The organism is Methanolobus halotolerans (assembly GCF_004745425.1).
Classification (GTDB): Archaea; Halobacteriota; Methanosarcinia; order Methanosarcinales; family Methanosarcinaceae; genus Methanolobus; species Methanolobus halotolerans.
Genome location: NZ_PGGK01000005.1, coordinates 1 through 57,671, shown reverse-complemented (window position 1 = coordinate 57,671; position 57,671 = coordinate 1). Strand labels below are relative to the sequence as shown.

The following is a 57,671-nucleotide window of genomic DNA, read 5'->3' as shown; positions in this document are numbered from 1 at the left end:
GCAAAGCGTGGTTATTATACCCAACACCTCTGAGCATTGTGATCCTGAACAGGAAAAACAATTCATTGAGCAGCTTGGTGTCAGCTCTGTTCTAATGCTCTCTATGGTGAACCAGGGTGAACTTGCCGGTTTCATAGCTTTCACTCCCATAAAAGAAGAAAAACAATGGGTACTGGAATACTTCCAGTTGCTTTGTCTTCTGGGTGAGATCTTCGTGAACAGTATTGAGCGAAAACGTTCCTCTTGGAAGTTGCAACAAAGTGAGGAGAAATACCGCCGGATATTCCGGGAGTTCCATGATGTTTATTTTGAAATAGATGCTAAAGACAAAATCCTTACTTCAAGTCCTTCTGTAAACCGGCATCTTGGGTATGAGCCTGAAGAGCTCAGAGGTCATTCTCTGGATCTTGTCTGCAGGAATTCCCATGATCGTAAGTTTTTGCGTTCGACCCTGGATGCCAACGGTTATGTTGACGATTTTGAAATGGACATGATCAAAAAAAGCGGGGAAACTACAAACGTTTCTATAAGTGCTCATTATGTCCACAAAGAAGATACTTTGCCTGTTATTGCATGTGTTATTCGTAACATTACTGAAAGAAAGAATATCATCGCAGAGATACAACAACAAAAGAACCTGCTTACAAGCACTTTTGATTCTATACCCGACCTTCTTGCAGTGATTGACAAAGACCTGCATGTTGTATTGAGCAACTGGAAAGAACGCGATTACATAAGTGACGAAGAGAAGAGAAGTAATCCTCTATGCTACAATTGCTTCATGCATCGTGATGAACCATGTGATCCGTGTCACGCCATGGAAGTATTCCGTACAGGTATTGTCAGGACAGTTGAAAGAACTAATCCGGTTGATGGTAAGACACGTGAGATCCGCGTCATGCCGATATTTGATGAAAATGGCAATGTTTCCCTTGTGATAGAGCATATTCGTGATATGACAGAGCGTAAAAGATCTGAACAACTTGTTATTGATGCAAAGATGGCTGCAGAGGAAGCAAACAGGACAAAGAGCGAGTTCCTTGCTAACATGAGCCATGAGTTGCGTACTCCTCTTAATTCAGTTATAGGGTTCTCGGAAATACTGCTTGATGAGACTTTTGGTTCTTTGAATAAAAAACAGATGAGGCACGTAAAGAATATCTCGACAAGTGGAAAGCATTTACTTAGCCTTATTAACGATATACTTGATCTTTCAAAGATTGAAGCAGGTAAGATGGACCTGAACCTTGAAGAGTTCTGTATTTCAAGTGTAGCCGGCGATACAATAACAATCCTAAGTCCACTGGCACTTAAAAACAATGTCACGGTTAGAAATGAGATATCAGCCTCCATAACGGTAAGGTCTGATAAAGGTAAGATCAGGCAAATATTCTATAATCTCATTAGTAATGCTATAAAATTTACGCCGGACAATGGCTGCATCACTGTAGGAGCGGAGGTCCTCAATGAGGTGGTACATGTTATCGTGAAGGATACAGGCATAGGTATCTCCCCGGAGGATGTAGATAAATTATTCCAGCCGTTCAGACAGATTGATTCTTCCTACATCCGTAAATATGATGGTACTGGACTGGGTCTTGCACTTGTGAAGAAACTGGTGGAAATGCAGGGTGGAACAATTCAGGTGGAAAGTGAGGTCGGACGGGGGAGCAAGTTTGTTTTCACAATACCTGAATTGAAAATAATTGATTTATTAGATGACTGAAGCAGAAATGACATACTATAATGAAAAACCTGATGCAATATGTTTAAATTAAATATTGCAGTAGGATAGTCCAGATCGAATTTGAGCAAGGAGAACCTTACATGATAGAGGAGATTACCAATCAGTATGACCCGGTGAAACTGGAAAAGAAGATCCATGAGCTCTGGGAAAAAACAGATGCATATTCAAAAGTACGTGAGCGCAGAAGAGGTGGAAAGAAATTCTTTTTCGTTGACGGACCTCCATATACAACAGGTCACATCCACCTTGGTACTGCATGGAACAAGATCATCAAGGATTCCATTTTGCGTTACCGTTCAATGAATGGCTATGATATACTTGATCGTGCAGGCTGGGACATGCATGGTCTGCCTATTGAGGTAAAGGTTGAAGGTGTACTTGGTTTTACTACCAAGAAGGATATCGAGAAGTATGGTGTCGGCAATTTTATAGAAAAATGCAAAGAGTTTGCCATGAAACAGAAGGATGACATGACAGGCCAGTTTCTCATGCTGGGTGCCTGGCTTGACTGGAACAATCCTTATATGACACTGCGTGATGAGTATATCGAAGCAGCTTGGTGGACCCTTAAGCAGGCACAAGAGAAAAAGCTGCTTGAACAGGGAAAGCGTGTGGTCAACTGGTGTCCGAGATGTGAAACTGCCATAGCTGACTCCGAAGTAGAGTATGAGGACCGGACAGATCCTTCGATATTCGTCAAATTCAGAATTAAAGGTGAAGAGAATACCTCTGTTGTGATATGGACCACAACTCCCTGGACCATCCCTTCCAACGTGGCTGTGGCAGTGCATCCTTCCTTTGAATATTCAAAAGTAAAAGCTGTATCCTCTGATGGTAAAGAAGAGATTCTGATCATGGCCTCCCCGCTCGTTGAAGACGTACTCAGGAAAGGAAGGTACGCAGACTACGAAGTGCTTGATACGATGCCAGGTCAGGACCTTACATCTCTTTCTTATGAAAGCCCTCTTCTGGATATGGTGCCTGAACAGGCAGCCATGGAGCACGGCATCTATCTTGCGGACTTTGTGACGGCTGAGAATACAGGTTGTGTGCATATTGCTCCCGGTCATGGTATGGATGATTTTGAAGTAGGTAAGAAGAACGGTCTTCCGATATTCTGTCCTGTTGGTCCTGACGGACGCTATACCGAAGAGGCAGGAGAATACGCCGGCATGCATATCCGTGAGGCGAACAGGGTTATCGTTGAAGATCTTCTCGAACGTGGCAGATTGCTTTCAGAGGATGAGATCGCCCACAGATACGGACACTGCTGGCGATGTAAAACACCTATTATCTACCTTGCAACAGAACAGTGGTTCATCAAGATAGGAGAACTCAAGGACCAGATGCTTTCGGAAATAGAGAAGGTAAAATGGTATCCTGAATGGGCAGGTTCTGCAAGGTTCAAGGACTGGGTGGAGGGTGCACGTGATTGGTGTATTTCCCGCCAGAGATACTGGGGTATACCCATACCTGTCTGGAAGTGTAAGGACTGCGGTAAGATGCATGTTGTGGGTACCAGAGAAGAACTACTTGAGATGTCCGGTACAAGTGAGGACATTGAACTACACAGGCCGTATGTTGACGGGATACTGCTCGACTGTGAGTGCGGCGGCAAGATGAAACGCGTGGAAGATGTATTTGATGTATGGTTCGATTCTGCTGTAGCTTCCTGGGCAACCCTGCATTTCCCCCAGAAAAAGGAAGAGTTCGATAAATGGTGGCCTGCCGACTTCATTACAGAGGGACAGGACCAGACACGTGGCTGGTTTTATTCACAGCTTGGTGCCAGCATGGTGGCCTTCGGGAAGGCCCCGTACAAGAGTGTTCTCATGCATGGTTTCACCCTTGACAGTGAGAGCAAGAAGATGTCAAAGAGCCTTGGTAACGTTATTGCACCGGGCGATGTCATTGACACATTCGGTGCAGATACGCTGCGCAGCTTCGTACTTTCCTCAAGTGCTCCCTGGGATGACCTGAAGTTTGTCAGCGGCGAACTTGGTAACATTAACAGAGCATTGAACATTCTCTGGAATGTGTATCGTTTCCCGCTACCTTATATGGTGCTTGATGAGTTTGACCCCTCAGAGTTCTCTCTCGAGTCTGTTAAACCAAGTATGCGTAAAGAGGACAGGTGGATACTTTCAAGGTCCCAGTCACTGGTCAATGACGTAGACAAGGCTATGGAGAAGTATACCCTGCACAGGGCCATACGTGCGATCAACGAGTTCGTGCTGGAAGACCTTTCCAGGTGGTACATTCAGCTTATCAGGCCAAGGACCTGGGTGGAGGCGGAGGATCCTGACAAGCTTGCGGTATACAGGGTGCTGTATGAGGTATTCGTTACACTCTCAAAGGTAATTGCACCCTTTATGCCTCATCTGGCGGAGGAGATGTACCAGAACCTGGTTATAAATGTGAATGCTGACGCGCCCGAATCCATTCACATGAACGACTGGCCGGTTATTGACGAGTCCCTTGTGGACAAGGAACTGGAAGTACATATGGACCTTATCAGGTCAATGGTCGAAGCATCCTCTAACGCCCGCCAGAAGGTCGGAAGAAAACTCAGGTGGCCGGTGTCCCGCATAATAGTGGCACCAAACAAAGAGTCGGTTACTGATGCCGTAGCTAACCTTAAGTCCGTACTCATGGACCAGACAAACTCCAAGGATGTCGTGCTTACAGGTGTCGGGGAATCATGGGATGAGCTAGGGTTTGAAGCCATCCCCAATCCCAGCACCATCGGGCCTGCTTTCAAAGGAGATGCAGGTAAGATCATAGCTTCTATCAAACAGGTTGATGCTGCGTCCCTTAAAAAGACGCTGGCATCTTCCGGGGAATATGAACTTGAGATTGCCGGGGGCACTAAGGTAACGGTGACATCGGACATGGTCAATTTCCAGGAGAGCCTTCCGGAAATGTCTGCAAGTGCACAATTCGATGCCGGCACCATCTATGTGGATGCAACACTTACACGTGAGATCGAGTCTGAAGGTTTTGCCAGGGAAGTTATCCGCAGGGTACAGGATATGCGTAAGGAACTTGACCTTGCAGTCGATGAACCTATCAAGGCTCACATCAGAATAGAAGATGAAAGGGTACTTGACCTTGTACTTGACCTTGAGCAATACATTGCAAAAGAGATAAGGGCAGATGTACAGGTCATAGGACTTGATGTGGATTCCACTGGGACACTGTCCAAGGACTGGGATGTAGCAGGTGTATTCATAAGTATCGGGATATCTGCATCCTGAAACAGGAGATATAAGAAATATATGGAATTTGAAAACTGGGAACCCATTTACCAGGATATACTCAAGGACATGGGATTTAGCAGGGAAGAGGATGAGCATGCAGCCAGTATCCTCTCCCGGATGCTGGATATGGCCAGGACTTCAGATGTGCTCGTTCTTGAAAAACTGATTGCCGGAAAAAGTGTCTTTGTATGTGGCAATGCCCCAGGTCTTGGGGCCGGAATTGACCGCACGGATACTACCGGTCATGTGCTTATTGCCGCTGACGGAGCTACATCAAGTCTTATTGAAAGGCATATAGTGCCGGATATCATAGTGACCGATCTTGACGGGGATATGGAAAAAGAGATCCTGGCCAATAGGCAGGGAGCAGTCATGGTTGTGCATGCACATGGGGACAATATTGATAAATTAGAGGAGTATGTTTCACAGTTAGACAATATTGTAGGAAGTACCCAGTCAGTACCCCTCAAGAACGTTTACAATTTCGGAGGGTTCAGTGATGGTGACAGATGTGTGTTCCTCGCAAAGGAATTCGGTGCTTCAGACATAACATTGCTGGGTTTTGATTTGAATGACAAGAATGTCACACCTGTAAAGAAAAAGAAACTTATGTGGGCAAAAAAACTGATAGGGGACATACTCTGAAGATATTGTTTTTAATATCTATGTGTATTTTTTATAAGTCTCCCAGAGTCACGATTTTATGAGAATCTATTTATATTTCCCTACTAAATAGGAAATTGAATTATATGCAAACACTAATTCTTTGTGTAGACAGAGATAACGATCTGGGTGAAAAAGCCCATATAAGAGGGCCTCTGATCGGCAGGGAAGCCAATATTGAGGCGGCTGTGAAGCTTGGTACTGCAGACCCTGAGGACTCGGATACGAATACTATCTTTGGTGGTATCAGGGTACTTGATGATCTGCTGGCAAAAGGCATTGATGCAGAAATAGTTACTCTTGCAGGTGACAAGAACATAGGTATTATCTCAGACCAGAAGATCGCAAATCAGCTGGACCTGATCCTCAAGAAGTTCAATATTGAGTCCGTAATTTTTATTTCGGATGGTGCAGAGGATGAAACACTGCTGCCTATAGTCCAATCCAGGATTAAGATCGATTCTGTCAAACGCATAGTTGTCATGCAGAGTGCAAATCTTGAAAGCACTTATTACATCATCAAACATGCATTCAATGATCCTAAGATATCCCAGACATTCTTCGTACCGCTGGGCCTGGCCTCGCTGATATATGCTTTCTTCCTCCTGATCGACTATCCTCAGGGAGCTATTATCGGAATACTTGCAGCGGTAGGTCTTTACATGCTATACCGTGGTTTCGGTGACTCGATCTCGATATTCTGGGAACACATGAAAGATTCCTTCTATTCCGGAAGAATGACATTTGTTACTTATGCCATAGCAGGTATTGTATTCCTGCTTGCAACGATCATAGGTCTGATAAATGTCTGGGGCTTTTATACAAGTGATGGTATATGGTATTACGGAATAGTGCCTTTGGCAACGGTTTTCATAAACTCGACGGTATGGCTGTATACAGTAGCGATCCTATTGGCAAATTTAGGAAAGATCATCGATTGCCGCAAGAGCGGAAGGTCTGTTTTCAGATATATCATTCCCGCTTTCTTCGCGATTTCCATGGGTCTGCTCTTCTGGGGTGCAAGCACCTACCTGATATCCATAAATCCGGTCATTGGTAGCGATTCCCTTGATCCGGTAGCAGGTGTACAGTATTTCGTTTATTCTATTGTTGCTGCCATAATAGTAGCCCTCATGGGGATCAAGATATCTACAAACATCAAAATAGAAGAGAAACAAGGGTTGGTAAGGTCTAATGATGCAGATAACTAAAACCATGAATTCTAAAATACCTGCTCCGGATGTAGCAATAATCGGCGGTGTAAACGCTTTTCTGCCGGAGGGTTCTGAAAGTTACCTTCTTGAAACGCCTTTTGGTAGTGTCGCTGCTCATTTTTTTAACACTGGTGACAGAAATGTTCTAATAGTACCCAGGCATACGAACAATACAAAACATGTTCCTCCCCACAAGATAAATTACCGGGCCATTGTTCTGGCAATCAGGCAGCTCGGAGCTGAGAGAGTCATTTCTGTGAATTCCGTGGGTACAATGAAAAACCACCCCATAGGCAGTATTGTCCTGGCCGAGGATTTTCTTGATCTTACAAAGAACCGGATATCTACCTTCCATGATGACAGGACAGTGCATGTTGACATGACAGAACCGTATTGCCCGGAGATAAGACAGACACTTGAAAATGTCCTGAAAAGAAGGAAGATCGGTTTTTCAGAAGGGGTCTATGCCTGTACTGAGGGGCCAAGGTTTGAAACAAAAGCAGAGATAAGGATGATGAGTCAGTTCAGTGATGTCGTTGGAATGACCGGGGTGCCTGAAGTTATCCTGGCAAAGGAATTAAACTTGTGCTACGCCTCTATCTGCATAGTGACCAATAACGCCTGCGGACTGGATGAAAAGAAGATCACTGCATCTGAGGTTGTTGATATCCTGCAGGAAAAAAGGGAACTGTTGTTTGATATTATAATCGAGACTATCGGGGAGATTCCCGCACACTGCAATTGCAGTTGCAGGGATTCAACCATCGATGCCTGCCTTTAATTTTGAAACACTGGATATTTGAGTTCCGGTTTGCAACAAAGTTCAGGCTATATCCCGTGAGGTGTCTATTTGCACACCTTCTCCGATCTTGAACTTGATAATATCAGTGTTTGGAACCATGCCCCTTATCTTCGGTATGGCAAGTTTACTTACCATCTTATCTGGTCCCTTTTCAAGGGAAGAGTCAAATATGACATCAACCGCTGCAAAGGCTTCACTATCCATCTTTGCCGGATTATTGCCTTTTTGGCCGTAAAGATAAGTGAGACATTGTATTTCCTTTGTGACCTCGTATATCACATTTGTAAGCTGGCGGATAATGCCCGGATTTACGTTAAGGTTCATAAAGAAAGAAAATGAATCTATGATAATATTAATTATCTCATCACTTGAGTCATTTGCAATATTGCGAAGGTTATACTCAGTGAACTCAATGATCTTGGAATCCATATATTCGTTACCTACACTTTCAACCATTTCTCCGCAGGAGCTGAAGTAATATTCACTATAGATGTCAACAAAGATTATATTGCCCGGATCAAAACCCAGATTGATGATGTCATTAAGAACGTATTTAGGTCTGCGGCCTGTAGTGAAATAGAATGTCTTGCGTGACTGGGTGAACTGATACAGGAAAACCTCGGACATAGATTGCGGGTCGGCCGAAAAGTAAGACAATGAACCTGCGGGTAAGCCTCCTCCGAGATTTCTGTCAAGCACATGTATGCCTGTAGAAAGCAAGATGATCTCGTCCTGGGATATTGCGCTTGAAGTCGGTTTTTTAAGGCTGTCATAAAGTGATGCTGTCTCGTACTCTTCATCTGAATTAATGGTACTTGCAATAGAGTTATTAATCAAGATATTTCTAGCCCCTTAAGTAAAAACAAATATATTATTGTTCATATTTCTAGCTTTTGTCTTTTATAAATCCAATACTATTTATAGCCACTGTACAATGTGAGAACACAAATGACTCTCTGGATACTAATTATTGCTGAAAGATCAAAAATAACTGTCCTGCCTATAAAGGATAAGAAGAAAAAGCCGCTATTTGTGGGAGAACTGGTAGTCCAGACTACCTCAAGCGGGCCCCGGCCTCATAAATTCAAGGTTATAAAAGATCGCAAAGGTGAGTTCCATCCGCCTTCGGAGTTCACAGATCTTCTTAGGACCGCCCAACGCATTCTTATTGCAAAGGATGGGGATGATAAACAGATATCCACTATAATTGACATGCTGCAGGGCTTCCAGTTAAGTGCGGACATGGTGAATGTCTGCAGGTTCTGTCTCTTAAGGAATATGTTCAATTTCCTGAACAGAAAGTCTTTCAGGTACCACCGGGAAAAGATATGTGAGGAATGTGCAAAGGAGGAGCTTTCGAGGGTTCTCATGAGTTCACAGTTGCATTACAGTGAAGAAGCCTGCGAAAGACTGGAATCTATTTTGCTCAAGACTAAGGACCTTGATAGAACCCTGCTTATGCTCAGTCCTGAAGAGCTGGATCATGAACTGACGCGTTTCGATTCGATTGCTGCAAGTAAGGATATCTCTGGTTCCAAAATAAAGGATCTCCCAATAAACAGGAAATTCAAAGACCTACTTATAGAAAAATCGGAGACACTGCTGCCCGTACAATCCCTTTCAGTCGAAAGCGGCTTGCTCCGGGGACAAAACCAGCTTGTGACTTCTGTAACAGCTACAGGAAAGACACTCATAGGAGAACTCGCAGGTATCGAGAACATACTGAGAAAGAAGGGAAAGCTTCTCTATCTGGTACCTCTTGTAGCACTTGCTAACCAGAAGTATGACCAGTTCACCGGCAGGTATTCGGGCCTTGGCATCAATACATCCTTAAGGGTCGGGAGTGCCCGTATAAAGGTTTCAAAAAATGATAGATCAAGAAGGACACTTGATTCTGATATTATCGTCGGGACATACGAAGGGATCGATTATGTTCTCAGGACCGGTGGCGCTGATACACTGGGTCACATAGGTACTGTTGTTGTGGATGAGGTCCACACAATAGAAGATGCAGAACGTGGTCATCGGCTTGACGGTGTAATTGCAAGGCTCAAATATGTTGCACCTGATGCACAGTTCATCTATCTTTCTGCAACCGTCGCGAAGCCGGCCCTAATGGCAAAGAAGCTTGGTACACAGCTCATCGAATATGAATACCGTCCCGTACCTATAGAGAGACATCTGGTATTCTGCCCAGAGCATTCCAAAATAAAAATAATGACCCGGCTGGTAAGGGAAGAGTTCAGCAAGGTCTCATCAAAAGGTCACAAGGGCCAGACAATCATCTTCACGAACTCAAGACGTAACTGCCACCGCATATCCGAAGCCCTTCCAATGTATTCGGCACCATACCATGCCGGCCTTACAAGCGAGGAACGCAAGAAAGTGGAGATTGGCTTTGGGAAGGGAAAGCTTCCTGTGGTCGTGACAACAGCAGCCCTTGCTGCAGGAGTTGATTTTCCGGCTTCACAGGTGATTTTTGAATCACTTGCTATGGGAATTGAATGGCTCAACATGCAGGAGTTCCTTCAGATGCTGGGACGTGCAGGCAGGCCGGATTACCATGACAGGGGCGAGGTGGTGCTGCTTGCTGTACCTAACAAGAGGTATACCGGTAATCAGGGCGATACGGAAGATGCGATGGCCCTGAAGTTGCTTAAGGGGGAGATGTTGCATACAAGCGTGGACTATGGGGAAGAGGAGAAGATAGAGGAGATCCTTGCAACAGCCGCAGTGACATCCTCTGTAAGTGACCTCAAAAGGATACATGTCAACATGCTTGCTGATTATAATGTGAATGTCTTGCTGAAAAAACTTGAGAGATATAAATTCCTTCACAAGAAAAGTGACAATATCGCGCTGACAAGATTCGGCAAGATCGCTGCGGGTCATTTCCTTTCTGTTTCCAGGGCATTTTTGATACGTGATGCCGTATTAATGGAGCAGAGCCCTTTGATGACCGTTTCCAATCTGGAGTTCTTTGATGCCGTGTACTTCAAAAACGCTGCGCGGATCTCTGCAGCCTTGAACATAAATCTGCCCTCCAGGGTATTCCAGGGGGCTTCCCTTGACATACTCTTCGAGGGTGAGAATATGGAAAGACTGGATATCAGTCTTCGGGATCAGTTATTCGATTTTGCATCGGATTTCCTTACCTGTAACTGCAAGGGATCTCCTTACTGCGGATGTGCGGAGCATAAGTTCTCGGAGAAGATAATACACATCCGTGCAGAAGGATATGATCCCGCAGGAATAGTCAGGAAACTTGAAAGTCTTTATGGGATAACCGCTTATCCTGGCGATGTATTGGGATATCTGGACAACGTGGTGCGAAACCTGGATGCCGTAGAGATGATAGCAAAGGCCTACTCCAAAAAAGATATAGCATCTGAAGCCCATAAACTTAAAAAACAGATTGAGGGATAGAGTTATCACAATACTTTAAAGGGATGCTTGCTCTTATAGCATAGCAGTTTACACAGGAATCATTAATATGAGTGATCAAGCAGAAGACAATAAGGCAAAAAGAAAAGTCAGGATCGAATTGTATAAACCTAACGATTTCAAACAGGTCTACTCCATAGGTGCCGTGGGTGGACATAGTCCTTATGATTTCAGAATCGGTTTTTATAATGATATGCCTTTGCCTGCTGCTAAAGCGGGAGAGGAACAGGTGATACAGAGAAGGCTTGAAACGGAGGTAATTCTGTCTCCTTTGGCTGCTCTTGAGTTATCTAAATGGCTGAACCAGCATATCAAGGATTATGAAGCGATGTTCGGGCCCATCAGAAGGGCACAGGTGAGGCCGAAGAAAGAATCTGATACTGCACTGCAGGATAGTACTGAGATCCAGGGTTACACTTAAGATCACATGTATATTTTTATGATCAAGTGTTTAATGGATAAAGGTTAAATCGCTAGTGATAAATATTAGATTGTATAATTGTTAGAGCCTATACTTTGAATTCCAGGTCCATATTTAGAAATGATGTGAGGATTAATTTTGTTCCCTAATAAGAAAGTCCAGAAATTGATTGGATCAAAAGTCCATGTTGAAATGAAAGGCGACCTTCACCTGCTTGAAGGAACTCTTAACAGTGCAGACGACTACATGAACCTCCATCTCCTTGATACCGTTGAGATTGCAAACGGTGAGCGGTTAAGATCACTTGGTTCTGTCGTCCTGCGTGGAAATAATATCATACTTGTCATTCCTTTGGAAGATTAACTTCGGCGTGTAGTGGGAAGATATGAGTATTGAAGAAAATGCTTTGAATCTTATTCGTGATCAGGAGGAAGGCGTTTACCAGAACCAGCTCTGGAAATTGCTTAATATTGATAGTCGCAAGTGCTCCAGGATAGTCTCAAAACTCCTGGAGGAAGATCTGATATCCCGTGAAGCGGCGGTGTCCAATGGTGCAAGGACCTATCTACTGAAGGTCAGAGAAGAGAAAAAACCTGCTTTTGAGTTGCTCATGGCCGGGGAGGTTTTCTCGCCGTGCGCAGGATGCAGGGATGCATGCCAGCCCGAAAGTTGTGAAAAACTTACCTATTGGGTAATGCATCTTCAGGATGATGTGGAAGGATCATCTAAAATATGATGATCCGGGCGAAACCTTTAATAATGATATCTGCCATGTTGGAGTCGCTTGTCTAAAGCGAAATCGATGTGCTCCGATAGTGTAGTCCGGCCAATCATTCCGGCCTTTCGAGCCGAAGACTCGGGTTCGAATCCCGGTCGGAGCACCACAACTTTTTCTCATAATTTTCAAGCATTGAACTGATAGGCCCGAAATATACAATGATCAACACCGATAATTGCGGGTATTTAATTAATTTGATTTAATCGAGGTACATATGTCATTTGATAATCTTAATTTAGTATATCCCCTCCAGCGGGCATTATCCGAGGAAGGGTATACAACACCTACCCTGATACAGGAACGGTCTATACCACATCTGTTGAAAGGTAAGGATATGATAGGTATTGCCCAGACAGGCACGGGCAAGACTGCAGCATTTATATTGCCTATTCTCCAGAATATGTCTGCATCGCACAAGACACCACGACCGGGAGTCCCGCGTGTACTCGTACTTGCACCAACAAGAGAACTTGCAGCACAGATCGGAGATAGTTTTGCCGCATATGGCAGATTCACGCGCTTTAAACATACTGTTATATTTGGTGGCGTCGGCCAGGGAGCACAGGTAAGAACTCTCTCAAAAGGTGTGGATATCCTCGTAGCAACTCCCGGGAGACTGCTGGACCTTGTTGACCAGGGTCATGTAAAACTGTCCGGAGTGGAGTATTTTGTCCTTGATGAGGCAGACAGGATGCTTGACATGGGTTTTATCAATGACGTCTACAAAGTCGTTGCCATGTTGCCAAAGAAACGGCAATCACTTTTCTTTTCGGCAACCATGTCTCCGGAAGTATCTAAACTTGCAAGGAAAATGCTCAGCAATCCGGCACATGTTGAGGTGACTCCCCAGGCAACAACGGTGGAACGCATAGAACAGTTTGTTTTTTTCGTAGATTCGGACAATAAGAACAATCTCCTTCTTCAACTACTGAAAGGCAGGCATATGGAATGTGTTCTCGTGTTCACCCGTACAAAACACCGTGCCAATAAGATCACTGAGATACTTAACAAGAACAAGGTGCCCACTGGTGCAATTCACGGTAATAAATCACAGAATCACCGTACAAAAGTATTACAGGATTTCAAGACAGGTAATCTACGTGTGCTGGTGGCAACAGATATTGCTGCACGTGGCATTGATATTGAGGATATATCCCATGTTATCAACTATGATCTGCCCAATGTTTGCGAAAGCTATGTACACAGGATCGGTCGTACAGCACGGGCAGGTGCCGATGGTACAGCATACTCTTTCTGTGCAGCAGATGAAAGGGACTTCCTGCATGATATCGAGAAATTGACGCGTATGAAAATTGAGGTCGCCGAGCATAACTATCACTCTGAGAAAGCAAAGAACGCCACAGGTGATGCCGCAAAGCCCGCTCCCAGAACGCAGGGCAGACCGCAAAAAAAGCACGGGGTTAAAAAGACACATAATACCAAGAGTTCACATAAGAGCAGGATGTCTTAATTCTACGTATGCAAAAAGGACTTTTATAAGTTGTAAGTAACAAATCAGCTAAAATTAGCAGCTAAGGCGAGGCATCAAAAAAAATCACTACACTTTTGACGTCTCTCTACCTACTGTTACAAAATACTCTAGTTACGAAATACTATATCTTAAATTGCATTTTAACCCGTGGTCACTTTGAAGAGACATGTATGTATACATGGGTCATAACCCACTTGTTCAATGTGGAGTTACATCTATTTATAGTTATTTAATATTATTTAAAAATGGACTATTTAAAGCAGTTAATTTATTTTTTAAATTATCAATTATTTTCTTAATATCTATAATCTTACTTCTATCACTAACCAGTCCCTGATAAAAATATAATGAATCCATAAGTCCTGGTCTTTCAAAGGCAAATGTATTCAGTGGATTTGTTATATGTTGGAATATGGGCTCTGTAATATTTTAACATATTTATTAATGGTTCCTGATATTTGGTAATAATAGACGAGTTCCTGAAGAATGGCTTAAGAGGTATGGTGATCTTGTGAATTGAGTTGATTTCTTCTTCTATGTAACTGGTGAGGGGAAGAACGATTGAATGGGCACAAGTAACAATCAGTGTTTTCAATTCATAATTTCGCGTACCTATGTTCGTAATACTTTGACTGAATGCACCAAAGACAGTAAGTTTAGACTGTTACTTAAGTGGTTTACTTAAATTATATATAGACTATTTATTGTCTCTAGCTAAATTTAATATATAAGTGTCACTTACACTAAATTACTTAGTATGTGTACACTGTAGCAAATCCAATTAATTTCTGCTTTCTTAATTTGGTAAATATAATGTCATTCGAAAAAATAGAACAACTCAAGTTCTTAGTATCAAAAACCAAACATCAGAATCGCTTGATATTTCTAGGTATTATATTAACCCCTTTAATTGTTGGCATATTCGTTGTTAAAAGTGCCAGGCAAAAAAAGAATGAATTAGTGAAACTGAAAGAAAAGATCATTCATGAAGTTAAGAAGGAGAATGAAACACGGTTAAAGGAATTAGCTGATATCTATGATTCCATAAATACTACGTATTTTACTTACCACAAAAGATCTTCAACGATTGGAAAATGTGATCTGTGTCTTGACGATCTTCAATTCCTCAATAAACATAAAACTCTGTTTTCAAATGATTTTAACAAATATATTAATGAATCAATCGATGCAATAACAATACTGAAAAACAAATTTCAAACTTATGATAATACAGTTTTTGTTGAGAAAAGGATTGCAGAATATGGCTATCTGTTCAGGAAGTCCCCTTTCCCGCTTGATCAATCTCAAAAGGTTGCAGTTGTAACTGATGATACTCACAATTTAGTAGTTGCAGGAGCCGGTTCAGGGAAAACAGAGGTTCTAATCACCAGGATAGCATATCTGATCGAACGCAAACCGGATACAATAGACCCTGATAGGATCCTTGTTCTTGCCTTTCAAAATAAAGCTGCCAGGGAAGTGCATGAGAGACTCGACTCGAGATTCGGTTTTAATGTCAAGATCAAAACATTCCATTCACTGGGGTTTGAGATACTAAAGGAAGTACATAGGGATTCAGGCATCGATATACCGCGAGTTGCTGACGAGACCGAGCAGAGACAACTTGTTCTTTCAATTTTTAATGAAAAAGAAAGAGATAGTAGTTTTCAAAATGAGATCGTTAATTATATGAAAGCATACGGTGACAGTGAAACACGCAAAACTGAATCGGATTTTGATGAAAAAGAGAAGTATTATGAATATATGCGAAATTTGACTTATACCGCCCTGGATGGCACCAAGGTCAAAAGTGAAGCTGAAAGAGAAATCCTCAACTTTTTTGTTACCCATGATCTGAACGGGAGAAGGGTGAAAGTTCTGTATGAAAGTACTGCGGAATGGATGGCCTATAAGAATAAAGATGGAGACACTCAAATTCCAAAACCTGATTTTTTCTTCCCGGACTATGACATTTATCTTGAACACTGGGCCATAGACGAATATGGAAATATCCCGGAATGGTTCGAAGGTACGAATCCTGCAAAAGTGTATAAAGAAGGCATGGAACAAAAAAAGAAGAAATTTGCAGAACAAGAGAAATACTTGCTTGTAGAGACCTCGCATAAAGATTTTAAGCAAGCTGATTTCCTTGAGATTTTGAAAAACAGAATGCTAAAAGCATTAAGTGAAAAAAATCCCGGAAGAGATTTTGAGTTCACTCCTATTTCATATGAAAGACTTGTGAATCGAATATGGAAAGAATGTGTCATCTCTGTAAAAGACCTTCCTCACAATATTGGTAGCTTCATAACCATAGCTAAAACGTACAATTTAACTCCAGAAGAAATAGAACAAAGAATCAAGACTGAACCCTGGTCACAGAAGCAAATAGAGTTTGCAAATATAGCTCTCAATATCTACTCAACTTATGAGGGCAGACTGCATTCTGAAATCAAAATCGATTTCTCAGATATGATTAATCTTGCTGTCAAGAATCTAAAACAAAATGAAGAACTATGCAAAAATCGCTTTGACCATATTCTTGTTGATGAATATCAGGACATAAGCCAGCAAAGGTATGAACTCATCAGATCACTAATGGATAAAAATGAAGGGTGCAAATTGTTTTGCGTCGGAGATGACTGGCAAAGTATAATGGCTTTCTCTGGTTCGAACCTGGATTTTTTTGTTAACTTTGATCAGTACTTCGATCACCCTGCAGTAACTTACCTTACAGTAAACTACAGAAGCTGTAAATCAATAGTAGATACTGGAGCAGAAGTGATCGAGCATAATGGGAATGTTCAACTTAAAAAGGAAACAGTCACCAACAATAGTTCTGTAATACCTGTAAAAGTATACACCTCTACATATGATTCCAAAGCTGTTAATGACTATTATACACAAATTGTTGAACACTGCATCGGCACCATAAAAGATTATTTACTTAACGGGCACAACCCTAAAGATATAATGATCCTTTCCAGAATAGCAAAGAGTCCCATAATGGTAAATAAACTTCGGGATTGCTCAAAAATTAACAATATCCCCATTTCTTTTGGAGCCTCATCAGCGAACAAAGTTCGTTTCATGTCCGTACATGCAAGTAAAGGCCTGCAGGCAAGGGTTGTGTTTTTGATTAATGTTGTAGACGGACTATACGGTTTTCCCTGCAAAAAAGAAAATCCCGATATTTTCGAGCCTGCAACCAGAGGAAGGAAAAAGGACACCGAAGAAGAGGAAAGAAGACTTTTCTATGTGGCAGTAACCAGAGCAATGGAAAATCTAATCATTTACAGCCAGATCGATTCGGAAAGCAAGTTCCTTAGAGAAATTAAGGAATGTGTTATTGTGGAAAGTTTACAAAATTAAAATTTTTAATTAAATTATAAAAACTGTTTAAGTAGTGTCCAAAACAAATATCATATTGTGAATATAATTTCCATATCAATCTCGTTTAAGGTGTTCAAGTATTTGCAATGTTCTGAAAAATGAATTTCCATAGTCTTTTTTGTCTATTCTTGCAATACTTCGTAGCTCATCAATGCGTTTTGTATACTCTTCATTAATGATGGACTCTAATCCCTCATCCCATTTTGATGATATGGTGTGGTCTTTCCTTCGTAGTCAGGCATGTATTCATCGCAGCCATATCGTGTGACAGCTTCAACGGCTTCTGCAATCTCTTCCTGGGTAGAGATGTACTTCGACACTGAATCCGGATGCTGTGTACACATCACTTTTGGAAATTCAATCTTTGATCTCATATTTGAATCACACCTGCTATGATTAATTATGATAAATTATTTAAAATTATTGTAACATATGAGTCTATAGGAGAGTTTATGACAAATGAAAACGTCCAAAATTGCAAGGATATGAATATATTTAAATATATTATCATATATTCGCATACACTTTCATAACATTGAATTAAAAGGTGAATCGATGACCGATGTAACAGTAATACTGGGAAGCAAATCAGACAGGGATATAGCAAAAAAAACGATAGGAATCTTCGATAAATTCGGAATCGATTATGAAATTACAGTCGCATCAGCACACAGAACACCCAGCAGGGTAATTGAGATAATTGACGAAGCACATAAGAACGATGTCAAAGTCTTCATAGCTGTGGCGGGGCTTGCAGCGCATCTTCCCGGTGTGGTGGCAGCACACACAATAAAACCGGTTATCGGAGTTCCTGTGAATGCCGAGCTTGATGGAAATGATTCCCTGCTCTCGATAGTTCAGATGCCACCGGGTATTCCGGTTGCTTGTGTGGGAATTGGGAGAGGAGACAACGCCGGCATTCTCGCAGTTCAGATTATGGCTGTCAATAACAGGGAAATGGAAGTAAAACTGACAGATTACAGAAAAGAACTTGCCGATAAAGTAGAGAGAGATGCACTCAGTTTATTCGAATAGATTCAGGTAAAATCAGTAGTAACTCAAAATATTTTTAGAGGAAGATGAGTATCAATCATAATATTCGCCTTCCATCTTCTTCAAAACTTCTTTTCCCGTGCTTGTTAAAACATATTTTTTCCAAGTTGCTTTTTCAGGAGTCAGACATTTTATCAGATCCTTATCCTCGAACTCCTTCAAAGCGCGGCTGATATTCTGTGTCGATCTGTTCGTTTCATGGGCAATATCGGAAGCTTTGATAATATTATGATCTTTCATAGCCTCCATTAGTACCAGACGTCGATCGACACTTATAACCCATATAAGCAGTTCGTCTAAAGAATTCTCATTCAGATTCTCCATAAAGGTCTCCTCATATCCAATTGTCTGGTGTTATGTTTAGATATTGTTTTTCTGTAATTTGTTGAACAATTCCCTGTAAGCAACGGTCAGGTCTCCAATATTTTTTCTGAACACATCTTTGTCAAGACTAGCTATAAATCCTTTCTCAAATTCATCCTTTTTCCAGAAACGACACCCATCCGGGGTGCCAACCTCATCAGCAAGGATTATTTCACCATCAGGGGTTCTTCCATACTCTACCTTGAAATCTGCCAGTATTATACCACTGGAAGTCAGTTCCTGACTTATTATATCATTTATTCTTTTTGTAAGATCCCTTATATATTCTATTTCCTCTTCACTTAACCAGCCATTGGATATTATTTCGTCTGTGGCTACAGGTCTGTCCACGGCTTCGAACTTAGTGGTGAACTCGATCATTCCGCCGGGTATTAGCGAACCTTCTTCTGTTCCCACGCCTTGGGGAAGTGTAATGTCGCCTGCCAAATATCTGCGCAAAAGGGAACCTGCCATGTAATTTCGCCAGATGACCTCAACAGGCACTATGTCCAGACGTTTGACGAGCATACTTGTTGGAGTCGGGCATTCAATATAGTGCGTAGGAATACCGTTTTTTTCCAGTATCTTGAACCAGTATTCAGCTATTTTGCACGTGATTTCTCCTTTTTCATTATATTCAGATTTCTTCTTGCCATCAAAAGCAGTTACCCTGTCAGTAAATTCAAAAATGAGGGTGTCGTTTGAGTTTTCATAGATATCCTTTGCCTTTCCTGAAGAAACATACTTAAGATTCTCTTTTTGCATATGCCATAGATTGCACCTCTTGTTTAAATAACTTGTCATATGTTTTAATATATCTGAATCGAGTAATTTTTTGTAAGCCAATGATTTTAAATACACACTTTAAAATTTTATTTCTGTGATATAGATATTGGTAGCTTGGCAGTTAATGTATTTCTTTAAAACCCACTTTGACAGTCAAAACTAATAAATGTGTTCCACTGTTCTTAGCAAATAGAAAAAAGGCAGGGGCTCATCTCTTTGATTTGCCTGTAAAATGAACTAACGTATACTAACGTATATTATATTCTTGTATAAGTAAAAAAGTATCATTTTTTGGCTATGTAGTTCATTTGGATTACATACAATTATGGCATACACTTCAACCCTGTATCCCCATATAATATGGGATTGAATATAAGGTAAGGACTGAAGATTATATTATCGTGAATTTATGGAGAAATGCCTGTGAATACGATCATTACACTGACAATGAACCCTGCTATTGACAAGAGCACCAGCACGGAGCACGTGATACCTGAGCACAAATTGTACTGTAAGCCTGCAAACTACGAACCGGGAGGTGGTGGTGTCAACGTCTCCAGAGCTATAAAAAAACTGGGAGGGGAATCCCTGTTGGTCTATCCTTCGGGTGGCATGGCCGGACAGATGCTCAATACGCTCCTGAATCAGGAAGAGGTTAAACAGAAACCTCTGTCAATCAAAGAAATGACGCGGGAAAATCTTATAGTCCTGGAAGAATCCACCGGACAGCAGTATCGTTTCGGGATGCCTGGACCACAACTTACCAGAGAAGAATGGGAGCGCTGTCTCCGGGAACTGTCCTCAGCCGATTCGGTAGCGGATTACCTCGTCGTCAGCGGAAGCCTTCCTCTTGGTGTACCTTCAGACTTCTATGCACGCGTAGCGCGTACGGGAAAGGACATAGGAGCCAGGGTTGTTGTAGATGCATCCGGCGATGCACTGAAACAGGCCTTAGAAGAAGGGATATATCTGATCAAACCCAACATACGCGAATTCAGCAGCCTCATAGGTCAGGATGTAATGGAGGAATCAGATATGCTGGAAGAGGGCATGAAGCTAATAAAGACAGGCCAGTGCAAGGTTATCGTCATATCACTGGGGGCCGCCGGTGCACTGCTTGTTTCGGAGGAAATCGTAGAGCGCATGGTCCCGCCCACAGTTCCCATTAGCAGCAAAGTAGGAGCTGGCGACAGCATGGTTGCAGGCATTGTCCTGGGGCTGTCAAGGGGTAAAACACTAAGAAAGGCAGTCCTGTACGGGCTGGCTGCCGGTTCTGCTGCAGTCATGACCCCTGGTACGGAACTTTGCAGGAAGGAAGATACGGATCGTTTGTATGCAAAGATGACATAAGGATCCGGTTGTCAGACAACTGTAAAGATATGGGCAATTGTGTTAGCATTATCTGATACCGTACAAATACAAATAAAGTATCGCCACCAATTCCACTATGGGAGTGATATTGATATGAGATCAGTGAACAACTCTGTTTTTTCCGCATCATTAGCATCATTATTGATTGTAGTTCTTTTAGCAAGTATTCTGCTGATTTCCGGGTGCGTTAATCCCCAGGGGGAAGCAGATATTCCCGAAGCCAATAATTTATCCTCCGGGAATGAAGCGGATCAACTTCTTACTGTAGCTGTTGCAGAGAACCTTGAGGTACCATGGGATCTTGATTTCCTGCCGGACGGTAGCATTATTTTGACTGAGAGACCTGGTAATATCCGTTTGATAGATACTGAGCAGGGACTTCTTGCCGAGCCACTGGCAACTATAGACGAAGTGGTTCCGACAGGAGAGGGAGGATTACTTGGAATAGCAGCTCACCCCGATTTTGAAAACAACAGCTTCATCTACATTTATTACACATACAATGAGGAAGGTGATTTGTATAATAAAGTCGTCAGGTTCAGTTTACAGGACAGGGAATTCACAGAGGATCAGGTTATCATAGATGCCATTCCTGCAAGTGGCATACATAACGGGGGCAGGATCAGATTCGGGCCGGATGGCCTTTTGTACATTACTACAGGAGACGCGGGAGTTCCCTCTTTTGCACAGGATACCGGATCACTTGCAGGGAAGATACTACGAACAACAGATGTAGGTAGCATTCCTGAAGACAATCCCTTTGGGGATTCTCCGGTCTATACTTTCGGTCATCGTAATCCACAGGGACTTGCATGGGATGAACAGGGACGGCTATGGGCTACAGAGCATGGTTCCAGAGCTCATGACGAACTGAACCTGATCGAAGCCGGAAATAACTATGGATGGCCGGAAATAATCGGTTATGAAACGGCTGATGGTATGGAATCACCCGTAATCCACAGTGGCAGTAACACATGGGCCCCCTCTGGTGCAGCATATCATAACGACTCTGTTTTCTTTGCAGGTCTTAGGGGCCAGAGCCTGTATCAAGCATCCCTCGACCCAGGTGCAGACCCTGTAGATGTTGAATTACAAAGCCATTTCAACGGGGAATTTGGAAGACTTAGGAATGTTGTGACAGGACCTGACGGAAACCTATATATACTTACAAGCAACCGGGACGGGAGGGGCAATCCTGTTAGCAGTGACGACAGAATGATAAGAGTAGATGTCAGCAAACTGTGAGCATTCTTCATTTCAACCTTTTTTCTTTTATTCTTATATATCACTGTAATTGACCACGATTCAGATATTAGTAAAATCATTGCGATCGCTCCTGTCAGAGGAACGTCTGTCAGAATCGTCTCTTTTTTGGTAGTATCCTGGGAAGAACGCTTCCGGAGCTTTGATGCCATACTTTGAGAAAGCCTTCCAGCTTCGCCTGGTGATATCCGACCTGAACTTGAATTCGTATCTCAGGTCATTGACATACGCCTTGACACGTACCCGCAGATGAGAGGGGAATTCATTCAGGAGTATTGTGATCTGGTGATCTTCATCCAGATAGATATATTTTGAAGTAAAAGCCGCCTCTTCTGTTATTCTCATAGCCAGATATGCGTCTGACTTTGGATCCATGAACATATCAGTGACAATCATCATCTCTGAACTTCCGTAATTACCACTTGCAACACTTTCTGTAAAGATCAGACTGTTTGGTGCCGAAACCGTATTATCATCAGGGGTTTTGAGTTTAGTTGCCCTGAGACCTATATCTACAACTTCTCCATAGTAATCTCCCATTTTTATCTGATCCCCTACATGATAGGGATTCTCAAGTATGACCACTATCCCTCCCACAAGATCTGAAAAAAGATCTTTCAGGCCAAACCCCAGTATAGCACCAGTGACCGCACTAAAAGCCACAACCTGGGAAGATGAAAGTGCCAGCACATACGAAGCGATGAGATACAATACAACAAAATACACCGATATCTTGATGATGGGTGCGATCATACGGATCCTGACCCTGTGCTGTTCAAATCTTTCAGATAAACGAAGAAGGATGAAAACGATTACTCTTATGAACAGGTAAGAGGAAATGATCAGTAAAACTACCTGAAGTACAACCTCAACACTCAAAATTGAGAGTAAGACCTCTGCAGGACTCGGATTGGAGTCTGACATCAGGTCAGCCTCGCTTTTTTGGCAATTGATCCTAAATATTTGATCGCTTCAGGACTTACCGCACATATATTATTTTTAACCTCGACCAGATTATGCTTTCTCAGAAGCGCCAGGGATCTTGTTATATCAATCTCATCTCCAATAGTGTCTTCAAGGACATCCAGGGATACCCTGCCCATTGAAAATATCAAAAAGCCAATGAATGTCGTATCATAGTCAAGTTCTGCATCAAAGGATGGTGTGTAAATCTCATCGACCTTTATAGTAGAGTTTTGAAGGCTTTTTTGCCATATTATCCTGGATAACGGTATATTACCGGATGAAATGTTCTTTATTTTAACAAATGCCATATCTTCAAGTGTTAGATCTTTCTTTTTTTCTTGTCCATTGTATAGTTTTTCCTTTATCAGACTGTAGTTAAGTTTTAAAAAAGGGATATTAATTGTCCTTTCAAGCCTTTTGATCTGGAGGGTATATTTCCTAAACTCAATGAAATGCTCTATGGTATTTTTGTTATCAGGCTCAAATATAACTTCACCTGTATCGTAAGGAGACATCAGAACGGTTTTGATGTCCTCTGCTTCTAATTCAGGCAGATATATCTGGCAGGGAAAGTGTTTCTCAATATGGAGTACTTTACTAAGATATTCCCATGAGAACAGATTCCAGGAAGTTATGAACATATAATCCGGATGATTTGCGATATAGTTGAGTAATTTCTCAAGCGCATCAAATCCATCCACTCTTCTTCTGTAAAGCAGATGGCAGTCATCAATGAAAAAAAGCTTTTCTTGGTCGTTTCTAAGTAATTCCCCCCAGTCACGTTTGTAATTTCCATTACAGGAGATTTTCACTTTGCTAGAAATAATCGGGAACTGATAGTACATAAAATCCATAAAAGTTGTTTTGCCTGCATAAGGTCCTGCTATTATGGCGATATTAACAGCCTGTTCAGAGCCAGACATGCTGATGGCTTTTTCTACCTTTTCTCTTTCCTTATCGAATCCCAGTATATTCATAGGTATGCTACAGACCCCCTTTCCCATCTCTAGCTATTAAATAAGTTCAGTGAAACAAATATAAGTAGTCATCTATTCAAAGATCAAGGGTGTTGGAAGCTGGAAACTGTGGATTACTAATGCAGATAATGCAGGTTATTTTAATCAATTAATATTAATCAACTGTACACAATATGTCTCTCTTTTTCAATAGCGTTTAAAAATACATTTTTCTATTAGATTCAATAAGAATCAGATTAAGTAAAGTAAAGAACTATTTCCTCTTGGTTAAAGAAGCACTTTTTTTCCGAGATTCAGGAAAAATGCTTCCAATTAGGAGAAGGGGACACCGGGTATGAAATATGAGCTCATATTTGCAGGCAGGCTCATATGGGATAAGAATCTGGATATGGTCATCAGGGTTACAGTTCTTCTCGAAAAGGATATCCTGGTATCAGATGCTGCATTATGGGCAAGGGACCGCAAAAAAAGAGCCTGATTGACCTTGAAAAAAAGTTGCATATAAGTGAGAATGTATATTTTGAAGACTTCATGGATTATAATCTGCTGATAGAAAAACAGAGAGATTCAAAGGTTTTCCTCATGCCATCAAGCCGGGAAGGCTTTGGCATAAGTGTAATAGAAGCATACGCCTGTGGTGTCCCTGTGATCACTGTGAACCAAGAACACAACGCAGCCCAATATCTGGTCAGCGACGGGATGGATGGTTTTGTGGTCCCGCTGGACGAAAAAAAGATCGCTGCAGGAATCAGAAAGTTACTTTTTGAAGAGAACTACGAGGCCTTTTTAACGGCTGCCAGAAAGAAGGCAAACCAATATGACTGGGAGATCATAATCGAGCAGTCCAGACAGGCAGTTAATATAAAAGCTGTGGAATAAGCTTTTTACTGTTTATTAATCAACTTGAAACCGATGATGTAACCAGTCCAGGAAGAAATGGAACAGTATCCCCAGACCTAACCATCTGTAAAGGGTGATGAGCATGATAACAGATATGATCGAAAGGGGCAGCCATTTTTGATGCAGTATATGCGTTCCGAATGAATTCCTGGAGGAATCATTGACAGGAGACGTCAGCAAATGGTCCAGATCGATCAAATTTGCACCTATGAAGTAACACGTATCTCTTTTTCCCAGCTTCCTCAAAATACTAATAGATAGAGACAAAAACACATGATAGACGATATCCAAGAATTCCACCTTATATTGTTATTGAAATCTGTCGAAGATAATATTAACGATGCTGGCGATCAGGTCCACAAAGACAAAAAAGGTCCTGAATAACAAGCAAACGGGCAAATACATAATAATCTGCATTATAAAAGTTTTTGGGATACATCTAGACCAGTTCCCTGTAAACCTCATAGGTCTGTTCAACCATACGCCGGACCGAAAACACCATCAAGAATGTAAAGGTATTCGAATACGTACCCGGGGCAAAGATATACGGATCAGCAGAGCCAAGCCAGCCGGTTTATGCAAGGGTTAAGGTCACATCCGACCATTAAAAGCAGTTTATATATGAGAAGGTAGCTGCAGCGGATGGGTCAGGACACTATGAGATGAGGGTATCTTATTCTACAAGTGGCAGTGATTCCGAGATAAGTACAGACCCGCATTATGTTATATTCCTTGAGGATGCGACCGCTTCACAGGAAGTTGCTGTCAGTGAAGAGGATATTTATGCAAGTTAATGAGATAGGTGGACCTGGTATAACCCGGTCTCTATGCTGTCTTTTTTTAGATACCGGCAGTCTGCAAGATATCGATAGCAAGTTTCAATTGAGATATATAGATCGGGAGCTTCCGAAACCACCTGATCAAAATCCACGCCTTCCTTCTGTTTATCTAAACGCGTTACGTATAAGTAGCAGAAAATAAATCTATTTCTTGAACACTAATAATGGCGACTGTTGTATAAAGTGGAAGACAGGACCGAAGACAGTTACAGATTAATTTAATATCGAGTGATAATATGAGTTCAGCAGATTTAGAGGATAAAAAGATCCTAATGGTTGTAGCACAGCGCAATTTCAGGGATGAGGAGTTCTTCGAACCAAGAGAGATATTTGAGGATATGTATATCGACGTTACCGTAGCAAGCAACAGCACAGAGGATGCCGAAGGTACTCTTGGCAGAAAAATTAAACCTGATATAAGTATAGATGATGCGATAGCAGCGAACTATGATGCCATTGTTATAGCAGGCGGTGGTGGTTCAAGGGAGTATCTCTGGTCCAATGAGAAGCTCCATGAGCTTGTAAGGAATGCTATCGAACATGAAAAAGTAGTTGCAGCCATCTGTATATCTCCTGTTGTCCTGGCAAAGGCCGGAATTCTCAAGGACAGAAGGGCTACGGTGTTCAAGGATGCTGCCTGCATCAAGGAACTCAAGAATTGCAAGGCGGTATATGAAGATGAGGATGTCATAATTTCAGATAATGTAGTTACCGGCCGTGATCCAAAATGTGCAGAGAAATTCGGCGAGGCAGTTCTGGAAGCCCTTTCCAGGAACTGAACCGGTCACTCTGCCGGTAATTTTCTTATCAGGTGGTTTACTTTTTAATATAATTCTCAATATCCTGTCCTATAAGTTGTAATCTATAGCCAAAAATAAAAACAGTATGATGATCTTGAAAATAAAGAATAATTTTTACTGACGGTAACTGAAGAAGAGACTGTGTAACTTGTGGACTTGTGCTTCCCCTGCTGCCCTTTTATCATCAATAATTGATCCATTTAGCATATTCATTAACAAAAATCTCGACGATATCGTCCCTGGAAAGATCGTTTATGTCATATTCACTGATACTACCACTTCTGAGTAGTATTTCCACTTTGGGCTTTCTTGGCTGGCTCTCATCAGCATGTTCAGGGAAAGCAAAACCTGCTTTCTGATAAGCTCTGCCCTGTATCTCAAAGTAGAACTCTTCCACCTGTCCATCGGGTTTGGTATCAGAAGGAGCATACACTATCAGGGAAGCAGAATTCAAGCCGGTATCATCAACATCGATCACAACGGTCCGCCCGTGTTTTTCAATTTCTTCTTTCAGGTCATCATAGGCCGGAAAGACCACATGCCTGAAGAAATCCCGCATATTGAGCTCTGCGAATTTAACATGCATCTCCCGAACTGTACGAAGTTCTGAATCATCATTTTCCGACCGGAAGATCTCACGTAGTTTTCTTTTCCACCCACTCATCTCTTCTCACCACTGAATAGTTCACTCACTAATGTTTTGGCTTTGTTGTTTGATGTATGTTCCGGTAACATTTCTTCCGGTCCTGGAGTCCTGTGATCTCTAGTATCAGCTTTCAGCCCCTTATAGATACTGTAACACATCAGGATGAGCACGATACAGAAGGGCAGAGAGGTTGTAAGTGCAGCGGTCTGCAAGCCTACAAGGCCCCCTGTTAACAAAAGAACAGCAGCAACCGCGCCCTGTAGAAGCGACCAGAAAAGCCTTAGCGCAACAGCGGGCCGGGGATTGCCTCCGGAAGAGAGTATGGATATTACAAGGGAACCCGAATCGGAAGATGTTACAAAAAAGGTCATGACAACGATGGTGGCAAGAGCTGAACTTAGTATGGAACCCGGTAATTTATCCAGCAGAACATAAAGCGCTGTGGGGATGCTTGTCTCCACTGCCTGGACTATCCCTCCATTACCGAAAACTTCCATATGTATTGCTGTGTTGCCGAAGACAACTATCCATATGAAGGTGATTATCACAGGAGCAAGCAGAACACCCCGGATAAACTCACGAATTGTGCGGCCACGGGATATACGGGCAATGAACATGCCTACAAAAGGAGACCACGAGATCCACCAGCCCCAGTAGAACATGGTCCACATCTTCTGCCACTGAACACCGGTAAAAGCATCTGTCTGGAACGTTAGAGTAACAATATGTTGCAGATAATAACCTATGCTCTGTACATAAGAGCTTAAAAGAAATACCGAGGGACCCATTATAAAAACAAAGATGACAAGTGTAAGCCCGAGAAGAATGTTCATCTGGCTTAACAGGCGTATGCCCCGATCAAGTCCGGATGCTACTGAAATGGTAGCTGCCAGGGTTATGAATACAATGAGAATTATCTGGTTATTCACGGATACCGACATCAGGCCAAGGTAATCCATGCCGGCATTAATCTGCATCACACCCAGGCCAAGTGAAGTGGCAACTCCGAACAGTGTACCGAATATTGCCAGCACTTCCACTATATCACCGTGTATGCCATATATCCTGTCGCCGAATATCGGATACATTGTAGAGCGAATGGTAAGCGGCATATCGTGCCTGTAGGAAAAATACGCAAGTGAAAGACCCACTACAATGTAAATGGCCCAGGCATGTAGCCCCCAGTGGAAAAAGGTGATATTCATGGCTTCAACTGCTGCTTCAACGGTACCGGGTGCGGTTTCCCTGGGTGAGGAGAAATGAATAATGGGCTCGGCAACACTGTAAAAGAGAAGACCGATACCCATACCTGCACTGAAAAGCATTGCAAACCATGTCGTGTCTTTGTATTCAGGCCTGTCAGATTCTTTACCCAGGCGTATGGTCCCATAAGGGCTGAAGTAGAGCCAGATCACAAATCCAAGGAAAAATGCTACCGAAATAATGTAGAACCAGCCCAGATTATCGACTATTATATCCTGGAGAGTTGTGAAAGCAACTGATAGCTCTTCCGTCAAAAGAACTCCCAGGGCCACAAAGAACAGTACCAGGACTGCCGATACATAAAAGACATGTGAATTTATAGGGGAACTGGGAACTCCGTCCATAGATAACTCCTGTAATCTATACTATTGGCAGACAGGGAAATTACAAAAGACTTTCGACTAAGGTTTATCCAGTTCGTGTGTGTCCGCCAGTTCATATCGGCCCTGCAGAGTGTCTGTCCGGATCAAATTCATCTGGCCTGAATTGGAAAAGAGCGTCAATATCAGACCCGCGTTAAAATTAACATTCTCAATGAGTTAACATAAAAAGAGAAGGTTGCAAGGACACTATAAGTTGTTGCCTTTTAGCTTTGTGCTGCTTTCTCAGACCACAATTTCCAGCAGGTCCGAGGCTATCCTCACTTCATTGCTAAAGTATTGACTTACGTGATCCATTGCTTCCTGCTCGTGCCCCTGCATATGGGGGTAGAGGTGGATAAAGTACAGAATTTTCACATACAGCGGGGTCTGCTTAAGCACATCGGTGAACATGTCCGGTGTGGTGTGGTTGTCTGTTTCAAAACCCAGCGGAAAGGAGCATTCGTGTATCATGACATCGGCTTCCCGGGAGAACTCGAATACAGGTTTTGATGGTTCGGTGTCACCTGTGTAGACCACTATCTTTTTCCCGCATTCCACACGATATGCCAGTGAAGGTGTGCTGTGAACGGTTGGTATGCAGCTGATATTACAATCGGTTCCTTTGGGAGTGAATGTCTCGCCTCCTGCAAGTTCGGTAATCTCAACTTCAAATCTCCCCTGAAGGTAATCATAGGTATCTATTACTTTGCCAAACCATTCCTGCGTCCCCTGCGGCCCGAAAATGCGCATCTTCGTCTTACCCTTCAGCCAGTTTGCCTTGAGCAGTGCAAGCACATCTCCCACATGGTCAAGATGCAGATGTGTCAGCACAATGTTCTCAATGTCCGTATGTGTATACCCCGCCTCCGCGATTCGCCCGAGAACACCACAGCCGCAATCGAATAGCACCGGCTTTCCAATCATCTCCATTATAAGCCCGGACTGTACTCGCCCAGCCTGGGGTATCCCGACTCCTGTTCCAAGAAATCTTATCTTCATAATTGCTATAATAAGGCTTAAGTAACTTAATTGTATTTATCAGGTGTTCAAAACATACTGACAACAGTATGCTCTTTATTGCGAGGGTTGCCCAGCTGGTCAAAGGCGCTGGACTTAAGATCCAGTATCGAAGGATTTCGAGGGTTCAAATCCCTCCCCTCGCATGCGTTTTTTGGGATATATACAACTAAGAAAAAGTGTACGATGTTTTGCGATGAATATACACAACCGAATTTAAATCATGGAAAAATTTAACTGTTAAAATCTAACGTGTTTTACCTGATACAATTATAATTTTAAAAGTTAAATGTCAGTTATTGGTATAGAGTCCTCCAGGTAATACTCAAAAAGTTCTTTTCCCCATTCTAATGCATCTTTATCATCACTGAGAACATATTTAACATCAAACTCACCATTTGTTTTAAATTGTCTCATAAAAAAGTAGTAATCATTACAGGCAATACCAGTTACTTTAAGATCCTGGTTGTATACAAATAAATGGAATATTCCGCTTTCCATAAACTTCTCAAGTTGACCCGAGTTTTCTGATTTAAAAGTGTCAATAACATCTGGAGGCATTATTAAATATGTTTCCACATTATTTGATATGAGATCTGATAAAAGTATATGGAATGATGGATGGAAAAAAGTTATTACTCCGCGGTGAGATTTCGATATTGAAGATGTCTTCCAGACTTTTTCGTTGAGTCTATAAATATCAGTAATAGAAGGGTTTACCACCTCGAGCTTTCTGATTTTATATATTTCATTAAAAAGCTTTGGTGGAATGAAACTAATATCGTGAGTCCCCCAGTAATCAATATCAGTCTCAAAAACTTCAAGAGTGTTTAATAGAGGGACTATATTATCAACTACCAGTTTTCCAATAGTTGTTAGTTCATAGATATCTTCATAATGGTTAACAAGATGATTTTCCTCTAGGATCTTTATTTGTGGAAGTAATGCTTGCCTTGTTGTTTTTAATGACTTAAGAAGAAACTCCATTTCTTGCTTGCCATCCTGTAAATGTAGAAGCATATTTTTTCTCTTTTCTGACATGACCAGAACATCGCACAGTGGTTTATGCATTTACAATACATCCTATAAAATTTGTTTATTATGCTGTAACATTTTTTCCTCTAGAAGCGTTATTTGTGGAAGTAGTGCTTACCTTGTTGTTTCCAGTGACTTAAGAAGAAACTCAATGTCTTTTGCTTCGTCTTGTAAATGCAGGAGAAGTCCTTTTCTCTTTTTTTACATGACTGGAACATCGCACAGTGGTTTATACATTTAGAATACATCCGATAAAGTTGTGTTTTTTATAATGGAACATTTGACTAATATAATTATTGGTTGTTCATTACAACTAAATCAAATTGCATCTAATCAATTAATATAATCGTTCTTAGAATTTGATGAGTTAAAAGCTTTAACTTCTCATATTTATAATTTTCTATATGCATAAGTTGATTAACAAAAAATTAATATTCTAATTTTAAAATTTGAAGAGCTAAACCTTAAGTCTCTCATATTTATAATTTGCTATTTGTGGCTCTGTAGAAAACCTATTTCCTATTTTATTTATTCTGTAATTGTTTAAAAAGATTAAAACCCAAAGTGTTACTTGCTACGGAAAACACAAAGGGGATGTTTAGTGCTTCGTTCCAGATTGGAAATCTGGAACTTCCATTAAATCTTCGATTTGATGGTAGAGTAACAAGTACTTAAAGTTTGTTGATGCAGCGCTAGCTGCATCAGGAAACTCACATTTGCAGATATACAGTTGTAAGTATTCCAAGATTACCATAACAGAAGCCTAGTTGAAACTATGTTTTCAGTGCTCAAAAGGAAATATGGTGAGGAGTTAAAGGCCAGAAAGTACCGGAATCAGGTAAAAGAGATTAAAATAAAACTAATAGTAAACAACCTTGGCAGGTGTGCCAAGGTTGTCAATATGATTCAAACGAGGTTTTCTACAGAGCCGCATTTTCTTCATATAATGTAATGTTCCCTTTGAAAATCCCATTCCCCTCCATCCAGGATAGGAAATACTCAGAATCTTTAACCTGATTTCCTCCAAATCCGTCCTTTCAACAGCATAAGCTGGTTTACTAAAATCAAGATTTTTTTATTTTCTCAACATGATACTGAGCAAATTTCCTAATCTTCAGTAACAAGGCACAACTCCATATTACAGATTGTTTATGATAAAGAATTCTCTTTTCATCCATTTACTGTACGGTGCTTCCATGCATACCATATGATCAGTGCTGAAGCTACGACTGCTGAAAGTGTGATTAGTGCACCGCCCCAGTATGCAGACTGTATAGCTTCAATTACGCTAAAGGACCATATGACAGCAAAGACCACGGCCACGATGATATTTAACCAGCGATTCGGCATCCTGATACCAGAAACTGAATAAAAAGAATTGAGAGATTAAATCTTGATCAGATTTTGTTGATTGGTTTTGAATCCTTGAGGTAATAGTCAAAAAGATCTTTTCCCCATTTAAGCGCATTTTCTGTACTACACAGTAGATATTTATTATCAAGATCCCCATCATTCTTTATTGGGTTTATGACAATATGGAAATCATCAAATGTAAAGAACAGGAAGTTCATTTTTTTATTGTAAACGTATAGATTAAAATAACCACTTTTGATGAAAAGCTTAAAGTGTTCAGTGGATTCAGTTCTGACTTTATTGAACAAATTCTCAGAGATAATGTAGTTTATACTGATTTTATTATCTATCATCTCAGTGAATCTTGATTGATAATCTGGATAAAAGAGGTTACCAACTGAATAGATCGACTCTGTTATTTTAGTTTCATGGTAAGTTTTGTGCAGGGAATATAATTCCGTAAGTGAAGGAGTTATAATTTCACATTCTTGCAGATCATTTATTCTTTTCAACAGATAAGGGGGAACAAAATCAAAGTTATGGGTTCCCCAGTAATCAATATCAACGTCCAAAACTTCAAGCGTGCTTAACAGAGGAGCTATCTTGTCAACTAAAAGAGATCCAATAGTTGTCAATTCATAGGTATCATTAAATTGTGAGACCAGATGATGTTCCTCAAGTATTCTGATCTGGGGAAGTAGCGACTGTCTTGTTGTTTTTAGTAACTCAAGAAGAGTACCCATTTCCTGAGGGCCTTCCTGTAATATCAGGAGTGTGGTTTTTCGCTTTTCTGAGGCAAATACTATATCCAGCAATGATCTCTTCATTCAAGCCACAACCCATAAACAAATCTTTTTATAATATAGTTTAATGTGTAACATATATACATATTTTGTTTGAAAATGCACATATTGACTGCTTTTTATCGACTGGAATAAAGTAAAAAAAATGGTAAGTATCAAAGTCCACTTACCAAATCACTCACCTCCTTTGTACTGAAATTGTACATCCCATCACTCAAAATCTGCCCTTCGCTCTCTTTAAAGTACTAATCTCCACAACTCATAAATGCAAAGCCTAAATATAATCATCATTAAGCAGAAAAGGTATCTCAAACCAAATATCATGGCCGGTAAAGGAATGGATGATACTGAGAGAAAGCGCATTAGAGATGGGCGTCTTCGGAAAGAGCACGAAGAAGCAGATGAGAAAAAGCCTGCATCTATAAAAAATTCCATTGATATGGAGTTCGTGCTTATCCCTGCTGGTGAGTTCCAGACAGGTTCAGAACATAGTAATCGAAGGTCGATCCATAAAGTGATTGTCACAAAACCGTTCTACCTGGGAAAGTATCCGGTTACTCAGAGAGAGTGGAAGGCTCTGATTGACAATGACCCTTCATGTTTTGAAGGAGACGAACTACCTGTTGAATGCGTTTCCTGGTATGATGTGCAGGAGTTTGTAAAGAGCCTCAACACAAGGGAAGGCACTGATAGGTATCGTCTTCCATCGGGAGCCGAGTGGGAATATGCCTGCAGAGCGGGCACAACCACGAAGTATTCTTTTGGAGATGCTGAATCCGAATTGGGTGAGTATGCCTGGTATTATGAAAACTCGGAACACAGGACCCATCCGGCAGGTCAAAAAAAGCCGAATCCATGGGGATTATATGATATGCATGGTAATGTATGGGAATGGTGTCAGGACAAATACCATAAAACTCACCAAGCTGCTCCGGCTGATCGCAGTGCACGGGTAGCCGGTAACATCTCCGGCCTGGTCCTGCGTGGCGGTGGATGGGTCAACTATGCCGGAAAATGCCGGTCGGCCTGTCGCAGCAGCTTTCACCCTAATTACGGCTACTATTCTCTTGGTTTCCGTCTTCTCAGGTCAGTGTAATTACTTACTGCATTACTACTTTACAACCTCAATGCAAAAAAACCTGCATAAGAATAACTGTGGCTCAGTCCGAGCCGGTTTAATGATCTGACGTTAAGAAAGCAAAGAACTTCTCATGGACCTTGTTTTATCGCGTTCGTAAGTGATCGATATTAATCGATGTGGTCGATGTGATCGATGTATCAAAATTGCGTTTTTTCCAAAATATAGTTATACCAGATTATACAAAATACTTTCAGGGGGAATTTACATGTCTGAAAAGAATGATGATTCTGGCAAGGTAATGCTCATTTTGACTAAAGAGGCGAACTTACTCGTACCTATGATCAAACTGTGCGATAAGACAAGATATGATGTACTCAGAGGCAAGATGCATTTGGAGAAGTGGACATACAGTGAGATACTACGCCAACTCGGCATGGAGATTGAAAACAAAGATGGCAGGGATTCAGAAGCAGGCTCATTGATGTTTGAAAATGCCAAAAGAATGGGTATATATGAAAAGATCATTGAAATGCCTTCGGCAGCAAGGAAAGTTGCCAGTGAAAGAGGTCTGAAGTTAAGTAACTGGGAACTGACCGGTCTTCTGGATTCTCTGGGACTTGAGATAGAGAAAATAACAGGAACAGAATATCCGGTTCAAAGGGAAGAAAATTATTATGCGAATTTATATTGAAAATAGCAGTCAGGAAGAATTCCACAAAATAAGTTAAAGAAGTTTTTTCCCGCCATCCATTTTCTCATAATACTGCTGATGATATTCCCTTGCTTTATAGAATCGTGTTGCAGGAAGTATTTCAGTAGCTATGCTTCTTTTAAATTTGCCTGAGCTCGCTTGCTCATTTTTAGAAGCAATTGCAATATCATGCTGTCTTTCATTGTGATAGAAAATAACGGACCTGTACTGGCTCGGGACTTCCGGTCCCTCTTGCCCGGAAATGGTTGGGTTATGCAATTCCCAGAAAAGTTCCAGGAGTTTTTCGTAGGGTACGATATGCGGGTCAAATATAATCTGGACAGCTTCAACATGCCCTGTATCCCCGGTGCTTACCTGCTGGTAAGTAGGGTATTTCACTGACCCGCCTATAAAACCCACAGAAGTGGCAATAACACCGGACACTCGCCTGAATATAGCCTCTGCTCTCCAGAAACTACCTGCAGCAAATGTAGCTGTTTCATATCCGCTATCAAGTAGTTTTTCCTTAAGATCATCAGTACCATAATCCTGATCAAGTTTCATAGCTTTGTCGTAAACTCCGGATACCCCCTTTCGCTTAATGAATAATCATTATTCCTCCTACTTAAACCATACTTATCATTCTGCTTATTATTTTTTTTGACATTGCATATTATGGAGGTCTCACAGATGCTATCAATAAACTTAAATAAATTGTCATATTTTCTCATATAACAAATGTAATAAACAGAGATGACTGGTCGTCCATTGGCAATCAACACTCATGTTTCCTGAAGAATGGTGATTAAAATGATCTTTCAAAATCCACAGAAACAACAGCCTCAAATAAGTAATACCGCATGTATATCGGAGACCGCAATAATTGTGGGAGACGTAAAAATAGGTGATAATGTGTACGTGGCACATAATGCAGTCATTCGGGCAGATGAGCCGGGCTCGTCTATAGTCATAGAGGAAAACTGTAATGTACAGGATAATGTGATCATTCACGGACTTACAGATTCGAAAGTTTCAATAGGAAATAATACTTCCCTTGCACATGGTTGCATTATACATGGGCCCTGCGTAATCGGAAAGGGATGCTTTGTGGGTTTCGGAGCTGTTGTCTTTGACTGTAAGATTGGTGATGATGTCCTGATACTCCACAATGCCACAGTGAGAAAGGTAAATGTCCCTGGTGGAAAAGTAGTACCTGATGGTGCAACTGTCACTGAACAGGATAAAGTACTGCAGCTTGGGGATCTGACCAATGAACTGGCAGAGTTCAAAAGTTCTGTTATAAGGGCAAATCTTGGTCTTGTAAATGGTTATAAGGAGCTGGAAACAGAAGTGTAAAACTTTGGTTTATCATTTGTGCTTGCCTCCGGTGAGTAACTACAAATATTTTTCATTCATTCTTTCAAGGACCTTCCTGCCCGTATCCGTAAGTATATACTTTTCCATGTGGTCTTGTCGGGAGTAAGACATTCTATCAACCCCCTGTTCTCAAATTCTTTCAGAGCACGGCTGATATTCTGGATGGACCTATCTCTTTCATGTGCGATATCGGAAGCTTTAGCTATAGTGTGCTTTTTCAGATACTCAAATAATATAAGGCGACGATTAACACTTATAATCCATTTTGACAATTCATCTATTGAATTTTCAGTCATAGTACTTCCATCATAACGTTACGGAAAACGTAATTAAATATCCGGAATCACTATTTATATGCAGCCGCATAATACTTTTTGCCGGGATATAGAATCCGGGTACCGGATTATTTAACCGGCATGAAGGTCCGGGGATCCAGGAAAAGCTTATTTTGACAATAGCTGCATATAGTTTCCAGCTCTGTACCTGCTATTATTGCCTTGTCGACCTGTTCCTGCGGTGTCATGTACTGGGTCATCTCTTCCTCGCAGTGAGGGCAGTTTATCTTAAGCCATTCTAGTCTGGTTAACTGCCTGAGTCCATAGATCAGTTTCCCAAGAGCATCACTGAAGCGGTCATCGGAAAATCTGATCGGATGCACATGTCGTATCAGGACAGGCAATTCCACACCTTCATCTACCAGAGGAATCAGTAAACAGTTATTTCCTTTTGCAAGACCTATTTCCTGATTGACCTGTGGAGATCTTGCACCCTCTTCGGTCAGGAGGACTATCATGCAATCAGAACGGCTTATACCGAAATGAATCTGCTGTTCAGGTGAAATATACCCGGCCTCATCAGATGAAGAAGAAAAACTCTCCATGTTCACGGCCCATAGGGTCTGCAATATTTCGCGAGCAAGATGCTCATCCTTTTCACAATGAGATATGTATATCGTATAGATCATGGCAAAAGTAAAGATGAACTTCGTGCTATAATAGATTCACGTATCCATATTTTTGCAGAACAATACAACAGGTAGCTCCCTGATCAATGGTCCTGTTTACAATCAGGGCTGAATTTTCAATGTAACTATAAATTGCAATTCTGTGTTCAGTTAAGTAGAATCTAAGTTTAATCCCAAGTTTGACAGTTTTCACTCCTTAATGAAGAGAATGTCTTCTCTTCCAACCTAAAATTTTCGTTTTTGTCAGGAAAACCTATTTGACAGTTTAATCAATTTCAAGCTAAACTCTACGATTTTGCCCAATTTTACCCTACGATCCGTCTACTTATGGCATCAAAGTTGGCGTAAATATACTTTTTCGACCTATCTTTCATGAAATCCACAGTTACTGTCAAATTCAATAAGCTATTTTTGATGAATATTGTAGACTTATGCTTGAGGTCATTGAACTCGTATCGCATTAGTGATATGAAGAGTTGTGCAATGAAGCTGATGATCACGGCTCCATAAATGCTAGCACCGTCCATAATCTCAGTGGTTTTATCTCAATCTCATTCTTCAGGGAATTGATTATTTTTTCTATTGAGTCTTTTTTCCTGTATGTTTGAAGAGCCTGTCCTAGTGTCAAATTCTTGTTTGCTTTCAGACAGAAAAATCCTTTTCTGCCTGTAATGAGATGTTCCTCAAGAAGTTTGATAGTTTCCTGTTCATCAAGCTCAATAAGTTTTGTCTGCATTTTAGCCGATTCAAACAAAATTAAGAACACATTTATTACTTTTGACTGTCAAACTTGGGTTCTAAAAGGAATTAACCAGTTCTGATTTTTATTTTATATGTTTCGATACCTATTTATTGGTAAAGTATCATAACTTTTAATAAGAATTACGTATCTAAGTGGAGGTATTGATGTATGGTACAGAGAATGACATCGCCAGAACGTATGATGGCTGTTATGTCTGGACAAAAACCGGATCGTGTGCCAGTAGTTCCTTTTGTGGAAGGATATTCTGCAAAGATTACTGGCATATCACTTGGTGATTTCTATGCAGATGGGGATAAATGTTTCGAAGCTCAGTTCGCTTCTATGCGCCTTCATGGTTATGAGCAAACTCCCATGTATGGATACGCATCATGTGGAGCCTGGGAATTTGGTGGAGAGATAGGTTTTCCCTATGGCAAAGGCCAGGGCGCACCTTATGTTAAAAAGCATCCAGTAAAAACGATAGAAGATATTGAAAATCTGGAAGTGCCGGATTTTGATACAATGTTGCCTGGAGCATATTTTGAAGCTGATAAGGTGGCAGCAAGGTGTCATGCAATGGGCATGCCAGTGACTGTGCAAGTCGGTAGTTGCTTTACTGCAGCTTCAGTTATTGCTGATACATCTGAATTCCTGACATGGCTTATCATGGAGCCCAAATCAGTACACTTACTTATGGATAAGGTGAGTGACATGTTCATTAATGCTTTAGATTATTTTGCAGACAAATATGGTGCAGAAAGTCTATTGCCATTTGATGGTGGCCCGTCTGAATCAAATACTATGATTTCTCCTGAGACGTTCGCAGAATTTGCGTATCCCTACATCAAAAAAGTTCATTTGCACATGAAAGAATTGGGAATACATGCTGTACTTATGCACCCCTGTGCAAATCAAAATAAGAATATAGAACATTACATAAAACTCAGGGATGAACTGTCTTGGTCTGGAAAATATATCTGGCTGTTTGGTCCGGAAACATCCATTAAGAATCAGATAAAGGCTTTTGGAGACCATGATGTTATCTGTGGTAATATCAACCCTTCACTTTTCTTAACCAGTTCCTATGATGAAGCAGTGGAACTATGCAGACAGAATCTACTCGAAGGTATGCACTCTCCATCGGGATTTATTCTTTCCCCTGGATGTGAATTCCCTGTCAATGCGCCACCTATAAAATTAATGGCTATGGTAGACGCTGCAGAAAAATATGGCAGGTATGAATGATCAAGTGAGCACCACTCCATTTACAGGGTGGTAGTTCACGGGAATAGCATTCTGCGTCTGCTTATCTCTTTTATTTTAAAAATTGTTGGTTCTGTAAAAAACTATCAAAATCAGCATCTATGATTTAGAGTTGGAATTATGTCCTACATCATGCAGCACAATCTGCAATATTTTAAAAGATTAATTCTTTTCTGTCATTACTAAATCATGATAATAGAAATAGTTCTCTGTTGACCCGGTATTCTCTGTGGTTGGTGTTATTGAGATGTATGCCTCTATGAGCATTTCTACAGAAACAGTAAATTTCAAATAAAAGTACTTTTCAAAATATGCTTTTTGTATTATCTGTTAGACGATAGCTTAAAGTAGTGTTCATGTAAAACCATTTTACTATATGCAGACTAACTTCCTATATCTATAACCTTCTGAACTTTCATGATTATTCCAAGAGGCATCTTATGACAGATATATCACTAAGACAAAGATTTTTAGATTCTCTGATGGGAAAATATGTTGATAAAGTGCCAGTATGTTCAGTAACTCAGACCGGAACAGTGGAATTGATGGAAGCCACTGGTACCTTTTGGCCGGATGCACATTATGACGCTAAAATGATGGGAACTCTTGCCATTGGAGGATACGAGATCGCAGGTTTAGAAGCAGTAAGATATCCTTTTGATGGAACTGCTATTGCGCAAACTCTTGGTTGTACTATCAAAGAAGGAACACTTGACTCCCAGCCAGCGGTCCTTAAGTGTCCATGTCAGAGTAAAGAAGATGCGTTAGAATATACTATTCCCGTAAATTTTATAGAATCTGACCGTATTGCCACAATACTAGATGCTACAGTAATTGTCAGAGAAAGAGTAGGGGATGATGTACCTGTTATTGCGGGAATGGTTGGTCCTGCAGCAATAGCTGCATTTATTTTGGGTGTTAAGAATTACCTGATGTGGTCTATTACTGATCCGGAGATAATAGAACGAGTTGTTCAAATTGGGATAGAGGTATGTACGGATTACTCAAATGCTCTTTTTGAAAGAGGTGCAGATGTGATATGTATGCCCGACTCAGAAGCAGGTCCTGATCTGTTACCACCAGACTCTTTTGAATCCCTGTTCTTACCAGAATATAAAAAATTGTGTAGCAATACGTCTGGCCCCATGATCTTGCATATGTGTGGAGATGCTACTGCAATTCTAGATTCAATGGCAAATTCAGGATTTGAAGGATTGAGCATTGAAGAAAAAGTGGATCTCAAATATGCTAAAGATGTTATAGGGGACAGAGCTTGCCTTATAGGTAATGTAGCTCCTGTTGGTACTCTTTTATCATCACAACCCTCCGAGGTGAAAAGAGAAGCTAAGATGTGTATAGAGAATGGTGTGGATATCCTGGCGCCCGATTGTGGACTTGCACCCCCTACCCCAATTAAAAACTTAAAAGCTTTAGTAAGTGCAAGGGATGAATATTATAAATGATCGAACACTGAGATATGTGCCAGGATCATTATGAAATATAGAAGAAGAAGAGAAGGAGAAAACCCAGAAAGATGGGGCCATCCCATGCTAAACGTAAGCACTACCGATATAATCTTGTTCCAGAACCAGTTATACGTTTCCAATCACTTCCTTGCACAGTACGTTCATGCATTGCTCACAGTTGCCATCTGTTGCTCAATAGGTGGCTTTGGTACAGCTCTTCTGCTAAACGATGTAATCGTGCCATACATGAGGTCCCGTTTACAAGATGAAAATAGTTAATAGCGTAATTCTGATGCGCAAAAATGTATTTTTGTACAGTAATTTCACATAACACCGTTAACATTTCAGCACATGCAACAACAAAATTTCAGATTGCTTTAAATAATACAACATGTCAATATTATAACTAGGGATGGTTGGTTTTAGGAATCGTGCTGATAATGAAGAAACCATTACTTGACGTTATATTTGCGTCCGATAAAAGAAATAGTGCTCTCCTACTATTACAGGATGGTCCCAAGGAAATGGAGTTTATCCTAGGGGCTCTTAATACCACCAGGCAATCGTTACTTCCACAAATCAGAATACTAGAAGAACATCAACTCGTATCTAAAATAGACGATTCCTACATGTTAACCAAAATCGGAGAATTAATAGTTGAGAAAATGGTCCCCTTATCAAACACTATTGAGGTATTCGATTCAGATATTGATTACTGGGGATCTCGCAAACTTGATTTTATCCCCTCTTATCTTTTGCAGCAAATAAAAGAGCTTGGTAAATGTGATACTGTCAACCCTCCTTTTGGGGAGATACATTATCTACTTACCAGATTTCAGGAAGCATCCACAAGGTCTAAATCCCTTTTCGGAGTTACTACGTTCTTCCATCCAAATTTTCAAATTTTGTTCTCTGAACTTATTCAGAATAAAGTAAGCATCTATACAATAATCACCCCAGAATTACACGATAAACTGGTAACTCAGCATCATGAAGAGTTTAAAGGTCTTCTTGAGAATTACCTGTTTCATGCATATGAATATCCAGGCCAGCTAGAATTTCTGTCCTTTGCATTTAATGACAACTATCTCTTGCTGAGTCTGTTGAACAAAGAGGGAGATTTCGATAACAAACACCACATATGCTCCTCTAAATCTGCTCTTGACTGGGGAAAAGAACTCTTTGAATACTACCTGAAAGATTCAACACCAATCACAGAACTCCAACAATATTCTAGCCAGGAAAATATTTTCAATTACAAGGACACTTGTAAGAGAAAAACCATTTTGAACCAGATTAAGAAGAAAGGATGAGGCACCTAATAAACCACCACGCTTATGGTGCCTCTTTCCTTACGAATCCGGGATATCCCCATATCCCGTAAATTTCGGTCTAAAACTTGCGAGCGACCCATGCTCGCAACCTATAATAGTTCATATTTGTATATAAACAGAACTGTTCTTAACTGTACGAACTACTATATATTAAATTCACAGACGATATTTTAATGACTTTGTATTTTCTGGAACGATTGTAAAATCTCTCTACAAATACATTTTTGAAGCTATTGAGGTAAACATCTGTATGAAAGTATAACGAAATGCCCTCAAAAGGAAAAGCAAAATCAATGATAGGAACCACTTTTATATGAGAAAATCTTTCTTGGGCTTAGATTAAGAAGGTAGAATGAGGCACCTAATAAACCACCACGCTTTAGGCGTCTCTTTCCTTATATGTCCGAGATATTCCCCAATATCTCTCTTTAACTCCACTCCCCAGAGTTTGCAAGTGTCCCAATGCTTGCAATCTCTACATATCCTTTTTTGCATATAACCAGAACGGATTTTAATCCAAGGTTTGCTGCTATCTTTTATTTGTAAACATTATTTCAATGCTATTATAATTTCATGAGAGCCTTACAATTAATACCGTCTGGTGAATCATGGCGCCCGGCCTATCTGGGATTCAGTCAGGTACTGCGGGAATGCCTGAAAAGATTGTTATAAGCTCTCTTCTTGATACCTGCCTTCTTGACAAGTCTCTTAATCAACATACGGATTGCAGAGTAGTTCAGTTGCTTGCCTTGGTCAGCATTTCCTCAGACAATTTGTTATGAATTAGTATAAATTAAAAAGATGGGTATATTGCTCATTCAGTGGCGCAACTGAGAACAGATTATTAAGATAAAATACTCATAAAAAATGCTTAAAGTCAGGCCAAATATCTGATATTATTAGGACTATGTAAAATAATTTAGTAGCCCGGCACGGATTCGAACCGAGGTTGCGGGATCCAGAGTCCTGCATGATTGACCACTACACTACCGGGCTTCTATGAAAGCATCCTTTAATTGCAATAGTCACATATTAAGATATCGGTTGAACGTTGTTATAGACTATCAGGGTTCTCGTTAAGAACTGCAGTCCACCACCATCCGGCCATGTCGATAAGGTCTTTACTGAACTGTCCTGAAAGTCGATACTCCCCGTTACGATTTGATATCAATCCGGCACCAAGCAACTTGTTACGCATGGCATAGAAGGAAGCTCGGCCTATTTCAAGCTCTTCAAGCATTTTTTCCCACTCACTTGTCTTAATGGGATCGCCACTTTTCTGGCGTTCTTCGACCATTATCAGGAATCTCTGCCCTCTGACAGCAGTTTCTTCTTCCTGGAAAAGTCGTCGCATAAGATTGTAATAAGGGTCTCTCGAATGAGTGATGCGGGCATTTGCATCGGAACGTATCACTATTGTCGTGGATGTTCTTGGTGCGTTTTTGACTATTGACATATTGTTCAGATAAAATCAGGTTACTGAAGACGATACTTTTGATTCCAGGGCATTTCTGATAAGATCAACATATTGTTCTTTCAGAGAATAGACGATTGGTGTTTTATAGGATTCTTTGTAGGACCTCAGAACACCAAGTTTTGAATAAATGTATCCTACCATTGATGCAACTGCACTACGCGAGATATCATAATTCTTTTTAATGGCTGCATGTAATTCATCTACAGTAGCTTCTTTTACATCAAGGAACTTGGAAAGGATACAACTGCGAAGGCCATTTACATCAAGTTCGATAAATCGTTGTAGTCTCCGTTTTATTTTCAATCGAATTGAATTCACAGTCACACCTCATGCTACTTTGATATAGCAGTTTTTTATATGAATTTCTATCTATAAATAGGTTTTTAAATTTTTATACCCTGATGACCTAAAAAATCTTATAGGATATCGACATAAGACCAACTCTCAGTTCTTCCGGTGATTTTATGTCTTACATATATGATCCTAAAAAAAACATTCTGTTCCATAAAAAAACGGAACTTCCCCTGAAAGGCCTCGAACAAAACTTCATTGGCGCATGCAGCAAATGCAATGCGGATGTCGTCAGCATTAGTTATCATATATATGATGACCAGAATGCCGTAGCTGCTAAATGCACTAACTGTGAGCAGTTGTATGCCATCATATATGATGCATTCTGGATATGGATTGGTGAACATTTGATAGATTGTGATCCCCACTGTACTCCGGCCCTGGAAGAAGTTTCCATAACGCCTGCCAGTGAATATCAGGAAGAAGCCAGTGAAGACCTCCAGGTTTTACAGGCAATCCCCCAAAAAAAACTTTCGACCGTTTTCACTCCTGCGGAGATTGATAGTATGTTCGCTAAAGCAGCCGGTAAAAAATATGTACGTCAATATCTGTATAGAGCCCGCAAAAAATTTGATGATTTCCAAGAACTTTTTGATGTATATTTGAATATTTAAGCATATAAAATTGTATGTATATTCACTAAAAAAGTAATAAATGTTGTCAAAAATTCATGAATAGTTTAATATGTATTTTAAAGTATATAATATTGCAGTAACTATTTTTAGTTACTATACATTACACAAATAATATAATTATAATAATATAATGTGTACTTATTTATTTTTATATTGTACAATGTATAAATTAACGATTGTTCGTCTAGGTGCGAATCAAACGTTTAGCACTTATTCACATAAACTGAGAGTTAACATAATACTTTGTTATCGTTTCATTACTATTAGTAATTATAGACTAATTTTGCATAAATATTTGCTTATATTCATATTATTTTAATGCTATATTTATATATATGTTTTCAGACAATATGGTATAGACCCCATACATCAAATAGGAGTAAGTAAGCATAGCCATATTGGGAATATAATTTTTAAATTAAACCCACAAAAAGTTGAGTTTAATTTGCAAATATTATCCTCCTATGCAGGTGATACTAAATTATAACATATACTATAAGAATAGAAAACACTAAAAGCATGCTTATACTATCTTCCACATTTTATTGCAAATAATCGTGCGGTTGAAGGTGGGAATATACCTATTCACATAGTCTTTGTAACAATCGAGTTAAGAAAAACATACCCTTCCATCTAACTTTGTAAATCCATACTAATGTCTATAAGAATAAACTATTTGAGAAAAGCCGATTTTGGCCAAAAAATAGACTATTTTCCAAAAATGGATGCAAGAAATACTGTATGAATTTTATTTAAGTTATTTTCAGTCAATATCTGAACAAAAATAAGGTATTATTACTTTTAGTTATATAAAGTAGCTCTAATATTACAAAATAACTAATTTTGTCAGGAAAACCCATAGATCATAGATTCCAAGTAAATCTTACATAGATTTTCCAAGTCCTAACAATATTATTATTGCGCTAATGTTATAATTGTTTTTCTTACTTGTAACCTATAGACTAAACGAAGCAAAAACATTAATATAAAAATAGTCTTAATTAATAGTACTTTGGAATAAAAATTACTAAATGAACATTATAAATAATTATTAGTTTCACTTTATTTATAAATTACTTTCACCAAAACAGTAACCTTGTTAAATTATTTATCATTCCTGTTGGAGTACTTTTCCTATATACTCAAGTATCTACTTTGACAAATTTTAAAGTGTACCTAACATTGATTACATCATTTATATCAAAGAAACTTTGTAACAAAACATATTTTATTTACTTAATTACTATATTTAATTTTGAAGTATGAATTTTTTAGTGAATTTTAACAGAAGATTTAAATCCGAACAATGCTAATTCCAGGCTTATATTACAAGGGCTCTAATTTTTTGTAAAAAAAGAGAATTAAATTTATTCTTTAAATCTCTTGATAACATATGCGGATTATATATCCATAATTTTATAATTTTGTTATGTATTTGAATCTGGTAGACTTTACAGTAAAATAATTATATTATAAAAATACTATTAATTAATACCAAATATAAAAATTAATTAACTAGTAATATAAAAAAATACAGATCTACACAACTTTTTGTAAATATTTAATTTCAATAATTTTATAAAACTTTCATAATATAAGTCCGGATAGACATTTGGCATATAATTACAATGTTATTATATAGGTAGCTATCTAATTAATAAATTTTAATTTTAATTGTAAATAATTACTTAGACTATTATATTAAATCTTTATTTTAAAATTTTCAATTTTAATTTATTTAAATTTTTAATATAGTACTATGATAGGTAAATAAATATTTATTATAGTCTAACATATTTTTGTATTTAGTTTAATAATAAAAGCATGCAAAGCTACTAAAAACTATAATAGGAATACATTTATGCACAGAAAAATATTAAAATAATTTTGGCTAAAAAATTAATATTATTTTATATGATAGAATAAATAAAAATCATAATATTTGTAAATCTTAAATTAGTATATACTTTTGCGTATGCATAAATTTTTAGATGCTGTAATTATTAGTAATTACATATAATATTTTGTAATATTAAATTAGTATATACTTTTGCGTATGCATAAATTTTTAGATGCTGTAATTATTAGTAATTACATATAATATTTTGTAATATTAAATTAGTATATACTTTTGCGTATGCATAAATTTTTAGATGCTGTAATTATTAGTAATTACATATAATATTTTGTAATATTAAATTTAATAATTTTTCTAATCTTTAATTATTAATTAACTTATACAAAAAATAACAAACTAAAATATTTTTGAAAATTAAGTACATTTAGCAAATTATTTTAAACAAAACAGAAAATCAGAGAAAAACCAGACATCAAAATGAGGATAACATTCCATACATATACATAAAATTATTCTCACGCAAAAACTATTAACTTTAGAGCCGTTCAAATTTGAAATAAAAGAGGACAAATGGACAAAAACAGGTTTTTACTTTACTCCACCGTTTTCCTGATAATGGGGCTTTCGAACACAGTTATACCAGTGTTGCCTGAAATCGTTGCCGGGAATTATGGAAAGTACGGGGCTTTTGCATCCAGTCTTCTCTTTTCTGGTTATTTTATTGGAGCATTACTCACAATGCTGCCTTTCGGATTCTTTTCGGACAGGTATGACCGGCTGAAATTTGTGGTTCTGGCAATTCTGCTGACACTTGTTTCGGGATTGACACTCATACTTACTGAAAACCTGTACCTCCTTGTGATCGCCAGACTGGTCGAAGGCATCGCTTGCGGGGCGTTTTTTCCAGTGGCTTATGCACTTCTATCCGAATATGAGCAAAGGAACCGGTACATAGGTGAGTTCAATTTCCTTCTGAACGCAGGACTGGCAACAGGAGTTGCCCTGACTGGCTACATGGCAGAGTGGCACATAAAAGCCGGGATTATGCTGTTCACAGGTTTAGCAGGCATACTCTTTGCAGGAGGACTATTGTTTCTTGCAGGGAGCAGTCAGCACGAAAAAGTGAGAATGAGTAACCTCATTGACCGACCAGACATAAGCAGGATAGCCGGCAACTTCACCAGATATAAATATCTGCGCATCTGGACCATCGCTTTTCTCCTCTTCGGCTTGACAGGAGTGATCATTGCATTCTATCCCGACTATAGTAAAGACCTTTTGAGTAAAACAACATTAGGCCTCTCCATTGCTGCACTTTATGTGAGTGCCATGGCAAGCAACATCTTGGTCGGCCGTATGAACATCATGTATGATCACATGATCAAAGCAGGGATAATGGTAGCAACTATCGGTACCTTAGTGGCAATTCACAACCCTATAGCAGGATTCACCCTTATAGGCATAGGTTCCGGAACAGGCATGATCGGACTACCTGTAGCAGTATCCCACATGAACATTGAAAGAGGACTTGCGATGGGAATCCTAAATACATACACTTATGCAGGCCTTGGATTGATGCCCTTATTGACCGGAGCATTCCTTGGCATTCTGGGATTTGAAACAATATTCATTATCAGTGCAATACTACTTTTCCTGTCGCTTTTCCTCAAAAACGGATTAAAAAGTGAGAGATAACTATAGAGACTTTATTTATTCATTTCATACAAAATAGTTACGATTAGTAATATTTTTATATTGATGCCACATCAATAAGTTCATGAAGATCATAATAACGAGGCTACAAAAAACTATTTTTGGAATATTTATACTCTTTTTTTTGCTAAACTTATTATTGCAGCCCGTAAATGCATATTCGGTCGTGGAAGTTAATCCGGTCGATACTCCTCATGGAGCAGTCATTCTCATTGTTGACGGCCTCAGCTCCTCTTACATCTATCCGGAATTTACCCCTTATGCGCTTGATGGCAGCGTTATTGGTAAAGCCAGCACACCCAACATATCTATGATATTTGACCAGAGTTGCAGGGTACTCGATGTTCGTGCCCCACAAACCTATACAGAGGCCGGCCATTCTGTTCTCGTTACAGGCTATTCGAAAGCCCTTTCCGACACCGTTGAAGGAACCGGTACTACAATCTATGATGTAGCACACGAATACGATTACTCAACATTCGCAATCATGCAAAAAGGCGACTTCTGGTCCTTGCGTGCCAAACAGGATGCAATTGTGCACGATGCATCCAATTCCATAAATCGGCCGGAAATGATGACCGATACAAATATCCGGACAACTGCCAGTAAAAAGATATCCATGGATATTACAACTCTTATGCAGGAGAATATACTGATATTACAGCCTGAATTAGAGGAATTTAATGAAGGATCCCAGGAACGATATGACATATACGATAACTGGGCAATAGAGACCGGAATAGATGTAATGGACTTTATGCAGAGTGAATATCCGGATCAACCATACTTGTTAACTATAAATGTCGGCGCAGTGGATAGCGCTGGTCACTACAAGAAGGACAGCGGGTATCTCGCCACCATCGAAGGCATTGATTATGCCTGCTTATCCCTGTACCAGAAATGCAGGGAGAACAATATGGCATTTATCTTTACCGCTGACCATGGGATGGCTTTCGCGAGCGCTGATGCCAGAGGAGGGCATCAATCTGATAAGTATGCACGTACAGACGAAGCCCAAAAAGTACCTTTTGTCGTATCAGCAATAGATGTCGAAAGCACTCTTATAGCCGGTGAGTACGGACAGGAGGATATCGCACCAACCATCCTGGAAATTCTGGATCTCCCCGGCGAACTAAAATTTTCTGATGGGGAAATGATCGAACTCAAAGACCATGTAAGCCTCAGAGTCAATACTCCGGGAAAAGGAAAAATTATAATCGAAAGTAATGATGCAATCATTTCCGAGATTGATGCAACGGATGACTGCCTTTTCAGGGGCATGGAAGCCGGGAATGAGTATGTTATCAGATTCGTTTCTGATGCTGATACCAGCCAGGTGCTGGAAAAAGAAATATTCCTCGTAAAAAGTGAGAGTATTGATCTAAGACCTGCTGCGAGCGCTCCCGAGAATGATATATCCTTTCAGAACCCACGTAATCTGATAGGGGGTACCTTGATAGGCATAATTAATCTTACAGGATTTGCCCTCATAAGGAGAATATTGAAAGAATAGGAGTGATAAATGCCTGCCTTTACTACTCTTGAGAGATTTGCTGAACTCCTGGCTCCGGCTTATGAGATATTCAAAAAGGAAAGAGCTGTTGTGTCTGTGGATAGCCAATGTGCGATACTGATTGGTGATATTCATGGAAACCTGAAGGCACTTGAATTTCTGCTAAAGATAAGACAGAGTTTGGCATGTGATACTGCTGTTTTGCTTGGAGATTATGTTGACAGAGGAACTGACTCAATAAGTGTTCTCTCTGAACTACTCAAACTTAAGATTGCCGAGCCTGAAAACATAATTCTCCTGAAAGGGAACCACGAAACATGGGAAATGAATATCAGATACGGCTTTTATCAGGAGATCGACCTTAATGAAGAGTTACTGGCATCTACAAGCAAAGTCTTTAATGAATTGCCAGTCGCTGCTGTTATAAACAGCGATGTTTTCTGTGTCCACGGCGGGATTCCGGGGCCTGTGAATCTCAGTGACATCAGCAAAGAAGAGTCTTTTGAATACCTCTGGAATGACCCATCCCCTGAATACGGCATGACATCATCGACCAGAGGAATACATCCTAAGTGTTTTGGCAAAGATGTACTCTTCGACTTCCTGCAGAAGAACGGACTCTCCCTTATGGTCAGAGGTCACAGTGCTCTTAAAAATGGATATAAATGGTGGTTTAAAGGGAAACTTCTATCCCTTTTCTCTACACCAGATTATTGCGGGTGTCATAATAATGGAGCCTTTGCAACCTTTGAGAATGGTAACATCAATATCCATGTGTTCGGATTTGATACTTACAACAGACAATATTCCCTGCTATCAACTTTCACATGAATAACAGAATGGTAACACTATTAAATAGTGTTAGATAATAGTAATAGATAGCAGTGTTTGTAAGAGTTATGTTAATCTTTGTGATTCGTTAACAACGAACCATATTTGACGGAATGCCGGTGTTAACACTGTTAACCGGCTGCATGACTCCGGTTTGATTGGGAGGACCATATGACAGAAGTAGAGATTGATGTAAGAGGGCAGACTTGCCCTGTTCCTCTTGTGGAATGTCGTAAAGCATTGAGAAAAGCATCGTCTGGAGATGAAGTAATTGTATTGGGTACACATCCGGCTTCAAAGAAGGAGATACCCATGGCATGCGAGTCCATGGGACTCGAAGTCCTTGGTATCGAAGAAAAGGACAACGAATGGAAGATCAGGATAAAAAAATAGGCTGGCTGGTAATATGTCTAAAAAAGCTGTAATTGTGGTGCACAGCGGCGATCTTGACAAAATTTACAGTGCACTTATCATCGGCAATGGCGCTCTGGCCATGGGAATGGAAGCCTCAATGTATTTCACATTCTGGGGCTTGCAGCGGCTCAGGAAGAACGGCCTCGACAAAGGCCCGCTTTCAAAAATGCACATGCTGGGCCTTGGTAAATGGATGGTGAGCAGGAGAATGAAAAAAGCAAATGTTGCCCCCCTTGAAAAGCTTATGGAGGACTACAAAGAGCTCGGGGGCAGGATACTGGCATGTGAGATGACCATGGAGATCATGGGTATCAAAAAAGAAGAACTACACGAGGAATGGATCGATGATTACGGAGCTGTCGGTACTTACGTAAATGAAGCAAAAGATGCCAGCATCACACTTTTCATTTAAAATCTCATCGTAATAAAAGGAGGTAATATGTTAGACAGAATGGTATATCTTGACAATGCAGCAAGCACACGCCTTGATGAAAAAGTGCTTGATGCCATGAAACCATATTATTTTGATATATATGCAGTGGCAACTTCTGAATTTGGCTATTCCATGGGAATCGATGCCAAAGAAGCTCTTGAGGGAGCCCGGCAGACTATAGCCTCTTCTATCGGGGCTTCTGCAGAAGAGATAGTTTTCACTTCGGGTGAAACAGAATCAAGCAATATGGCAATTAAAGGAGTTGTTGCAGCACTCCTGGGCAAAAAGGATAAGCACATAATTGTTTCAAAGATAGAGGATTTTCCGGTACTCAATACTGCCAAAGCCTTCGAAAAAGCAGGATATAAGGTGGATTTCATCAGTGTTGACTCTGAAGGTATCCTTGACCTTGAGGAATTTAAAAAAGCTATAAATGAGAACACAGCCCTGGTATCTATACAACATGCGAACCAGGAAATAGGAACTCTGCAGGACCTTGGGACCATTGCCAGGCTCTGTAAGGAGAAGGGTGTGCTCCTACACACTGATGCCACTCATAGTTATACAAGGGTTCCTATAGACGTCAGTAAGATACCCGTGGATCTTGTGACAATGTCAGCCCATACAATTCATGGCCCCCGGGGAGTCGGAGCATTGTACATCCGGAAGGGTACGCCCATCAACAAGTGGATGGATGGTGGTTTTCAGGAATCAAATCGCCGTGCGGGACTTGAAAATATCCCGGGTGCGGTAGGTTTCGCTAAAGCAGTGGAGCTTGTGACGCCTGAAGAGAACGAATCCCTTTCAACCCTCAGAGACCATATAATACAAAAAGCAGAGGAAGAGATTTCGCATGTGACACTCAACGGAAGTCGCACCCGGAGAGTGCCGCATAATGCCAATATAACTTTCCACTATGTGGAAGGTGAATCCATGACACTTCACCTGGACATGCGCGGATTCGCGGTAAGTACCGGTTCTGCATGTTTCAGCCGCTCCCTTGAGGCAAGTCATGTGATACTTGGAATCGGAGGAGACCACGAGAGGGCACATGGTTCCCTGCGCTTTACCCTTGGCAGGTACAATACCATGGAAGACGCCGACACAATTATCGATGCCATAAAAGAGATCGTGGAACAACTCAGGGCGATTAGCCCCCTGTACGAGAACAAGTGAAAATATAAGAATACTAAGTGAGATGATAGAATGAAGTTTCCATACAGCGAGAAAGTTCTTGAACATTTCCGCAATCCCAGAAACGTTGGGAAAATGGAGGAACCGGACGGCAAGGGTCTGGAAGGAAGTCCCGCCTGTGGCGACATGGTTGCAGTTTACCTGAAGGTCGATCCTGAAACAACAGTTATAGAAGATGTGAAGTTCGAGTCCTACGGATGTGCCTCCAACATTGCCACAGCTTCTATAATCACCGAGCTTGCCAAGGGTAAGACTCTAGAGGAAGCAAAGAAAATATCCTGGAAACAGGCTACAGAAGAACTTGGCGGCCTTCCTTCGGTAAAGGCCCACTGTTCCGTGCTTGCAGTCGAAGGCCTCAGGGCTGCGGTCAGGGATTATGAGGAAAAGCACGGCCTTGTGAGTGCCAAGGAACCAACCACTGAGAACGTCGTCAGAAGCCGCCTCAAACATGTAATGAATCCCATGGCCGGACTTGATATAGTCCGGACCGAACTGGTAACAAAGATCAACGTTGAGGACGGAAATGTACGTATTCTCCTGGACCTGCCTTCAAACCACCAGTTCGCAGCAGCCATCAGGGAAGACATACTGGAAAAGATTGAGTCCCTCTGGGATGTCAAGGAAGTTAAGGTCGTCTTCACAGAGTAACAAACGTTTACTGTAAAGAACAGTGATCCTGAAACGCACAGGAAGTCGGTAATATCCGTGAAACCAAGGTAATTCTTGACAAGGCCAAAGAACTTGGCCTTGGAGCTTACATGCTGGATGCCCCGGATATCCCTGTTGAGAACAGAGGGAGACTGAAGTGTGAATATGGATGCAAGGGGTATGGCAAAAGACTCAGTTGCCCACCCCATATTATTTCGATCGAAGAGTTCAGAGTGATACTGAAAGAATATAGCAACGCCATCCTGCTGACAGAGGAATTCGATACATCCGGAGAGGATGATATCCTGAAAGCATGGTCGGAGTTGAGAAAAAGCAGTTTTCGCAAAATGCTTGAACTTGAGTACGGAGCTTTCAGAAATGGTTTTACTTATGCACAGTTGCTGAGGCCGGGTGCATGCAATGAATGTGATACCTGCGAGGCGAAATGTATTAAGCCAGATGTAAGACGTTTCCCGCCTGAAGCCGTAGGTATCAACCTGATGAAACTGACAGAACAACAGGGAATCGATCTTCGGTTCTGTAATAAAAACAGAATCAAGTGCATTGGTATACTTTTGCTGGAATGAATTTTGTAGCCAATTCACTTATTTCAAAAAGCCTGAGTTTTATTTTACACGCTATTTTTAACGTAATCGTTTAAAACTGAGAATATGAGGAGTTAAAGAAACCTCATATTCAGAAAAAATTCTATTTTGATCCTGACAGACTTTTCCCCCATCCTCTCTGCCATTTCCTGCTTGATCTGCATGATCTTCTTTGACTGGTCTTTTTGTGCCAGTTCACTCTTCGCCTTACCTACGACCTCTTCGCTGGGAACACCATCTTTATTCACTTTGCTTTGGTAGTTGACCAGCTGTCCGGCACGTCACGTAGCTTTTTATACTGCATATCATGTGGTGAAAGATCAAGCTGGTTTTCGATGACTTCGTTGACATACTCTTTATTCTGCTCGAAAATGACGAGTGGCTCTATTGTTTCGGCCTTCACAACATCCCTGATATCCCGTTTCTCATATTTCATAAGAAGGTCAGCACATGCCTGGAAATGAGTATACTCCATCTTTGCGAAGTCTTCCCATATCCCTCTGATCCGGGAATCCTTCTCACTTTGAGCACAGGAATTGTAGATATAGGCCTCACATAACTGCATCATTGTAAGTTTCTCTAGCATTGTTTCCCGCGGATCCCCTAATAATCCGTACTGCGTTACATGCTGTTCCTCTATCTCAGCGATTTCGGCGAAAAGGTTCCTTGTGAGTTCATCCTCGTACATGAATCCATGGGACTTATAGAAAAGTTCGGTCTGCTGCTCACCTGCAACAATGGTAAGATAGTTCATCCTGGTCTTTATATCTGCCGTATCCTTATCGTAATGCGTACGCATACTATCATCAGGATGGCGGTGCTCTATACTCGTTGGCCTTCCGGGTTTGACCTCTGTCTTACTCTGGACTACATTGTCAGGGTCCCCCTCTTCTAGATAATCATACAGGCAACTGTATCGATAAAGGTGATCGAAGTCCTCGATCAGTGCAAAATCAAGTGTCTGTCTTACATAAGGATCAGGTTCGTTCTTTGCAAGACATCTCATTGAATCTGGGATATAATGAAAGTCCCAGATTTGCAATCTGGAACAAAACACTAATATCCCGCGAGTTTTACTGTGGTAAGTAACACTCCTGGGTTCTATCTTTTTTCATACTCCTGCTTTTCTTATACTCTTCATCCTTTCAAGCTCATCCTCGAGTTCCTTGATCTTCATCTCATCAATCCTATCCGAAAGTTCAGCAAGCTCGTTATCAGCCATTTTTACTGAACTGTGCAGTTTCTCTATGACATTCTTTTCTAGGTTGAGCCTTTGCTTTTTTGTTTCGCTGACAAGATCCTCCACAAGTATCTTGCCTTCCTCTTTACTAAGTGTACCTGCTCTAACTTTTCCTTTGACATATTCCCTTATTCTTTCTTCTGATAATGCTGCAAGCCCGGCACCAATAAGTGCCGCTGCTCCTAAAAGACCCACTTTATTCATTTTATCCATACTTTTTCTCTCCATGATTATATTCTGAGCATCCACCATATTGCATAGTGCTCCGTAGTTTAAACTACAGTGACAGTGCTCCGGGATTCCTTCGGGCTGCTTTTCATATTATAGATGTAGATTACAGTAAGTTATACTGAAAATACTGCACGCTTCCGAACTGAACTACCCGACCCCCATCAAATACTCCTATATGATATTATGAATGACTACAATATAAATCTACTGAAATTTATATTGAGTAACATTTGCTCTTAAAATTTGAAGGTCACAGAGCACAAGCCAAAAGTGAAGGCATTGCTGTCAACACAAGGTTAAAGATGACTTTTATTCTCCTGTAGTGCATACAAGGATCATTAAGACCGGGAGAACCACTCCCATATCTTTCTTATTTCCATGCTATCAACATCCGCTACTTTAAAGTTCTTTCCTGATGGAGATGATAGTACTGAAGCCTTTACAGTACTTAGATCACTTCTTCGCTGGAAGGGATTGGAACTAATTTCCAACGATTGAACATGATTCTGTATCATCAGTATCTGATAGCGGTTTATGTTGCGAAATTGGAAAGTTAGCTGTTTACCAGTGATATCTATTCCTCCTGTTCTGTAACGCGACAGCCCAAGTAGGAAGGCAGGAAGTAAAAGCATGAAGCTAAGCCACCCATATGGCACTGTCTGGAGAGGTATGACCAATATTAGAACAAAGGCTAATGCACGGAAAAGATAACGTTTGCGAGCTCTTGAAGGAAGAGGTTCCAATGACTTGGGTATCCTGTATTCGGGTAATAACTTCTCCATGAATGCATTCACTTTGCTTTTGTGAAGTATGGGGCAAATAATGGTAATATAGTTCTGCTCTTTGAATCCCCCTCCGGCTACTTCTGAAGTAAGTGCACATAAACCAAAGGGCTGGCGTAGCAATCCTTCCTTTACGGACAGGGCCTGTACTCGATCTTTCGTTAAACTAAATTGCTTCTGCTCGATCATTCCCCACGAGACATGGAGATAGTCATCCTGACGAAGAATGGTAAAATCGGCATATTGGACCATAAAGGCCAGAATCGATATTATCCAGGACAGAAACAGCAGCAATAATAGTACTGTTAGTATCAGTAGAATGTCTGTATCGCTTGCAGGTATTATCTGTTCGATCAGAAATGTCATGAAGTTTTCCGGAATATAGGGATAGAACTGGGAAAATACGGCAGCTATCAGAGAAAACAATAGCATGAACCTGCCTGAAGTTGCTCCTGCCAGAAACATATCCCGTAAAGGGACAACATAAGTAGCTGTTTTTTCATATTCTGATTCTAATCCTTCCTCATGGTTATCATGAGTCACATGAGGTTCATAATTCTCTAAATATGATTTGATCCTGTGTGTTTCCTCCACTTTCACAGCACTAAGGATTATTTCAGATTCTACACCACCGCCTGCAGTCTCTATCTGGATGGTAGCGACACCCAGCAAACGCTGCAGCAAACCAGAACGGATATTTACGGTCTGTACACGTTCTCTTTTGATAGAACGTTCTGTTTTGAATATCAACCCTCTCTTAATGTGCAGATATCCGTCTTCATACATGTAAGTATAAAGGTACCACTTCAGTACTGAATATGCAAAAAAAGCAATAGTAAAGATGATCAATATCCATAAAAAGAGAGTGATATCAGTACTGCGTATATCCTCAGCTATTGCCAATGTGAAAAAGAAAAGTGTAGGAAGCCCGTACATAAAATTCTTAATCATTTCCAGAATGATCATTACGGGATGCTGGCGTTTTTGGTCAGACATCTTCATCACTCACTCTTGCCAGAGATGCTATCTCCCCCATCAGTTCTGAAGCTTTCTCCTTTGATAAGGCCGGGATGTGATGGTCGGTAGCAGCAGTCGATATCCTTAATGTTGCCAATCCAAAATATCGCATCACAGGACCATATTCTGTGTCTACATGCTGAACTCTGATCATAGGAATGAGTGTTCGCTTTATTACAAAAATACCGTGCTGGATGTATATCTCATCTTCCTGGATTTCATAACGCCAGAATTGCATCCTGAGTTGTGGTGCTACCACTGATCTCCATATGGTATAGATGGTAACGCCTGCAATTCCTATCCAGCCCCAGATAACAGGCAGATTCCAGAAGAATTCCTCTATCATCAAGTAAGAAATAGGAAATAAAAGAAGAACAAAACCTTCCAGAATACCATTTAAAAACCAGACTTTTAAGGCACGGGGGTCAATATGCCCGGATGGTTCATTTTCTAACATTATTTTCTCCTTCGATCCATCAAAAATTATATTTAAGGACAAGCTTTGACTATATGTTGAGTTCATTTTAAAATTGAAATATCCCCTGTTATAGTAAAAATACATTTCAGAATTGCTTAAACTGAATTGATGTTTGCATATATGAATTGCTATAAGAAATATGTTTTCGACGGCTCTGTAGAAAACCTATTTCCTACTTAATTTAGTCCGTAATCATTTAAAAAGGATAAAACCCCAAAGTGTTAACTTGCTAGCGAAAACACAAAGGGGATGTTTAGTGTTTTGTCTAATAAGTACTTAAACTTTGTTGATGCAGCGCTAGCTGCATCAGGAAACTCACATT

At 40.4% G+C, this 57,671-nt stretch carries 57 protein-coding genes, 3 tRNA genes and 2 pseudogenes (1 of these 62 running past the window's edge); 37 read left to right on the top strand and 25 right to left on the bottom strand.

Annotation, left to right across the window (positions count from 1 at the left end; all coding sequences use genetic code 11):
• The 5 genes from CUN85_RS06040 to CUN85_RS06020 form a co-directional block, all read left to right on the top strand.
• Positions 1-1,726: the 3' portion of an ATP-binding protein gene (locus CUN85_RS06040; protein ID WP_135389433.1), read on the top strand. 695 nt of this gene lie to the left of the window's left edge; only the last 1,726 of its 2,421 coding nucleotides appear in the window; the start codon falls outside the window, past its left edge; it ends in the stop codon at positions 1,724-1,726.
• Between the two features lie 101 nt (positions 1,727-1,827).
• Complete coding sequence (gene ileS / locus CUN85_RS06035; RefSeq protein WP_135389432.1) at positions 1,828-5,004, top strand: isoleucine--tRNA ligase; 3,177 nt, start codon at positions 1,828-1,830, stop codon at positions 5,002-5,004.
• A 21-nt stretch (positions 5,005-5,025) separates the two neighbouring features.
• Positions 5,026-5,652, top strand: a complete 627-nt coding sequence (locus CUN85_RS06030; protein ID WP_135389431.1) for a 6-hydroxymethylpterin diphosphokinase MptE-like protein — start codon at positions 5,026-5,028, stop codon at positions 5,650-5,652.
• Between the two features lie 104 nt (positions 5,653-5,756).
• Entirely contained in the window at positions 5,757-6,881 is a 1,125-nt protein-coding gene (locus CUN85_RS06025; RefSeq protein WP_135389430.1) for a DUF373 family protein, read from the top strand.
• A 4-nt stretch (positions 6,882-6,885) separates the two neighbouring features.
• Positions 6,886-7,665: an MTAP family purine nucleoside phosphorylase gene (locus tag CUN85_RS06020; RefSeq protein WP_167848807.1), complete on the top strand. Its 780-nt coding sequence runs from the start codon at positions 6,886-6,888 to the stop codon at positions 7,663-7,665.
• Positions 7,666-7,707: 42 nt separating this feature from the next.
• Here the strand turns inward: CUN85_RS06020 and CUN85_RS06015 are convergent, their stop codons facing one another.
• Entirely contained in the window at positions 7,708-8,523 is an 816-nt protein-coding gene (locus tag CUN85_RS06015) for an RAD55 family ATPase (protein WP_235856223.1), read from the bottom strand.
• A gap of 111 nt (positions 8,524-8,634) precedes the next feature.
• Between CUN85_RS06015 and CUN85_RS06010 the strand changes: the two genes are divergently transcribed.
• From CUN85_RS06010 to CUN85_RS05980, 7 genes are all read left to right on the top strand, one after another.
• Entirely contained in the window at positions 8,635-11,112 is a 2,478-nt protein-coding gene (locus tag CUN85_RS06010) for a DUF5814 domain-containing protein (RefSeq protein ID WP_135389427.1), read from the top strand.
• Between the two features lie 67 nt (positions 11,113-11,179).
• Positions 11,180-11,551, top strand: coding sequence for a DUF3467 domain-containing protein (locus tag CUN85_RS06005; protein ID WP_135389426.1), 372 nt, complete (start codon positions 11,180-11,182; stop codon positions 11,549-11,551).
• Between the two features lie 138 nt (positions 11,552-11,689).
• Positions 11,690-11,914, top strand: coding sequence for an LSM domain-containing protein (locus CUN85_RS06000; protein ID WP_135389425.1), 225 nt, complete (start codon positions 11,690-11,692; stop codon positions 11,912-11,914).
• A gap of 22 nt (positions 11,915-11,936) precedes the next feature.
• Positions 11,937-12,287 carry an Lrp/AsnC family transcriptional regulator gene (locus CUN85_RS05995; protein ID WP_135389424.1) on the top strand — a complete coding sequence of 117 codons (351 nt, stop codon included), beginning with the start codon at positions 11,937-11,939 and terminating at the stop codon, positions 12,285-12,287.
• 70 nt (positions 12,288-12,357) lie between these two features.
• Positions 12,358-12,435: transfer RNA gene (locus CUN85_RS05990), tRNA-Glu, on the top strand.
• 108 nt (positions 12,436-12,543) lie between these two features.
• Positions 12,544-13,800: a DEAD/DEAH box helicase gene (locus CUN85_RS05985; protein WP_135389423.1), complete on the top strand. Its 1,257-nt coding sequence runs from the start codon at positions 12,544-12,546 to the stop codon at positions 13,798-13,800.
• Positions 13,801-14,634: 834 nt separating this feature from the next.
• Positions 14,635-17,193: a UvrD-helicase domain-containing protein gene (locus CUN85_RS05980; protein ID WP_135389422.1), complete on the top strand. Its 2,559-nt coding sequence runs from the start codon at positions 14,635-14,637 to the stop codon at positions 17,191-17,193.
• Positions 17,194-17,399: 206 nt separating this feature from the next.
• Here the strand turns inward: CUN85_RS05980 and CUN85_RS05975 are convergent, their stop codons facing one another.
• On the bottom strand, positions 17,400-17,588 hold the full coding sequence (locus CUN85_RS05975; protein ID WP_235856222.1) for a phosphoenolpyruvate carboxylase: 189 nt from the start codon (positions 17,586-17,588) through the stop codon (positions 17,400-17,402).
• A 181-nt stretch (positions 17,589-17,769) separates the two neighbouring features.
• Here CUN85_RS05975 and purE point away from each other — a divergent pair, with 181 nt between their 5' ends.
• Positions 17,770-18,249 carry a 5-(carboxyamino)imidazole ribonucleotide mutase gene (gene purE / locus CUN85_RS05970; RefSeq protein ID WP_135389421.1) on the top strand — a complete coding sequence of 160 codons (480 nt, stop codon included), beginning with the start codon at positions 17,770-17,772 and terminating at the stop codon, positions 18,247-18,249.
• 51 nt (positions 18,250-18,300) lie between these two features.
• On the opposite strand, the gene CUN85_RS05965 is transcribed toward purE, so the two are convergent.
• Positions 18,301-18,591 (bottom strand): sugar-specific transcriptional regulator TrmB, encoded by a 291-nt coding sequence (locus tag CUN85_RS05965; protein ID WP_135389420.1) that lies wholly within the window; start codon positions 18,589-18,591, stop codon positions 18,301-18,303.
• A gap of 36 nt (positions 18,592-18,627) precedes the next feature.
• Positions 18,628-19,395 carry a phosphoribosylaminoimidazolesuccinocarboxamide synthase gene (purC, locus tag CUN85_RS05960; RefSeq protein WP_167848806.1) on the bottom strand — a complete coding sequence of 256 codons (768 nt, stop codon included), beginning with the start codon at positions 19,393-19,395 and terminating at the stop codon, positions 18,628-18,630.
• A gap of 444 nt (positions 19,396-19,839) precedes the next feature.
• Between purC and CUN85_RS05955 the strand changes: the two genes are divergently transcribed.
• Together CUN85_RS05955 and CUN85_RS05950 are read left to right on the top strand one after the other, a co-directional pair.
• Positions 19,840-20,766 carry a 1-phosphofructokinase family hexose kinase gene (locus tag CUN85_RS05955; RefSeq protein WP_135389418.1) on the top strand — a complete coding sequence of 309 codons (927 nt, stop codon included), beginning with the start codon at positions 19,840-19,842 and terminating at the stop codon, positions 20,764-20,766.
• A 114-nt stretch (positions 20,767-20,880) separates the two neighbouring features.
• Positions 20,881-22,032, top strand: a complete 1,152-nt coding sequence (locus tag CUN85_RS05950) for a PQQ-dependent sugar dehydrogenase (protein WP_135389417.1) — start codon at positions 20,881-20,883, stop codon at positions 22,030-22,032.
• 60 nt (positions 22,033-22,092) lie between these two features.
• On the opposite strand, the gene CUN85_RS05945 is transcribed toward CUN85_RS05950, so the two are convergent.
• Positions 22,093-22,974 (bottom strand): mechanosensitive ion channel family protein, encoded by an 882-nt coding sequence (locus CUN85_RS05945; protein WP_135389416.1) that lies wholly within the window; start codon positions 22,972-22,974, stop codon positions 22,093-22,095.
• Positions 22,974-23,993, bottom strand: coding sequence for a hypothetical protein (locus CUN85_RS05940; RefSeq protein ID WP_135389415.1), 1,020 nt, complete (start codon positions 23,991-23,993; stop codon positions 22,974-22,976). Before CUN85_RS05940 ends, CUN85_RS05945 begins: the two co-directional genes overlap by 1 nt.
• Before the next feature lie 334 nt (positions 23,994-24,327).
• On the opposite strand from CUN85_RS05940, the gene CUN85_RS12970 reads away from it, so the two are divergent.
• Together CUN85_RS12970 and CUN85_RS05935 are read left to right on the top strand one after the other, a co-directional pair.
• Positions 24,328-24,471 carry a glycosyltransferase family 4 protein gene (locus CUN85_RS12970; protein ID WP_167848805.1) on the top strand — a complete coding sequence of 48 codons (144 nt, stop codon included), beginning with the start codon at positions 24,328-24,330 and terminating at the stop codon, positions 24,469-24,471.
• Entirely contained in the window at positions 24,441-24,872 is a 432-nt protein-coding gene (locus CUN85_RS05935; protein WP_135389414.1) for a glycosyltransferase family 4 protein, read from the top strand. Before CUN85_RS12970 ends, CUN85_RS05935 begins: the two co-directional genes overlap by 31 nt.
• 15 nt (positions 24,873-24,887) lie before the next feature.
• Here CUN85_RS05935 and CUN85_RS13655 read toward each other — a convergent pair whose 3' ends face one another.
• On the bottom strand, positions 24,888-25,166 hold the full coding sequence (locus CUN85_RS13655) for a DUF6122 family protein (RefSeq protein WP_394346218.1): 279 nt from the start codon (positions 25,164-25,166) through the stop codon (positions 24,888-24,890).
• 344 nt (positions 25,167-25,510) lie between these two features.
• Between CUN85_RS13655 and CUN85_RS12965 the strand changes: the two genes are divergently transcribed.
• Both CUN85_RS12965 and CUN85_RS05930 read left to right on the top strand, forming a co-directional pair.
• Positions 25,511-25,687 (top strand): hypothetical protein, encoded by a 177-nt coding sequence (locus tag CUN85_RS12965; RefSeq protein ID WP_167848818.1) that lies wholly within the window; start codon positions 25,511-25,513, stop codon positions 25,685-25,687.
• A 281-nt stretch (positions 25,688-25,968) separates the two neighbouring features.
• A complete protein-coding gene (locus tag CUN85_RS05930; protein ID WP_135389413.1) occupies positions 25,969-26,511 on the top strand; it encodes a DJ-1/PfpI family protein in 543 nt (180 codons plus the stop codon).
• 205 nt (positions 26,512-26,716) lie between these two features.
• Here the strand turns inward: CUN85_RS05930 and CUN85_RS05925 are convergent, their stop codons facing one another.
• From CUN85_RS05925 to CUN85_RS05915, 3 genes are all read right to left on the bottom strand, one after another.
• Positions 26,717-27,196: a hypothetical protein gene (locus CUN85_RS05925; protein ID WP_135389412.1), complete on the bottom strand. Its 480-nt coding sequence runs from the start codon at positions 27,194-27,196 to the stop codon at positions 26,717-26,719.
• The gene (locus tag CUN85_RS05920; protein WP_135389411.1) at positions 27,193-28,785 is read right to left on the bottom strand and encodes a BCCT family transporter; all 1,593 of its coding nucleotides are present in this window, start codon (positions 28,783-28,785) and stop codon (positions 27,193-27,195) included. Before CUN85_RS05920 ends, CUN85_RS05925 begins: the two co-directional genes overlap by 4 nt.
• 261 nt (positions 28,786-29,046) lie before the next feature.
• Positions 29,047-29,802, bottom strand: coding sequence for an MBL fold metallo-hydrolase (locus tag CUN85_RS05915; protein WP_135389410.1), 756 nt, complete (start codon positions 29,800-29,802; stop codon positions 29,047-29,049).
• Positions 29,803-29,882: 80 nt separating this feature from the next.
• On the opposite strand from CUN85_RS05915, the gene CUN85_RS05910 reads away from it, so the two are divergent.
• Positions 29,883-29,966, top strand: a tRNA-Leu gene (locus CUN85_RS05910).
• A 139-nt stretch (positions 29,967-30,105) separates the two neighbouring features.
• On the opposite strand, the gene CUN85_RS05905 is transcribed toward CUN85_RS05910, so the two are convergent.
• Positions 30,106-30,861: a helix-turn-helix transcriptional regulator gene (locus tag CUN85_RS05905; RefSeq protein WP_235856220.1), complete on the bottom strand. Its 756-nt coding sequence runs from the start codon at positions 30,859-30,861 to the stop codon at positions 30,106-30,108.
• Positions 30,862-31,603: 742 nt separating this feature from the next.
• Between CUN85_RS05905 and CUN85_RS13310 the strand changes: the two are divergent.
• Positions 31,604-31,807, top strand: a pseudogene (locus tag CUN85_RS13310) (IS5/IS1182 family transposase); the annotation flags it as partial.
• A gap of 218 nt (positions 31,808-32,025) precedes the next feature.
• Here CUN85_RS13310 and CUN85_RS05895 read toward each other — a convergent pair.
• Together CUN85_RS05895 and CUN85_RS05890 are read right to left on the bottom strand one after the other, a co-directional pair.
• The gene (locus CUN85_RS05895; protein ID WP_135389408.1) at positions 32,026-32,205 is read right to left on the bottom strand and encodes a hypothetical protein; all 180 of its coding nucleotides are present in this window, start codon (positions 32,203-32,205) and stop codon (positions 32,026-32,028) included.
• Positions 32,206-32,252: 47 nt separating this feature from the next.
• Positions 32,253-33,035 carry a helix-turn-helix transcriptional regulator gene (locus CUN85_RS05890; protein WP_135389407.1) on the bottom strand — a complete coding sequence of 261 codons (783 nt, stop codon included), beginning with the start codon at positions 33,033-33,035 and terminating at the stop codon, positions 32,253-32,255.
• Positions 33,036-33,333: 298 nt separating this feature from the next.
• Between CUN85_RS05890 and CUN85_RS05885 the strand changes: the two genes are divergently transcribed.
• Complete coding sequence (locus CUN85_RS05885; RefSeq protein ID WP_235856219.1) at positions 33,334-34,107, top strand: formylglycine-generating enzyme family protein; 774 nt, start codon at positions 33,334-33,336, stop codon at positions 34,105-34,107.
• A 250-nt stretch (positions 34,108-34,357) separates the two neighbouring features.
• Positions 34,358-34,783, top strand: coding sequence for a hypothetical protein (locus CUN85_RS05880; protein WP_135389406.1), 426 nt, complete (start codon positions 34,358-34,360; stop codon positions 34,781-34,783).
• A 33-nt stretch (positions 34,784-34,816) separates the two neighbouring features.
• Here the strand turns inward: CUN85_RS05880 and msrA are convergent, their stop codons facing one another.
• A complete protein-coding gene (gene msrA / locus CUN85_RS05875; RefSeq protein ID WP_135389405.1) occupies positions 34,817-35,347 on the bottom strand; it encodes a peptide-methionine (S)-S-oxide reductase MsrA in 531 nt (176 codons plus the stop codon).
• Positions 35,348-35,593: 246 nt separating this feature from the next.
• Here msrA and CUN85_RS05870 point away from each other — a divergent pair, with 246 nt between their 5' ends.
• Positions 35,594-36,139 (top strand): carbonate dehydratase, encoded by a 546-nt coding sequence (locus CUN85_RS05870; protein ID WP_135389404.1) that lies wholly within the window; start codon positions 35,594-35,596, stop codon positions 36,137-36,139.
• A gap of 56 nt (positions 36,140-36,195) precedes the next feature.
• Here CUN85_RS05870 and CUN85_RS05865 read toward each other — a convergent pair whose 3' ends face one another.
• The 3 genes and pseudogenes from CUN85_RS05865 to CUN85_RS05855 all read right to left on the bottom strand — a co-directional run.
• Positions 36,196-36,456 (bottom strand): sugar-specific transcriptional regulator TrmB, encoded by a 261-nt coding sequence (locus CUN85_RS05865; protein WP_235856218.1) that lies wholly within the window; start codon positions 36,454-36,456, stop codon positions 36,196-36,198.
• Between the two features lie 107 nt (positions 36,457-36,563).
• Positions 36,564-37,124: a toll/interleukin-1 receptor domain-containing protein gene (locus CUN85_RS05860; RefSeq protein WP_135389403.1), complete on the bottom strand. Its 561-nt coding sequence runs from the start codon at positions 37,122-37,124 to the stop codon at positions 36,564-36,566.
• 305 nt (positions 37,125-37,429) lie between these two features.
• Positions 37,430-37,857 (bottom strand): annotated as a pseudogene (locus CUN85_RS05855) (IS1634 family transposase); the annotation flags it as partial.
• Positions 37,858-38,034: 177 nt separating this feature from the next.
• On the opposite strand from CUN85_RS05855, the gene CUN85_RS05850 reads away from it, so the two are divergent.
• The 4 genes from CUN85_RS05850 (at position 38,035) to CUN85_RS05835 (ending at position 41,908) form a co-directional block, all read left to right on the top strand.
• Positions 38,035-39,111 carry a uroporphyrinogen decarboxylase family protein gene (locus CUN85_RS05850; RefSeq protein WP_135389402.1) on the top strand — a complete coding sequence of 359 codons (1,077 nt, stop codon included), beginning with the start codon at positions 38,035-38,037 and terminating at the stop codon, positions 39,109-39,111.
• Positions 39,112-39,569: 458 nt separating this feature from the next.
• Positions 39,570-40,592: a methylcobamide:CoM methyltransferase MtaA gene (gene mtaA, locus CUN85_RS05845; protein ID WP_135389401.1), complete on the top strand. Its 1,023-nt coding sequence runs from the start codon at positions 39,570-39,572 to the stop codon at positions 40,590-40,592.
• A gap of 30 nt (positions 40,593-40,622) precedes the next feature.
• A complete protein-coding gene (locus CUN85_RS05840; protein ID WP_135389400.1) occupies positions 40,623-40,874 on the top strand; it encodes a hypothetical protein in 252 nt (83 codons plus the stop codon).
• A gap of 161 nt (positions 40,875-41,035) precedes the next feature.
• Positions 41,036-41,908 (top strand): helix-turn-helix transcriptional regulator, encoded by an 873-nt coding sequence (locus CUN85_RS05835; RefSeq protein WP_135389399.1) that lies wholly within the window; start codon positions 41,036-41,038, stop codon positions 41,906-41,908.
• A 944-nt stretch (positions 41,909-42,852) separates the two neighbouring features.
• Here CUN85_RS05835 and CUN85_RS05830 read toward each other — a convergent pair.
• The 3 genes from CUN85_RS05830 to CUN85_RS05820 all read right to left on the bottom strand — a co-directional run bounded on the left by CUN85_RS05830 (position 42,853) and on the right by CUN85_RS05820 (position 43,724).
• A tRNA-Gln gene (locus CUN85_RS05830) sits at positions 42,853-42,925 on the bottom strand.
• Positions 42,926-42,983: 58 nt separating this feature from the next.
• A complete protein-coding gene (locus tag CUN85_RS05825) occupies positions 42,984-43,385 on the bottom strand; it encodes a hypothetical protein (protein WP_135389398.1) in 402 nt (133 codons plus the stop codon).
• A 15-nt stretch (positions 43,386-43,400) separates the two neighbouring features.
• The gene (locus CUN85_RS05820) at positions 43,401-43,724 is read right to left on the bottom strand and encodes a DUF2551 domain-containing protein (protein WP_135389397.1); all 324 of its coding nucleotides are present in this window, start codon (positions 43,722-43,724) and stop codon (positions 43,401-43,403) included.
• 146 nt (positions 43,725-43,870) lie between these two features.
• On the opposite strand from CUN85_RS05820, the gene CUN85_RS05815 reads away from it, so the two are divergent.
• From CUN85_RS05815 to CUN85_RS05775, 9 genes are all read left to right on the top strand, one after another.
• Positions 43,871-44,371, top strand: a complete 501-nt coding sequence (locus CUN85_RS05815; RefSeq protein ID WP_135389396.1) for a hypothetical protein — start codon at positions 43,871-43,873, stop codon at positions 44,369-44,371.
• A gap of 2,449 nt (positions 44,372-46,820) precedes the next feature.
• On the top strand, positions 46,821-47,945 hold the full coding sequence (locus CUN85_RS05810; RefSeq protein WP_135389395.1) for an MFS transporter: 1,125 nt from the start codon (positions 46,821-46,823) through the stop codon (positions 47,943-47,945).
• A 157-nt stretch (positions 47,946-48,102) separates the two neighbouring features.
• Complete coding sequence (locus CUN85_RS05805; protein ID WP_167848804.1) at positions 48,103-49,476, top strand: alkaline phosphatase family protein; 1,374 nt, start codon at positions 48,103-48,105, stop codon at positions 49,474-49,476.
• Between the two features lie 9 nt (positions 49,477-49,485).
• Positions 49,486-50,307: a metallophosphoesterase gene (locus tag CUN85_RS05800; protein WP_135389393.1), complete on the top strand. Its 822-nt coding sequence runs from the start codon at positions 49,486-49,488 to the stop codon at positions 50,305-50,307.
• Positions 50,308-50,478: 171 nt separating this feature from the next.
• Positions 50,479-50,700 carry a sulfurtransferase TusA family protein gene (locus tag CUN85_RS05795; protein WP_135389392.1) on the top strand — a complete coding sequence of 74 codons (222 nt, stop codon included), beginning with the start codon at positions 50,479-50,481 and terminating at the stop codon, positions 50,698-50,700.
• A 13-nt stretch (positions 50,701-50,713) separates the two neighbouring features.
• Complete coding sequence (locus CUN85_RS05790; protein ID WP_135389391.1) at positions 50,714-51,133, top strand: DsrE/DsrF/DrsH-like family protein; 420 nt, start codon at positions 50,714-50,716, stop codon at positions 51,131-51,133.
• 27 nt (positions 51,134-51,160) lie between these two features.
• Positions 51,161-52,330, top strand: coding sequence for a cysteine desulfurase family protein (locus CUN85_RS05785; RefSeq protein ID WP_135389390.1), 1,170 nt, complete (start codon positions 51,161-51,163; stop codon positions 52,328-52,330).
• 30 nt (positions 52,331-52,360) lie between these two features.
• Positions 52,361-52,996 carry an iron-sulfur cluster assembly scaffold protein gene (locus CUN85_RS05780; RefSeq protein WP_135389389.1) on the top strand — a complete coding sequence of 212 codons (636 nt, stop codon included), beginning with the start codon at positions 52,361-52,363 and terminating at the stop codon, positions 52,994-52,996.
• A gap of 110 nt (positions 52,997-53,106) precedes the next feature.
• On the top strand, positions 53,107-53,583 hold the full coding sequence (locus CUN85_RS05775) for a DUF2284 domain-containing protein (RefSeq protein ID WP_135389388.1): 477 nt from the start codon (positions 53,107-53,109) through the stop codon (positions 53,581-53,583).
• Positions 53,584-53,675: 92 nt separating this feature from the next.
• On the opposite strand, the gene CUN85_RS13150 is transcribed toward CUN85_RS05775, so the two are convergent.
• The 5 genes from CUN85_RS13150 to CUN85_RS05755 form a co-directional block, all read right to left on the bottom strand.
• On the bottom strand, positions 53,676-53,849 hold the full coding sequence (locus CUN85_RS13150) for a hypothetical protein (protein WP_205804374.1): 174 nt from the start codon (positions 53,847-53,849) through the stop codon (positions 53,676-53,678).
• A complete protein-coding gene (locus CUN85_RS05770; protein WP_205804372.1) occupies positions 53,846-54,607 on the bottom strand; it encodes a hypothetical protein in 762 nt (253 codons plus the stop codon). The genes CUN85_RS13150 and CUN85_RS05770 overlap by 4 nt, the downstream gene beginning before the upstream one ends.
• Positions 54,608-54,712: 105 nt before the next feature.
• Complete coding sequence (locus tag CUN85_RS05765) at positions 54,713-55,054, bottom strand: hypothetical protein (RefSeq protein WP_135389387.1); 342 nt, start codon at positions 55,052-55,054, stop codon at positions 54,713-54,715.
• Positions 55,055-55,410: 356 nt separating this feature from the next.
• Positions 55,411-56,850, bottom strand: coding sequence for a PH domain-containing protein (locus CUN85_RS05760; RefSeq protein ID WP_135389386.1), 1,440 nt, complete (start codon positions 56,848-56,850; stop codon positions 55,411-55,413).
• Positions 56,843-57,328, bottom strand: coding sequence for a PH domain-containing protein (locus CUN85_RS05755; protein WP_135389385.1), 486 nt, complete (start codon positions 57,326-57,328; stop codon positions 56,843-56,845). The genes CUN85_RS05760 and CUN85_RS05755 overlap by 8 nt, the downstream gene beginning before the upstream one ends.
• Between the last annotated feature and the right edge of the window lie 343 nt (positions 57,329-57,671).

Excerpts from the sequence above, each read along its gene's own strand:
- ileS (WP_135389432.1), top strand. The coding sequence starts at position 1,828 with ATGATAGAGGAGATTACCAATCAGTATGACCCGGTGAAACTGGAAAAG.
- CUN85_RS06030 (WP_135389431.1), top strand. The coding sequence starts at position 5,026 with ATGGAATTTGAAAACTGGGAACCCATTTACCAGGATATACTCAAGGAC.
- CUN85_RS06025 (WP_135389430.1), top strand. The coding sequence starts at position 5,757 with ATGCAAACACTAATTCTTTGTGTAGACAGAGATAACGATCTGGGTGAA.
- CUN85_RS06020 (WP_167848807.1), top strand. The coding sequence starts at position 6,886 with ATGAATTCTAAAATACCTGCTCCGGATGTAGCAATAATCGGCGGTGTA.
- CUN85_RS06010 (WP_135389427.1), top strand. The coding sequence starts at position 8,635 with ATGACTCTCTGGATACTAATTATTGCTGAAAGATCAAAAATAACTGTC.
- CUN85_RS06005 (WP_135389426.1), top strand. The coding sequence starts at position 11,180 with ATGAGTGATCAAGCAGAAGACAATAAGGCAAAAAGAAAAGTCAGGATC.
- CUN85_RS05995 (WP_135389424.1), top strand. The coding sequence starts at position 11,937 with ATGAGTATTGAAGAAAATGCTTTGAATCTTATTCGTGATCAGGAGGAA.
- CUN85_RS05985 (WP_135389423.1), top strand. The coding sequence starts at position 12,544 with ATGTCATTTGATAATCTTAATTTAGTATATCCCCTCCAGCGGGCATTA.
- CUN85_RS05980 (WP_135389422.1), top strand. The coding sequence starts at position 14,635 with ATGTCATTCGAAAAAATAGAACAACTCAAGTTCTTAGTATCAAAAACC.
- CUN85_RS05975 (WP_235856222.1), bottom strand. The coding sequence starts at position 17,588 with ATGAGATCAAAGATTGAATTTCCAAAAGTGATGTGTACACAGCATCCG.
- purE (WP_135389421.1), top strand. The coding sequence starts at position 17,770 with ATGACCGATGTAACAGTAATACTGGGAAGCAAATCAGACAGGGATATA.
- CUN85_RS05965 (WP_135389420.1), bottom strand. The coding sequence starts at position 18,591 with ATGGAGAATCTGAATGAGAATTCTTTAGACGAACTGCTTATATGGGTT.
- purC (WP_167848806.1), bottom strand. The coding sequence starts at position 19,395 with ATGCAAAAAGAGAATCTTAAGTATGTTTCTTCAGGAAAGGCAAAGGAT.
- CUN85_RS05950 (WP_135389417.1), top strand. The coding sequence starts at position 20,881 with ATGAGATCAGTGAACAACTCTGTTTTTTCCGCATCATTAGCATCATTA.
- CUN85_RS05945 (WP_135389416.1), bottom strand. The coding sequence starts at position 22,974 with ATGTCAGACTCCAATCCGAGTCCTGCAGAGGTCTTACTCTCAATTTTG.
- CUN85_RS05940 (WP_135389415.1), bottom strand. The coding sequence starts at position 23,993 with ATGAATATACTGGGATTCGATAAGGAAAGAGAAAAGGTAGAAAAAGCC.
- CUN85_RS12970 (WP_167848805.1), top strand. The coding sequence starts at position 24,328 with ATGAAATATGAGCTCATATTTGCAGGCAGGCTCATATGGGATAAGAAT.
- CUN85_RS05935 (WP_135389414.1), top strand. The coding sequence starts at position 24,441 with ATGGGCAAGGGACCGCAAAAAAAGAGCCTGATTGACCTTGAAAAAAAG.
- CUN85_RS05930 (WP_135389413.1), top strand. The coding sequence starts at position 25,969 with ATGAGTTCAGCAGATTTAGAGGATAAAAAGATCCTAATGGTTGTAGCA.
- CUN85_RS05925 (WP_135389412.1), bottom strand. The coding sequence starts at position 27,196 with ATGAGTGGGTGGAAAAGAAAACTACGTGAGATCTTCCGGTCGGAAAAT.
- CUN85_RS05920 (WP_135389411.1), bottom strand. The coding sequence starts at position 28,785 with ATGGACGGAGTTCCCAGTTCCCCTATAAATTCACATGTCTTTTATGTA.
- CUN85_RS05915 (WP_135389410.1), bottom strand. The coding sequence starts at position 29,802 with ATGAAGATAAGATTTCTTGGAACAGGAGTCGGGATACCCCAGGCTGGG.
- CUN85_RS05905 (WP_235856220.1), bottom strand. The coding sequence starts at position 30,861 with ATGTCAGAAAAGAGAAAAAATATGCTTCTACATTTACAGGATGGCAAG.
- CUN85_RS05895 (WP_135389408.1), bottom strand. The coding sequence starts at position 32,205 with ATGCCGAATCGCTGGTTAAATATCATCGTGGCCGTGGTCTTTGCTGTC.
- CUN85_RS05890 (WP_135389407.1), bottom strand. The coding sequence starts at position 33,035 with ATGAAGAGATCATTGCTGGATATAGTATTTGCCTCAGAAAAGCGAAAA.
- CUN85_RS05885 (WP_235856219.1), top strand. The coding sequence starts at position 33,334 with ATGGCCGGTAAAGGAATGGATGATACTGAGAGAAAGCGCATTAGAGAT.
- CUN85_RS05880 (WP_135389406.1), top strand. The coding sequence starts at position 34,358 with ATGTCTGAAAAGAATGATGATTCTGGCAAGGTAATGCTCATTTTGACT.
- msrA (WP_135389405.1), bottom strand. The coding sequence starts at position 35,347 with ATGAAACTTGATCAGGATTATGGTACTGATGATCTTAAGGAAAAACTA.
- CUN85_RS05870 (WP_135389404.1), top strand. The coding sequence starts at position 35,594 with ATGATCTTTCAAAATCCACAGAAACAACAGCCTCAAATAAGTAATACC.
- CUN85_RS05865 (WP_235856218.1), bottom strand. The coding sequence starts at position 36,456 with ATGACTGAAAATTCAATAGATGAATTGTCAAAATGGATTATAAGTGTT.
- CUN85_RS05860 (WP_135389403.1), bottom strand. The coding sequence starts at position 37,124 with ATGATCTATACGATATACATATCTCATTGTGAAAAGGATGAGCATCTT.
- CUN85_RS05850 (WP_135389402.1), top strand. The coding sequence starts at position 38,035 with ATGGTACAGAGAATGACATCGCCAGAACGTATGATGGCTGTTATGTCT.
- mtaA (WP_135389401.1), top strand. The coding sequence starts at position 39,570 with ATGACAGATATATCACTAAGACAAAGATTTTTAGATTCTCTGATGGGA.
- CUN85_RS05840 (WP_135389400.1), top strand. The coding sequence starts at position 40,623 with ATGAAATATAGAAGAAGAAGAGAAGGAGAAAACCCAGAAAGATGGGGC.
- CUN85_RS05835 (WP_135389399.1), top strand. The coding sequence starts at position 41,036 with ATGAAGAAACCATTACTTGACGTTATATTTGCGTCCGATAAAAGAAAT.
- CUN85_RS05825 (WP_135389398.1), bottom strand. The coding sequence starts at position 43,385 with ATGTCAATAGTCAAAAACGCACCAAGAACATCCACGACAATAGTGATA.
- CUN85_RS05815 (WP_135389396.1), top strand. The coding sequence starts at position 43,871 with ATGTCTTACATATATGATCCTAAAAAAAACATTCTGTTCCATAAAAAA.
- CUN85_RS05810 (WP_135389395.1), top strand. The coding sequence starts at position 46,821 with ATGGACAAAAACAGGTTTTTACTTTACTCCACCGTTTTCCTGATAATG.
- CUN85_RS05800 (WP_135389393.1), top strand. The coding sequence starts at position 49,486 with ATGCCTGCCTTTACTACTCTTGAGAGATTTGCTGAACTCCTGGCTCCG.
- CUN85_RS05795 (WP_135389392.1), top strand. The coding sequence starts at position 50,479 with ATGACAGAAGTAGAGATTGATGTAAGAGGGCAGACTTGCCCTGTTCCT.
- CUN85_RS05790 (WP_135389391.1), top strand. The coding sequence starts at position 50,714 with ATGTCTAAAAAAGCTGTAATTGTGGTGCACAGCGGCGATCTTGACAAA.
- CUN85_RS05785 (WP_135389390.1), top strand. The coding sequence starts at position 51,161 with ATGTTAGACAGAATGGTATATCTTGACAATGCAGCAAGCACACGCCTT.
- CUN85_RS05780 (WP_135389389.1), top strand. The coding sequence starts at position 52,361 with ATGAAGTTTCCATACAGCGAGAAAGTTCTTGAACATTTCCGCAATCCC.
- CUN85_RS05775 (WP_135389388.1), top strand. The coding sequence starts at position 53,107 with ATGCTGGATGCCCCGGATATCCCTGTTGAGAACAGAGGGAGACTGAAG.
- CUN85_RS05770 (WP_205804372.1), bottom strand. The coding sequence starts at position 54,607 with ATGAGATGTCTTGCAAAGAACGAACCTGATCCTTATGTAAGACAGACA.
- CUN85_RS05765 (WP_135389387.1), bottom strand. The coding sequence starts at position 55,054 with ATGGATAAAATGAATAAAGTGGGTCTTTTAGGAGCAGCGGCACTTATT.
- CUN85_RS05760 (WP_135389386.1), bottom strand. The coding sequence starts at position 56,850 with ATGTCTGACCAAAAACGCCAGCATCCCGTAATGATCATTCTGGAAATG.
- CUN85_RS05755 (WP_135389385.1), bottom strand. The coding sequence starts at position 57,328 with ATGTTAGAAAATGAACCATCCGGGCATATTGACCCCCGTGCCTTAAAA.